This window comes from Streptomyces sp. NPDC091271, assembly GCF_044757505.1.
GTDB lineage: Bacteria > Actinomycetota > Actinomycetes > Streptomycetales > Streptomycetaceae > Streptomyces.
This window is the reverse complement of the sequence record NZ_JBIVVD010000001.1, coordinates 666,632-720,705: the sequence shown is the minus strand read 5'-3', so window position 1 is coordinate 720,705 and position 54,074 is coordinate 666,632. Positions and strand designations below refer to the sequence as shown.

The following is a 54,074-nucleotide window of genomic DNA, read 5'->3' as shown; positions in this document are numbered from 1 at the left end:
TCCAGGGCCGGGCTCATGCGGCAGACCTCCGTCTGCTCCGATCACAGAGCCGGCCCGGTAACGCTTCGGTCCGTTGCCCCATATCTTCCCCCTCGGCGCGTCGGTTCCTGGCGGCAGTGTGTCGGGAGTCCCTCACGCCGTGCAACGGGTTCGGCCGCGACACGCGGGGCCGGTCCTCGCCGGTTCGGCGCCCCCTCGACGCGGTGCACCACTGACAAAGTTCCGTGCACGGATGACACATTCCGAATTCCGCGATGACCCTAAGGTCCATGGCAGGTCCGGAAAAGGATCGCCGAATGTGGCTCGGACGCCGCGTCAGCCGTAGGGAGCGTGCATCACATGAGGCGGACATTCTCCATATCCGTTGCCGCCGTGGCGGCTGCCTGCATCACGGCGGGCTGTGGTGCAGGAACGGATGCCGGGACGAACTCGCCAAAGCCGTCGAAGAGGGACACGGTCACGATTTCGGACAGCGAACTCCGGGATCTGACCGTCCCCGAGGAGATGGAAATCGAGTACGCCGAATACGCACTCGTCAAGGAGTGCATGGAGAACAAGGGATTCTCGTACTGGGTGGGACCGGTGGCGGGTGTCGACGCCCGTAAAGCGGGACGCTATGTGATCGACGACATCGCGTGGGCGAGGAAGTACGGCTACGGCCGGCCCTTCGACGAGGCGGCCGAGAAGGAACGCAGCGAGCACCCCAACGTCCGGTTCCCCAACGCGCTCCCGCGGAAGGACCGCATCCGTTACAACACAGCCCTCAACGGCGACTACGACGACGTACTGAGCGTGGACCTGCCGGCCGGAGGTGCCATCGAGACCCCCCGGACGGGCTGCTGGGCCGGGGCCCGGACCCACCTCTACGGAGACCTCGAGGGCTGGTTCAAGGCCAGGAAGACCGTCACGAGCCTGACCCCGCTCTATGTCCCGCGCATCCTCGCGGACAAGCGGATGAAGAAGACGGTCAGCGCCTGGTCGCACTGCATGAAGGAAGCCGGCCGACCGTTCTCCTCGCCGGACGAGATCCGCGAGAAGCGCGCCGCGAACACCGCGGGAATGAGCTCGCCAGAGGCACAGGCCTACGAAGTCGACTTGGCGGTGGCCGAGGCCACGTGCGCCGTGAAGACGAATCTCGGAAAGACCGCGCGCCGGCTCGAGCGGGAACACCGGTCCGCCCTGTTGAAGAAGTACGGCAAGGAAAATGCCGCCTACCAGCGCATGGGACTTGCCGCGCTCTCCCGGGCCCGGAATCTCACCGGCGAGTGACTCACAGGTTTCCGCGGCCCAACGGTCGCGGATGAATTCACACCGACACATGAAGGAGAACCACCTCATGCGTAAGGCCTTCGCTGCCCTCACGACCGTCGCCGTGGCATCCCTCGGCGCCCTCGTCCCCGCCACCTCCGCCCAGGCGGCGGACTGCTCCGACGCCATGGCCGGCGCCCTCTCCGGCTACATGTACGCGTACGACAGCACCAACTGCAGCGGCCACCTCGGCCACGCGTCCGGTGACGACTCCAACTGGGGTGACTCCGCGCTGAGCTTCCAGGGCGGCGACACCAACAAGGCGTCATCGGTCCTGAACAACGGCAACAGCTACGAGGTCAAGTTCTACAACGGCACCGGCGGCACCGGCGGGCACATCTGCCTCAGCCGGTCCGAGGGCTGGGCTTCCAGCCTCCTGGGCGACTCCTTCACCACCGGCGCTGCGGCGAACAACAGCATCAGCGGCCACGCCTGGTCCTCCGCCGCCAACTGCAGCAGGTGGGCGGTCTGACCGCTCGCGCCCCCTGTCGGCCCCTCAGCGCGCGTGACCACACCACTTCCCACGGCACCTGAACCACCTCGGTCCGCCGGCCTGTTCCCCGGCGGACCGAGGTGTGTCACGGCATCAGCCGGCGCGTCACGGGGGAACAGCCGTCAGTCCGGCAGCGGGGGCACCGGCGTGGGACGGCTGCGCGCGGCAGCCTGCTGCCAACCTCCTGGCAGGATCCTGTACGGCTCCAGGGGGCGGCGTCCCGGGTCAGGGTTTGGGCAGCGCGCACCCGGCCCGGTCCAGGTCGATCCGGTTGCCGCTGCCGATGCACGGCACGATGCCGTACGTCTGCTGGGCGTAGTTGATGCCCTCGCGGACGGTGACGGTGCCGTTCTCGTCGACCTCGCACGGATTGTTGTCCGTGCACTGCTGCCCGTCCTCGTTACCGGTGTTGTTGACGGCGACCACCTTGCCGGTCGCGTCGTCGATCACGGGCGACCCGGACGTGCCGCCGATGGTCTCGCAGGCGGAGGTGTAGCGGATGGAGTCCTTCCACGTCCAGGCCCCCTCCTTCAGCCGGTAGGCGAAGCCGTCGATGCCGCAGCTGTAGGTGCGCTTCCAGTAGCCCGAGGCGACCGTGATGGCGGAGCCCTGGGCCGGGCGTCCGGCGTCGAGCTCCAGCGCCTCGATGCCGTAGCCGCTCTCGATCTGGGCGTACGTGCTGGTGAGCCGGTAGAGCGAGACGTCCGTGTCCGTCATCGTCCCGTACGCGACCCTGTCGGCGCGCAGGGTGCCGACGCCGCTGCCCGCCGCGTTCAGCAGGGTGAAGCTCCGGGTCGAGGCCTGGTCGAGCACGACCTCGCCCGGGCCGGGGAAGCCGGACTCCAGGCAGTGGCCGTTGGAGAGCACGAGGGCCGGGTCGCCCGGCTGCGACGACGGTGTCCGTACGACCGAGCCGGAGCAGTTGCTGAGTGCGACCGTTCCGGCGAAGTCGACCGCCTCCACGCGGACTTCGGCGGTGTCCGGTCCGGTGGCCGCGGTTGCGGGTGCGATGCCCGCGCCGAGGAACAGGACAGCAAAAAGCGTGCCGATGAGAGGCTTCTTCATGTGGGGGGTCCCCTCCGTATGCGTCTGTGGCCGGAGCTCTTCCGGTTTTGACATGCGCATGCTTTCTTACGGAGAGAGCCCCCACAAGGGGCGAGAACAAGCCGGTGAACCGTCAGCGCACCGGGCTCACCGCCCGTGCCGCGCGGACCTTCCTGGCGACAGGCCGCCCGAGGACGACCCCGGCCAGCACCAGGACCAGCCCGCCCAGCTGGCGCACGGTGAGCACCTCGCCCGCGGCCAGCGTGCCCAGCAGGACGCCGGTCACGGGGTTCGCCGAGGTGCAGCAGCCGATCGACGTGATCCGCGCGGCCACCTCCACGGCAGCCGAACTCCTCGGCATGCGGGGTGACATCGGGACCCTGGAGCCGGGAGCCCACGCCGACCTGGTGGCGCTCCGGGGCGACCCGCTGACCGGCATCGGCTTCCTGGCGGACCCGGCGCACGTGGTGGGCGTCCCCAGAGCGGCTCGGTCGTGTCCGCGGAGCGGGGGTCGGCACTCGCCGCATGACACACGTGGGCCGCGTTCCCCCATCTCCTGTGCAGCCAGGGCATTTGAGAAACCCTTGAGGTCTCTGCGTAGTGTCGGGGTATGACACTCGATCTCGACGCCTACTTCGCCCGCATCGGCTGGTCCGGGGAGCGCCGCCCCACCGTGGAGGTGCTGCGGTCCGTGCACCGCGCCCACATGCTGGGCATCCCGTTCGAGAATCTGGAGCCCCTCCTCGGCAGCGCCCCGTCCCTCGCGCTCCCGGACCTGGAGAGGAAGCTCGTCCGCAGTGAGCGCGGTGGGTACTGCTACGAGCACAACACCCTCCTCACCGCCGCCCTGACCCAGCTCGGGTTCCAGGTGACGCTGCTGACCGCACGGGTGGTGGTGGGCGCCGCGCCCGGTGACGTCCGGCCCCGTACGCACATGCTGATGCAGGTGGACGTGGAGGGTGAGCCCACCCCCTGGCTGGCCGATGTCGGCTTCGGCTCGCACGGCGCGCTGCTGGAGCCGATCCCGCTCGTGGTGGACACCGAGCTGCTCGACACCCCGCGCCGCCACCGGCTCGTGCACGCCCCGCACGACGGCCCGCTGGAGATGTGGGAGCTGCAGACGGACAAGGGCGGCTACTGGGAGCCGCAGTACGAATTCACCCTGGAACCGTTCGAGGCCCCGGACTACGAGGTCATCAACTGGCACATCGCGACGAACCCGCGCTCGCCGTTCCGGCAGGCGGTGTACGCCCAGCGCACCCTGCCGGGGCTGCACCGCGCCCTCTCCGGGCGGACCCTGGTGGAGACCGCCGACGACGGCACGGTCGCGGAGCGGGAGCTGAGCGACTCCGCCGAGGTGCTGCGGGTGCTGGCCGAGGACTTCGGCGTACGCCTCCCGGACGGGACCGTCCTGCCCGGCTGACCAGGGTGGCGCATCTCACCCGGTGCCGCCGCTCACGCCCGCATTCCAAGCCGCGGCCCCGCCCGGACCGGCCGTTCCCACGGTCCGCGGCCGGGGCTGCATGGCGATGGAAGACCCGGCGGGCCGTGGCACACCCCCGGAGGGACCAACCACCGCGCGAACCGGACGCGGCGCGCGAAACGCGGTCGTAAGCTCGCAGACATGCAGGTCATCCAGTCCACGAAGCTCGCCGGCGTCTGTTACGAAATCCGCGGCCCCGTGCTCGAGGAAGCGATGCGGCTCGAAGCCGCTGGTCATCGCATCCTCAAGCTCAACACGGGCAACCCCGCGGCGTTCGGCTTCGAGTGTCCGCCGGAGATCCTCGAGGACATCCTGCGCAACCTCTCGGGCGCGCACGGCTACGGCGACGCGAAGGGCCTGCTGTCCGCGCGCCGCGCGGTGATGCAGCACTACCAGACCAAGGGGATCGACCTCGACGTCGAGGACGTCTACCTGGGCAACGGCGTCTCCGAGCTGATCCAGATGTCGATGCAGGCACTGCTCGACGACGGTGACGAGGTACTCGTCCCCGCTCCCGACTACCCCCTGTGGACGGCCTCGGTCTCCCTGGCCGGCGGCACGGCCGTGCACTACCGGTGCGACGAGCAGGCCGACTGGATGCCCGACCTCGCGGACATCGAGCGGAAGATCACCGACCGCACCAAGGCGCTCGTGATCATCAACCCGAACAACCCGACCGGCGCGGTCTACGACGACGAGATGCTGCGCGGACTGACGGAGATCGCCCGCCGCCACAACCTGGTCGTCTGCTCGGACGAGATCTACGACCGGATCCTCTACGACGGCGCGACGCACACCCCCACCGCCGCCATCGCGCCCGACCTGATGGTGCTCACCTTCAACGGGCTCTCCAAGAACTACCGGATCGCGGGGTACCGCTCCGGCTGGATGGCGGTCTGCGGCCCGAAGGCCCATGCCTCCTCGTACATCGAGGGGCTGACGATCCTGGCCAACATGCGCCTGTGCGCCAACATGCCCGCGCAGCACGCGGTGGCGACCGCGCTCGGCGGGCGGCAGTCGATCAACGAGCTGGTGCTCCCGGGCGGGCGGATCCTGGAACAGCGGGACGTGGCGTACGACCTGCTGACGCAGATCCCCGGCGTGACCTGCGTGAAGCCGAAGGGGGCGCTGTATCTCTTCCCGAGGCTCGACCCCAAGGTCTTCAAGATCAAGGACGACCGTCAGATGGTCCTCGATCTGCTGCGGGCCGAGAAGATCATGGTGGTGCAGGGCACCGGCTTCAACTGGCCGGAGCCCGATCACTTCCGGGTGGTCACGCTGCCGCCGGCCAAGGACCTGACCGACGCCGTGACGCGCATCGGGAACTTCCTTGACGGGTACAGCCAGCCCTGAGCGAGCCAGAGATCGCAGGATCGGGCACAACTTTAGACTGAATCCAAGATAGGATGGCTTTACTGCACGGTCAGGAGGCCACCCATGTACGAGCCGATCCGCACCAAGTCGGTCCACACATCGGCCGGCGACGCCGATTTCCCGCACCGCAGCCGCGAGGACGAGCTGGACATCCAGCTCGCCGGGCACCTCGCGGCCCTGCTCGCCGTCACCGATGAGCTGGGCCTCGCCGCCATGGGCGACCGCATCGCCGGGCAGGTCGCCCGGCTGCGCTCCGCGCCGCCCGCCCGGCACGCCGGCCGGAGCGACGCCTCCCCGGCCGCTCTGCACCGCCGCGCCCACGCCCTGGCCGGCCGGGCCCTGGTGGTGGCCGCGTCCCGCGCGGACACCGCCGTGGCGATCCTCGCGGCCGAGGCCATGGACGCCCACGCCGAGGCCCTGTCCGCCACCGCCGCGCCGACCGCCCTGGTCGGCGCCCCCTGACGGCCCCGGTCCACGGGTCGCGAAGACGCGTGGACCGGGTGCCACACATGTTCCGGACGCGCCGGAAAGAGCGGCACCCGGAGCCATGAGGGGGCTCCGGGTGCCGTGCCGCGGCGGGCCCGTGGACCCCACAGGTCAGGGCGGATGCCGGAAGGGCCCGGCCGCGGGGATCGGAAGTGGGTCAGCCCAGGCGCTGGACCAGCGCGCGGTACTCGTCCCACAGCTCCTTCGGGGTGTGGTCGCCGAAGGTGTTGAGGTGCTCGGGGATCAGTGCGGCCTCCTCGCGCCAGGCCTCCTTGTCCACCGTGAGCAGGAAGTCGAGCTCGGACTCGGAGAGCTCCAGGCCCTCGGTGTCCAGGGAGCCCTTGGCCGGCAGAATGCCGATCGGGGTCTCCACGCCCTCGGCCTTGCCCTCCAGCCGCTCGACGATCCACTTGAGGACACGGCTGTTCTCGCCGAATCCGGGCCACACGAACTTGCCCGCCTCGTTCTTGCGGAACCAGTTCACGTAGTAGATCTTCGGGAGCTTCGACTGGTCCGCCTTGTCCGCGCCGACCTCGACCCAGTGCTTCATGTAGTCGCCCATGTTGTAGCCGCAGAACGGCAGCATGGCGAACGGGTCGCGGCGCAGCTCACCGACCTTGCCCTCGGCGGCGGCGGTCTTCTCGGAGGCGACGTTCGCACCGAGGAAGACGCCGTGCTGCCAGGTGAAGGACTCGGTGACCAGCGGGACCGCGGAGGCGCGGCGGCCGCCGAAGAGGATCGCCGAGATCGGCACACCCTTCGGGTCCTCCCACTCCGGGGCGATGATCGGGCACTGGCCGGCCGGGACGGTGAAGCGGGCGTTGGGGTGGGCGGCGGGCGTGCCGGACTCCGGGGTCCAGTCGTTGCCCTTCCAGTCCGTGAGGTGCGCGGGGAGCTCCTCGGTCATGCCCTCCCACCAGACGTCGCCGTCGTCGGTGAGCGCGACGTTGGTGAAGACGGAGTTGCCCCACATGGTCTTCATGGCGTTGGCGTTGGTGTGCTCACCGGTGCCGGGCGCGACACCGAAGAAGCCGGCCTCGGGGTTGATCGCGTACAGCTGGCCGTCCTCGCCGAACCGCATCCAGGCGATGTCGTCGCCGATGGTCTCGACGGTCCAGCCGGAGATCGTGGGCTCCAGCATGGCGAGGTTGGTCTTGCCGCAGGCGCTCGGGAAGGCTGCCGCGACGTACTTCGACTCACCGCGCGGCGGCGTGAGCTTGAGGATCAGCATGTGCTCGGCGAGCCAGCCCTCGTCCCGCGCCATCACGGAGGCGATGCGCAGGGCGTAGCACTTCTTGCCGAGCAGGGCGTTGCCGCCGTAGCCGGATCCGTACGACCAGATCTCGCGGTCCTCGGGGAAGTGCGAGATGTACTTGGTGGAGTTGCACGGCCACGGAACGTCCTCCTGGCCTTCGGCCAGCGGCGCGCCCAGCGTGTGGACGGCCTTGACGAAGAAACCGTCGGTGCCGAGCTCGTCCAGGACGTCCTGGCCCATGCGCGTCATGGTGCGCATCGAGACGGCGACGTACGCGGAGTCGGTGATCTCGACACCGATCGCGGAGAGCGGCGAGCCGACGGGGCCCATGCAGAACGGGACGACGTACATCGTGCGGCCGCGCATGGAGCCGCGGAAGACGCCGTTCTCCCCCGCGAAACTGTTTCCTTCCCCTGTAAAGATGGCCCGCATCTCGGCGGGCGCCTTCCAGTGGTTGGTCGGGCCCGCGTCCTCCTCCTTCTCGGAGCAGATGAAGGTGCGGTCCTCGACGCGGGCGACATCGCTCGGGTCCGAGGCGGCGTAGTACGAGTTGGGTCGCTTGACCGGGTCGAGTTTCGTGAAGGTGCCCTTGGCGACGAGCTCCTCGCACAGGCGCTCGTACTCGGCCTCGGAGCCGTCGCACCAGACCACGCGGTCCGGCTGGGTGAGGGCCGCGATCTCGTCCACCCAGGAGACGAGCTCCTGGTGCCGAGTGGGAACAGTGAGGGGAGCCGCGATGTCTCGCGCCACGATCGCTCCTTGTAGAGAGGGTGTGTTGTCAGGCCCCGTGGGGGCTGCGACCCGGATGCTTACCCCTTCGAATTCTCCTGGCGCTCATCCGGTGCCGACCGCACTCATTTGATCATCCGACCATCCCGCCCATATGTCCAGAGGGCCGCACACGTGAGCATCGCCACTGGGCGGGGGACCTACGGGAGCGTAGGTAGCATGCCGATATGACTTCTGCCGCCCCCGGGTCAGGACCCGTCGAGCTCACCGACCCCGTCCCGGTCAAACCACGGATGCGCGGGTGGCTGCACGCCGGAATGTTCCCCGCGGTGGTCGTCGCCGGAATCACACTGATCGCCCTGGCCGACAGCACACGCGCACAGGTCGCCTGTGGCGTCTACGTACTCAGCGCCTGCCTGCTGTTCGGTGTGAGCGGGGTCTACCACCGTGGTACCTGGGGCCCGCGGGGCGAGGCCGTGCTGCGCAGGCTCGACCACGCCAACATCTTCCTGATCATCGCGGGCACCTATACGCCGCTGACCCTGCTCCTGCTGCCCGCGTCCACAAGCCGTCCGCTCATGTGGGCGATCTGGAGCGCCGCGGCGGCCGGCATCGCCTTCCGCGTGTTCTGGGTCGGCGCCCCGCGCTGGCTCTACACCCCGTGCTACATCGCCATGGGCTGGGCCGCGGTGTTCTTCCTGCCGGACTTCATGCGCACCGGCGGCATCGCCGTGCTGGTCCTCGTCGTGGTCGGCGGGCTGCTCTACAGCGCGGGGGGCGTCATCTACGGTCTCAAGCGCCCGAACCCGTCGCCCCGCTGGTTCGGCTTCCACGAGGTGTTCCACTCGCTGACGCTGGCGGCGTTCATCGTGCACTACGTGGGCATCTCGCTGGTCGCCTACCAGCGGTAACCGCCTCTCCGTACGCCGAAGGGCCCGGCCTCGGCCGGGCCCTTCGGCGCTACCTACGTCGCCGCGCCCACCTCAGCCGCCCAGCTTCCCGGCCAGCTCCTCCGGGTCCGTCGTGGGCGCGTCGCACACGAAGTGGCGGCAGACGTACGCGGTCGGCTCGCCGCCCACCATCGGCCGGTCCACCAGCAGCGGGAACTCGGTGCCCGCGTCCGCCACCTCGCCCGCCGCGACGACCGCGCCGGGCGCCCGTCCCAGCAGCGCCGTGCGGTGCAGCTCACCGCCGACCGGTCCGGCCACCGCGACCTCGCGCGGGCCGTCCAGCAGCGCTTCGGCGACCGCCAGCCCCCAGCCGATGAAGCGGGGAGCCTTCGGGCCGAGCGCCCCGACGATCCCGAGGGCGCCCTCGGCCGCCGTGCGGTGCGCCTCGGATCCGGTGTGGGCCGCATAGGAGAGCAGCGCGCCCGCGGCGGCGGTCCAGCCGGCCGGGGTGGCGCTGTCGGTGGGGTCCTGGGGGCGGCGGATCAGCCGCTCCGCGTCGTCGGCGGTATCGAACAGCTGCCCGCCTTCGCCGGTGAAGCGCTCCAGCACGATGTCCAGCAGGAAGCCCGCGAAGTCGAGCCAGGCGCCCTCACCGGTGACGGAGGCGAGCGCGAGGAACCCTTCGGCGACATCGCCGTAGTCCTCCAGAACCCCGGAGTTGTCCCCCGCGCGGCCGTCCTTCGAGGTACGGCAGAGCCGGGCGACGTCGCCCATGTGCACCCGTACGAGCAGGTCGGCGGCCTCGGTGGCCCGCTCGACCAGGTCCGGGCGGTCGAAGTACGCCCCGGTCTCGGCGAGTGCGGCGATCGCGAGGCCGTTCCAGGCGGCGACGATCTTGTCGTCCCGCTCGGGGCGCACCCGCAGCTCGCGCGCCGCGAGCAGCCGGGCCCGCACGTCGGCGACCCGGGCGGCGTCGGTGCCCTCCTCGCCGGTCCGCACGAGCCGCAGGACGGAGGAGCCCTCCTCGAAGGTGCCCTCCTCGGTGACCCCGAAGTATTCGGCGGCGAAGGCGGCGTCCTCCTCGCCCAGGACCTCGCGCAGCTGCGCGGGGGTCCACACGTAGAAGGCGCCCTCGACGTGGCGCCCCTGCGCGTCCTCGCTGTCGGCGTCCAGCGCGGAGGCGAAGCCTCCCTCGGTGGTCCGCAGCTCGCGGACCATGAAGTCCGCCGTCTCCAGGGCGACCCGGCGGGCCAGGTCCGAGCCGGTGGCCCGCCACAGATGGGCGTACACACGGCACAGCAGCGCGTTGTCGTAGAGCATCTTCTCGAAGTGCGGGACGGTCCACTCCCCGTCGACCGCATAGCGGGCGAAGCCGCCGCCGAGCTGGTCGTAGATCCCGCCGCGCGCCATGGCGGCGCAGCTGTCGGCGGCCATCTGCAGGGCGCCCTCGGCACCCGTACGGGCGTGGTGGCGCAGCAGGAACTCGATGACCATGGACGCCGGGAACTTGGGCGCGCCGCCGAAACCTCCGTGCTTCTCGTCGTAGTCACGGGTCAGCCGCAGCAGGGCCTGCGCCAGCTCCGGTTCGCCGGGCAGGCCGCCCTCACCGGCGGCCAGGGAGCGGCCCGCGAGGTCGCGGACGATGCGCCCGGCCACCTCGGCGACCTCCTCGCGCCGGTCGGTCCAGGCGGCCACGACGCCTTCGAGGACCTGATGGAAGGAGGGCATGCCGTGGCGGGGCTCGGGCGGGAAGTACGTGCCGAAGTAGAAGGGCTCGGCGTCGTCGGTCAGGAAGACGGTCATCGGCCAGCCGCCCTGGCCGGTCGCGGCCTGGACGGCCTCCATGTACACGGCGTCGACGTCGGGCCGCTCCTCGCGGTCGACCTTCACCGGCACGAAGTGCGCGTTGAGGTAGTCGGCGACGGCCGGGTCCTCGAACGACTCGTGGGCCATCACATGACACCAGTGGCAGCTGGCGTACCCGACGCTGAGCAGCACCGGGACGCCGCGGCGGCGGGCTTCCTCGAACGCCTCGGGCGACCACGGCCACCAGTCGACGGGGTTGTCGGCGTGCTGGAGGAGGTACGGGGAGGTGGTCTGCGCAAGTCGGTTGGCCATGCCCCAATCCTTGCGCACCGGGGGTGCGGGCGGGGGGACGGGCTCACCGGGCTCCGGAGTTTCGGCCCGCCGGCCCCCGCCCGGAGCCGCGGCGGGCCGACCCCCCGGACAGCACGGGGACAGTAGGCTGATCCGAGCAGCACCGGAACTGACGAGCATCCTCGAAGGAGGCGTGTCATGACCGCCGAGATGGTCGCACCCGCATGGATGCACCTGCAGATCAGCGCGGAGCAGTACGACTCCTGGTCCGAGGAGCAGTGTGCCGGCATCGAGATCGTGGACGGGATGGTCGTCGTGAGCCCGAGCGCCTCCAAGCGGCACAATCGGTTGGCCCGCATCCTGGCCAATGCCCTGGACGCGGCGGCAGGCCCGGACTGGAACGCCGACACGGACTTCGATGTCCGGCTGCAGGACATTCCCCTCACCAACCGCCGTCCGGACGTCGTCGTCTACCGGGCGGAGACCATCGACCTCACACCCACCCGCCCCGAACACGTACTCCTGGTCGCCGAGATCGTGTCGCCCGGCTCGGAGACCACCGACCGGGTCGTGAAGGTGGACCAGTACGCCAAGGCCGGCATCCCCTTCTACTGGCGGGTCGAACAGGCCGCCACCGGTGTCCCGATCGTCTACACCTACGTACTCGACCCCGCCACCAAGGCCTACAGGGACGGCGAGATGTTCACCGGCGCAATCAAGGCTGCCGCGCCCTTCTCCGTAACGGTGGACCTGGGAGCCCTCTGACAGCCCTCGACGGGCCCCGCCCGTTCGCGCGGTGCGGCGGCGTCCGGCCGCGCGCCGAACACGGCGGCGCAGTCTCGCGGACTCCCTGTCGCCGGGGCGCCGGACCGAGGACACTGATGGTCGACGCAGGGGATCCGGCTGCGACCTGGCCAGGGTCGGGAACGAGGGGGATTCATGGGGATGCGGGACAGCCATCGGGCGGAAGCCGAACGGCTGTTGGTACGTGCCGTGGAGGAAGAGGCACGGCGGACAGGTGGCCGGACGGACTCCGGCGCGCTGCTGGCCCGTGCGCGGGGCGCGCTCGACACCATGGCGGCGGGCGCGGCCGAGGAGTACGCCGCGTACACCCGGGCGCTGGACGACGCGGGGGCCGGCCAGCAGCCGCTGTCCGCGCGGTTCAGCAGAGCGACTCTGGGAACTCCGCTGCTGGTGACGGGAGTTGCCGCCGCGGCCGCCTTCGGCGCGGATCTGGCGCTGGGCACCGCGACCGGTCTCGCCCTGGGCGCGGGCGCGGTCGTCGCCGCCGCGGGGACGACGGTCACGGTGGCGCGGGCGACCGCCTCGCACTGGCCGGCCGCACACCGCAGGGCGGGCGAACGGAACCAGCCCGGCGGCCCGGAGCAGCTGCGCCTGGAGTGGCTGACGGCCCTGGAGGTACGGGGCATCCGCCCGTTCCTCGACCAGCAGCGCATGCTGACCGCGTCCACCCGTAAGCCGAAGAAGGCGGGCACCTCCGTGGTGGCGCAGCTGCGCGGCGGTGACCGCAGCGCGGCCGCGCGCGCCCGGTCGGTCCTGGAGCAGTCCTTCGGTCATCTGCCCGCCGTGGAGGGCCCGTTCGCGGGGCGCCGCGAGAAGCTGGCGCAGATCGCCCGGTGGGTGCACGCGGCCCGCGCCGCGACCGAGACGAGGCCGACCGTCGTCGTCCTGCACGGCGCCTCGGGCTCCGGGCGCACCACCCTCGCCGTACGGGCCGCGCACGCGCTCAAGGACCAGTTCCGCGGAGCGTGCGTGGTCGATCTGCGGGGCGATGTCTCCGGCGACACCCCGCTGCCGACCAGGGACGCCCTGCTGCACCTGCTCAACCGGCTGGGGGCACCGCGCGAGCAGCTGCTCTTCCGGGAGAGGTCCTCCGCCGAGCAGCAGGTCCGGCGCCTGAGCGAGCTCTACCACCAGCATCTGACGGGAACACCCGTCACGATCGTCCTGGACGACGCCACCGACGCCGCCCAGGTCCGCACGCTCGTCCCCGAGCGCTCCGACAGCCTGGTCCTCGTCACGGCCCGCGAGCCGCTCGCCCTGCCCGAAGACATCCCGGCCCGGGTGTACCACCTGCCGGTCGGCGGTCTGGAGGCGGCGGGCGCCGAGGAGTTGCTGCGCGAGTCCGCGGAGGACGAGGAGAACGGCCCGTACGACTACCCGTCGACCGAGACCGTCGTCGAGCTGTGCGGCGGACTGCCGCTCGCCCTGCGCGTCGCGGGCTCGGCCCTCGGCGCGCGGTCCCGTTCCGAGCTGGCGTCGGCCCTCGGGGCGTACGGTCCGGTCGCGCCCGTCGAACGGGCCCTGTGGCTGCGCTACACCGACCAGTCCGAGGCGTCCCGCCGGCTGCTGCGGCGGCTCGCCCTCGCCGGGCGGGCCAGCCTCGGGGCCGCCGCGGCGGCGTCGCTGCTGTCCTCGGACGAGCAGGAGGCCGGCCGCCTGCTGGAGGCACTGGCCCGGGCCGGGCTCCTGGTGCATGTGCGGGGCGCACGCTACCGGCTGCACGACCTCGTACGGGACTTCGCCCTGGCCCGGCTGCTCGACGAGGAGCCGGCGGCCGACCGTACGGCCGCGCAGGAGCGCCTCATCCAGAACTACGCGGAGCTCGCCGACGCGGTGATCCGCATGGTCGACGGCAAGATGTCCACCCGTGCCGGGCAGTTCGGCTCGCACGGCTTCAGCTCGCTGGACGCCGCCCTGCGTTGGCTGGACGACGAGTCGAGCTTCATCACCTCGGCGCTGCGGCACGCCGAGGGCGTCGACCAGGCGGCGGTGCTCCATCTGCTGGGCGCCCTGTGCGACTACTGCCTGCTGCGCGGTGACCTCTACCGGCTCGGTGAGATCAGCGAGCTGACGCGCGCCGTCGACCAGGGGCTCCTGGAGCGGTCGGTCCAGTGGCGTACGGGTATCGCGGCCCGGCAGCTCGGTGAGCTCGACAAGGCCCGCACGACGCTGTCCTCCGTCGTCGGCCTCTACCGCGAGGCGCAGAACGACGCGGGCGCCGCCCTCGCCCTCTGCTCGCTCGGCATCACCCTGCACCACCAGGGCAATCTGGCCGAGGCGTCGGCCCGGCTGCGGGGGGCGCTCGCCCTGCAGGCCTCCCCGGAGCAGGCCGAGGACCGGGCCTGGTCCCTGCACGCCCTGGCAGCCGTCGAGCGCGACCGGGCGAATCTGTCCGAGGCCCTGACCCTGCTGGACACCGCGCTGGCCCTGCACCGCGAGGGCGAGTCCCTGCACGGCGAGGCCTGGTCGCACTTCCAGCTCGGCCAGGTCTGTCTGCGCCTCGGCGAGGTGGCCCGCGCCGAGGAGGAGCTGTCCGCCGCGCTGGACCTGTACGGCCGCACCCGGGACGAGCGCGGGGAGGCCTGGGCCCTGACCCAGCTGGCCCGCGCCCGGCTCCTCGACGGCGACCCCGCGCCGGCGGTGGAGCAGCTGCGCGAAGCCCTCGCCCGGCACCGGGGCAACGAGGACGCGCGGGGCGAGGCGTGGACGCGGTACTACCTCGGGCAGGCGCTGGAGGAGGACGGCGACACCGACCAGGCGGTACGGGAGCTGGAGCGGGCCCGCACGATGTTCTCCCGGATGCGGGACGTGTACGGGCTGGCGTGCGCCCGCCACCATTCGGGGCGCGTCACGCGTGACCAGCGCGCCGCGCAGACGGGCAACCTGCGCAACTCCGGCTTCGCCAGGCAGCTTCTGGTGGACGCCCGGGCCGACTTCCGGCGGATCGGGGTGGCCCACGGCGAGGCCTGGACGTGTCTGGAGCTGGCCCTGGTCGACGGCGGGAACAGCCGGGCGGCGCAGGCGCTGGGGCTCTGCGGCGAGGCGATGACGCTGTTCGCCTCGTACGGCGACGCACGCGGCGGTGACTGGGCGGCGTTCCTGCGGTGCACGCTGCTGCCGTACGCCTCACCGGGCGGCATCGAGGTGGGGACGGCGGTGGCCCAGCAGGAACTCGCGGACCTGCTGGAGGCCTCGCACCCGCTCCGGGACGCGAAGCTGGAGGACTGCGCGGAGGCCTTCCGGGTCGTCCTGAACCGCGGGGTGGACCTGGACGACGGCTGGCAGGCCTGGCGGCTCGGCCTGACGCCGTCCCGGCACGCCCGCGAGGTGATGGGGGTAGCGGTGGGCGTACGCCCCTGAGGCAGGCCGCCAGGAGGCCGGGCTGCCGGGCCGGCTCCCCGGTCCGGCGGCCCGGCCGGGCCGCGTCAGCCCTTGCCGGAGGCGGTCGCCTTCGTCCCGCTGCCGGAGACGGCCGTCTCCGCCCCGCCGTCGGTGCCCGCGGGCTCCGCCGCCGGGTCGGGGGCCTCCTCGAAGTCGACCTTGCCCATGTGGCGGTTCATCGACTTCATCAGGAACCACACCCCGACGGCGAGCGCCGCGAAGACGAGGAAGCCGAGGACGCCGGGAGTCACCTTGTTCTTGTCGAGCTCATCGGCGGCGAACGGAACGAGCTGCGTCAGTGCCTGGGTCGCGTACATATCAGGCATTGTCGCGGATGCCCGCGAAGAGGTCGCTCTCGGGGAGGGAGGTATCGACCAGAGACTTGGCGAGCTCGTACTCCTCGGTCGGCCAGACCTCCCGCTGGATGTCCATCGGCACCCGGAACCAGCCGCCGTCCGGATCGATCTGCGTCGCGTGCGCGATCAGCGCCTTGTCGCGGATCTCGAAGAAGTCGTCGCACGGGACGTGCGTGGTCAGCGTGCGCTCGGCGCGCTCGAACTCCTTCCAGCGCTCCAGCCAGTCGGCGTACGGGGACTCCAGCCCACGGGCGAGCAGCGCCTCGTGCAGGGCGAGCGTGCGCGGCTTGTTGAAGCCCTGGTTGTAGTAGAGCTTCTGCGGCTGCCAGGCCGGGCCGAACTCCGCCTCGGGGAACCTCTCGGTGTCCCCCGCGGCCTCGAACGCGATCATCGAGATCGTGTGGGTCTTGATGTGGTCGGGGTGCGGGTACCCGCCGTTCTCGTCGTAGGTGGTGATCACCTGCGGCCGGAACGCGCGGATCTTCGCGACGAGACGCCCCGCCGCCGTCTCGTCGTCCTCCAGTGCGAAGCAGCCCTCGGGCAGCGGGGGCAGCGGGTCGCCCTCGGGCAGACCCGAGTCGACGAAGCCGAGCCACTCCTGCTTGACGCCGAGGATCTCCCGGGCCTCGTCCATCTCCTTCTTGCGCACCTCGTGGATGTTCGCCTCGATGTACGCGTCCCCCTGGAGCTTCGGGTTGAGGATGGATCCCCGTTCGCCCCCTGTGCAGGTGACGACCAGGACGTCCACCCCCTCGGACACGTACTTGGCCATGGTGGCCGCGCCCTTGCTCGACTCGTCGTCGGGGTGGGCGTGCACGGCCATCAGTCTCAGCTGCTCGGTCAAGACTCGGTCCTCAGTGATTGGTCGCGGTGGTCGGCTTCTATAGTGACTGAACCGGGGGGTGGAAAATTCCTCGATCCCCGGCACGGGAGGAACGATCATGGCAGCGGTGCGCGAGGCCTTGCCCGAGGGGCGCTACGGCCGGTCGCAGGATCAGCGCGCGGACCGCAAGCTGAAGATCACCGGCTCGGTGCTGGGCGTGCTCTTCCTCGCCATGATCGGCTGGTTCGGTTACGACTACGTGGCCGGTCAGGACGTCAGCGCCGAGCTCATCAAGTCCAAGATCGTCTCGGACAGCCGTGCCGAGGCCCACCTGGAGGTCCGCAAGGACCGGGACACCGACGGACACTGCACGCTCCGCGCCCTGAGCGAGGACGGCGGCGAGGTCGGCCGGGCGGACTTCCGGTTCGACGAGCGCTCCGAGCGGATCGACGAGGTCGTCTCCCTGCGCACCACCTCCAGGGCCACGGCGGTGGAACTCAAGGGGTGCGCCGCCGGCTGATCGGCACCCCCGGGGCGCGCGCCGTCCGTGATGCCCGCGCTCCGGTGCCGACCTGCACGGATGGGCGTGTGACGATTTACCTTCTCCCCCTTTTCGCGCGGAATTGTTAGGCTCGTTGTTTCGCCCACCCGTGGCAGCGCATGCTTGGGGTAGGGCGTTGCTTTGTATTCCCAGCACCGACGAGGAGCACCCTGTGACCCAGACCAGCGATAACGTCACCTGGCTCACGCCGGAGGCGTACAACCAGCTGAAGGCGGAGCTGGAGTACCTGTCTGGTCCCGCGCGCACGGAGATCTCCGTCAAGATCGCGGCGGCCCGCGAGGAGGGTGACCTCCGCGAGAACGGCGGGTACCACGCGGCCAAGGAGGAGCAGGGCAAGATGGAGCTCCGGGTCCGTCAGCTGACCCAGCTCCTGGAGCACGCGAAGGTCGGCGAAGCCCCTGCCGACGACGGCGTGGTCGAGCCCGGCATGGTCGTGACCATCGCCTTCGACGGCGACCCGGACGACACGGTCACCTTCCTGCTCGCCTCCCGCGAGTACGCCAGCACCGACATCGAGACCTACTCCCCGCAGTCCCCGCTCGGCACGGGCGTGAACGGCAAGCGGGTCGGTGACGACGCGGAGTACGAGCTCCCGAACGGCAAGAAGGCCACGGTGAAGATCGTCTCGGCGAAGCCCTACCAGGGCTGACCCCCCACACACGTACGGAGCCCCGGCCGCGAGTGCGGCCGGGGCTCCGTACGTGCCCGGGGCCGGCGGGCCATGGCCCTGCGTCCGGATCAGGCCGGGCTCGCGGGCTCAGCGGGCCAGCAGGTCCCGGATCGCCGCCGCGATCTCGTCGGGCGCCTCCTCGGCCATGAAGTGCCCCGCCCTGGTCAGCCTGTGGTCCAGGTCCGGCGCCCACGCCTTCCACACCCCGGCGGCGTCGAACCCCAGCTGCGCGCCCCAGTCCTGCTGGATGACCGTCACGGGCATGGCCAGCTGCGACCCGGCGTCCAGGTCCGCCTGGTCGTGTGTGACGTCGATGCCCGCGGAGGCCCGGTAGTCGGCGACGATCGACGTCACCGCCGCGCCGCTCGCCCGCAGGTACTCGGCACGCACCTCCTCCGGCATGGCGGCCGGGTCGGCGGCCCAGGCGTCGAGGAACGAGCCGAAGAACGCGTCCGCACTGTTGGCGATCATCGTCTCCGGCAGGCCGGGCGGCTGCGCCATGAGGAAGAGGTGGTAGCCGACCGCCGCCGGGACGCCGTGCAGGACGTTCCACATGTCGAGCGTCGGCACGACGTCGAGGATGCCCAGGTGCGTGACGGTCTCCGGGTGGTCCAGCCCCGCCCGGAAGGCGACCAGCGCGCCCCGGTCGTGGCCGACGAGAGCGAAGCGCTCGTGGCCGAGCGCCGCCGCCAGGGCGACGACGTCGGCGGCCATGGTGCGCTTGGCATAGACGTCGGGGCTGGTGGCCTCCGGCTTGTCGCCGGCGCCGTAGCCCCGCAGGTCGGGACAGATGACCGTGTGCTCTTCGGCGAGCCGCTCGGCGACGTGCCGCCACATCAGGCGGGTCTGGGGGAAGCCGTGCAGCAGCACGACCGGGGTGCCGCTGCCGCCGACAGCGGCAGCCAGCTCCACCCCGTCCGCACCGGGGAGGCGTATGTCGTCGAAGCCGGGAAGGGGGAGCGTCATGAGGGACCGTCCTGTCGGGTCGGGGGCTGACCGGACCAGCGTGGGCGACGGCGATCAGCAGCCGATCAGTACGGTTGGGCGCGGCCGCCCCCGGCACGGAGGATGGGTGCATGCGAATCGACGCGCTCGGTGCCGTGCGGGCCTTCCACGACGACGGGAGCCCGGTCGCCCTGGGCGGGCCCCGCCATCGTGAGGTGCTCGCCCGGCTCGTGGCCGCCGAGGGACGGATGGTCACCACCGACACCCTGGTCGACGACCTGTGGACCGACCCGCCGGCCCGGGCCGTGGGCGCTCTGCGTACGTTCGTCGCCGCGCTGCGCCGCGCCGTCGAACCCGGCCGGCCGCCCCGCGATCCCCCGCGCGTCCTCGTCACCGAGGGCCCCGGCTACGCGCTGCGCCTGCCGCGCGAGGACGTGGACGTCCACCGGTTCGAGGACACCCTGGCCCGCGCCCGGCACAGCCCCGACGCGGTGACCGACCTCGGCGCGGCACTCGCGGCCTGGCGCGGCCCCGCCTACGCCGATGTGACGGGCTCCGTATGGGCACAGCGCGAACGGACCCGGCTGGAGGAGCTGAGGCTCGAAGGGGTGGAGCTGCGTGCCCACATCCTCCTCGACTCCGGGGAGGGGGCCGCTCTCGTCGCCGGACTGGGCGCCCTTGTCGCCGAACATCCGTGGCGCGAGCCGGCCTGGGGGCTGCTGGCCCGGGCGCTCCACCGGGCGGGCCGCCAGGCCGACGCGCTCGCCACCCTCCGTCGCGCCCGCGCCATGCTCGTCGGTCAGCTGGGGCTCGACCCCGGCGCCGGCCTCCGGCGGCTGGAGACGGACATCCTCAACGGGTACGAGCCTCTGGAAGCCGCGCCTGCCCCCTGGACCGGCCACGGGGTCCGGCTCGGCCCGCGCACCACCGTGGACCTGGCCCGCACCCTCGCGCTGGCGGGCGGCGAGGCCCTCGTCCACTCCCGGCGCGACCGGCTCGCCGCCGTCCGGGCGGCGGAACGCACCGGGGACCTCACCCTGACCGCCCGGATCATCGGCGCCTACGACGTGCCCGCCATCTGGAGCCGGGCCGACGACCCCGAGCAGTCCCTCGCCGTCGTCGCGGCTGCCGAGCGCACGCTCGCCGCGCTCGGCCCCGACGGCCCCGCCGACCTGGTCGCCCGCCTCCTGGCCACGGTCGCCGTCGAGAGCCGCAGCGCGGATCTGTCCCGGCCCGGGCTGGAGCGCGCCCATCAGGCGGCGCGGCGGGCCGAGACGCTGGCACGGCAGCAGGCCGATCCCGCCCTGCTGGCGTTCGCCCTCAACGGAGTGTTCCTGCAGTCCTTCTCCAGCCCCGGTCTCGCCCCCGTACGGGACAGGACCGGCGCCGAGATCCTCGGCCTGGCCACCCGCCACGCGCTGCCGGACTTCGCCGTGCTCGGCCGGCTCGTACGCCTGCAGTCCGCCTCGGCCCTCGGCGATCTCGACGCCGCGGCCTCGCACGCCGACGCGGCCGAACAGCTCGCCGCCACGACCGAGGCCCCCCTCGTCCCCGTCCTCACCAGGTGGTTCCGCGCCCGGGCCACGGCCGCCCTCAGTGCCGAACCCGGCGGACCGACCGCCGCCGAGGCCGCGGCGCACTACCGCGCTGCGGAGGACGCCCTCCGGACGGCCGGTATGCCGGGGCTGCACCGCGGTCTCTTCCCGCTCGCCCTCCTGGGGCTGCGCCTGCTGCACGACCGGCCCGCGCCCACCGACCCGCGCCTCGACTGGGGCCCGTACGGACCCTGGGCACGCCCTCTCGTGCTGCTCGCCCAGGACCGGGCCGAGGAGGCCCGTGCGGCCCTCGCCACGGTGCCCGACCCCCCGTGTGACCACATGCAGGAGGCGCTGTGGTGCCTGACCGCCCACGCCGCCGCCCGCCTCGGCGAGCGCGGGGCCGCCGCACGGGCTGTGGCCGCCCTGCGCGACGCCCGTGCGGAGGACGCCGGCGCCGCGAGCGGGATGCTGACCCTGGGCCCGGTGGCGCGCTACCTGGCGGAGGCGGAGGTTTGCGCCGGCCCGCACACATCGACGCCGTGAACCGGCAAGCACCAGTTGGCAAGCCTGGTCACAGGCCGGTCCGAGCGGGCTCCTAGTATGAGAAACCGTGTTCTCCGACGGACGCTGACGCCCGCTTGGTCGTGCCCGCCGCCCAACGCCTGACACCACGTCCAACGCGCGGCGACAGAGCCGAGCATCGAAAAGAGGAACGTTCATGCGCGCCCGGAGCATCGCAGCGGCCACCGCGACAGCAGTAGCGCTGGTGGCAGCCCGCGACCTCGTCCAGAAGAAGCACGCACTGCTCCGGAACTTCCCGGTGGTCGGGCACGCCCGCTACCTGCTGGAGACGATCGGGCCGGAACTGCGGCAGTACATCGTGACCTCCAACGACGAGGAGCGCCCGTTCAGCCGCGACCAGCGCACGTGGATCTACGCGTCGGCGAAGGAGGAGAACAACTACTTCGGGTTCGGAACCGACAACGACGTCGAGCACATGCAGGGGCACGCGTACCTGAAGCAGCGCACGTTCGCCGGTGCGCTGCCCGACGTGCACGACCCGCAGGCCCCGCTGCCTTCGGCCAAGGTGCTGGGCGGGCCGCGTGGGCGCGCCCGGGCGTTCCGGCCGGCGAGCGTGGTGAACATCTCGGCGATGAGCTTCGGATCGCTCTCCGGTGCGGCGGTCACGGCGCTCAACAAGGGGGCGGCGCTGGCGGGCACGCTGCAGAACACCGGAGAGGGCGGCCTCTCGCCGTACCACCGCAACGGCGGCGACCTCGTCCTGCAGATCGGTACGGCGTACTTCGGCTGCCGCAACGAGGACGGCACCTTCAGCATCGACAAGCTCAAGGACGTCGTCGCCGGCGCCCCGGTCAAGGCGATAGAGATCAAGCTCTCCCAGGGCGCCAAGCCAGGGCTGGGCGGGATGCTGCCGGGCTCGAAGGTGACCCCGGAGATCGCCGGGATCCGCGGTATCCCGCTCGGCCAGGACTGCGCCTCGCCCTCGCGGCACACCGCGTTCAGCGACGTCGACTCGATGCTCGACTTCGTCGAACTGATCGCCACCGAGACCGGTCTGCCGGTCGGGGTCAAGAGCGCGGTCGGCGAGATGGACTTCTGGCAGGAGCTGGCCCAGCTGATGGCGCGTGGTGACCGTGGTGTCGACTTCGTGACCGTCGACGGCGGCGAGGGCGGCACCGGGGCGGCGCCGCTGACCTTCGCCGACTCGGTGTCGCTGCCGTTCCGGATGGGTTTCTCCCGGGTCTACGGCACCTTCGCCGAGCTGGGGCTGACCGACGACCTGACCTTCATCGCCTCCGGCAAGCTCGGCCTGCCCGAGAACGCCGCGGTCGCCTTCGCCCTGGGTGCCGACATGATCAACGTGGCGCGTGAGGCGATGCTGTCCATCGGCTGCATCCAGGCGCAGAAGTGCCACACCGACAAGTGCCCCACCGGCGTCGCCACCCAGAACCCCAGGCTGGCCCGTGGCATCGACCCGGCCTCGAAGGCCATCCGGGCGGCTGCCTACCTGCGCACCCTGCGCAGGGAGCTGATGAAGATCTCGGCGGCCGTCGGCGTCGCCCACCCGGCACTCATCACAGCCACCGACGTCGAGATAATGAACGGCGACTACGACGCCCGCACCCTGCTCAGTGTCTACGGCTACAAGAGCGGCTGGGGCGAGCTCGGCCCGCACCTCGCCGAGGAACTCACCGCACTGCTCACCACGAAATCGGCCTCCGAGCAGAAGCCGGTCGTCTGACCCGGCCGGTGTCGCCCTGCCTATCCGACGAAAGACCCGAGGTGAGCACGAATGGCCGAAAAAGTGAGATTCCAGAGCGTCGTCGGCCCTGACCTGGCCGGAGTGATCGACCATCCCGAGGGTGAGGTCCGGGGCTGGGGGCTCTTCGTGCACGGGTTCACCCTCGGCAAGGACTCACCCGCCGCCTCGCGCGTCAGCAAGCAGCTGGCACGCGAGGGGATCGGGATGCTGCGCTACGACAACCTCGGGATCGGCGGCTCCGACGGCGACTGGGGAGACGGTTCCTTCACCATCAAGGTCCAGGACACGCTCCGTGCGATGGACCTGATGGCGGAGCGGGGAACTCCGGTGGAGCTGCTGGTGGGGCACTCGTGGGGAGGCGCCGCTGTCCTCGCCGCAGCGGCCGAGGCGACCGGCGTCCGCGCGCTCGCCACCATCGGGGCGCCCATCGACCCCAGCCACGTCGAGCGCCAGTACGACGCGGTCATGGACCGCGTCCTCAGCGACGGGGCGCACGAGTGGTTCGTCGGCGGGCGGACCCTGGTCCTCAAGCGCGCCTTCGTCGAAGACGTCCGCCGGGCTCACCTGCGCGATCGGCTGAGCGAGTTGAATCTGCCGCTCCTCGTCATGCATTCGCCCACCGACTCCACCGTCGACATCGACAACGCCGGAGAGATCTTCCGCGAGGCACGGCACCCGCGAAGCTTCGTCGCACTCGAGGAAGCAGACCATTTCCTGACCGCACGAGGACAGGCGCAGCGAGCCGCCCACATCATCAGCGCCTGGGCCGACCAGTACATCCGGGCGTGAGGTGATGTCCGAGTCCCCGACAGGGCACGCCTGTCGGGGACTCGGGAACGCACACGGCTCGGCATGAGCCGCCGTCAGCAGGACGCAGCCGTCAGACGGCCGCCTGGCGGTACTTGCGGACCGCCAGCGTGCGGAAGACCAGGACGATCAGGATGGACCAGATGATCGAGGCCCAGATCGGGTGCTCCATCGGCCACGCACCAGTGACCGACTTCGGCACGCCCGGCATCGTGTTCCCGAAGAGCTCACGGGCACCGGCCACGGTGGCGCTGAAAGGGTTCCACTCGGCGACGTGCTGAAGGAACGTCGGCATGCCGGTGACCGGCACGAAGGCGTTCGAGATGAACGTCAGGGGGAACAGCCAGATCAGCCCCCCGGAGGTGGCCGCCTCCGGGGTCCGCACGGACAGGCCGATCAGGGCTCCGATCCAGGAGAACGCGTAGCCGAGCAGGAGCAGGAGCAGGAAGCCGCAGAGCACCTTGCCGATGTTCTCGTGGGTACGCCAGCCGACGACCAGGGCGACCCCCGCGAGCACCACGAGGGTGAAAGTGGTCTGGACGAGGTCGGCGAGTGTCCGCCCGGTGAGGACGGCGCCCCGCGCCATGGGCAGCGACCTGAAACGGTCGATCAGCCCCTTGTGCATGTCGTCCGCGATGCCCGCACCGGCACCCGCGGTGGCGAAGGTGACGGTCTGCGCGAAGATCCCGGCCATCAGGAACTCTTTGTACAGCTGCGGGTCGGTGGAGCCGCCGATGCTGATCGAGCCGCCGAAGACGTACGTGAACAGCACCACGAACATGACCGGCTGGATGACCCCGAAGAGCAGCATCTCCGGAATCCGGCTCATACGGATCAGGTTGCGGCGCGTGATCACCAGGGAGTCGGCCACCGAGCGGCTGATCACCCCGCGCGACTTGAGCGGTGCCTGGTTCGTCGTGTCCGTGACGGCACTCACTGCCCGTCCTCCTTCCGGCCCTCTGCGGCCTCGGTCGAAGCGTTCTCGCCGTTCTGCTCCAGCTGGGCCGCGTGGCCGGTGAGCGAGATGAAGACGTCGTCGAGGGTGGGGCGGCGCAGGCCGATGTCGTCGATCTCCACACCGTGGGTGTCGAGGTCTCGGATGACCTCCGCGAGCAGTTTCGCCCCGCCGGTGACCGGGACGGTCAGCTTGCGGGTGTGCTCGGCGACGGAGATCTCGCCCTTGCCGTACGTGGCGAGCACCGAACGGGCGGGCCCGATCTGGTCGGGCTGGTGCACCACGACCTCGACGCGCTCGCCGCCCGTACGGGCCTTGAGATGGTCGGAGGTGCCGCGGGCGATGACCTTGCCGTGGTCGATGACGCAGATGTCATGGGCGAGGTGGTCGGCCTCCTCCAGATACTGCGTGGTCAGCAGCAGCGTCGTACCGCCCGCGACGAGTTCCTCGATGACCTCCCACAGCTGCTGCCGGTTCCGCGGGTCCAGCCCGGTGGTGGGCTCGTCCATGAACATCACCGGGGGCGAGACGACGAGCGCCGCCGCCAGGTCGAGTCGCCGGCGCATGCCTCCGGAGTACGTCTTCGCGGTGCGGTCGGCCGCGTCGGCGAGGTTGAACTTCTCCAGGAGCTCCCCGGCCCGCTTCTTCGCGTCGCGCGAGCTCATCTGGTAGAGCTGCCCGACCATCTGGAGGTTCTCGCGGCCCGTGAGGTATTCGTCGACGGCCGCGAACTGGCCGGAGAGACCGATCGATCGGCGGACCGCGTCGGGATCCTTCAGGACGTCGATGCCCGCCACGACAGCCTTGCCACTGTCCGGCTGGAGCAGGGTGGTCAGGACACGTACGGCGGTGGTCTTACCCGCGCCGTTGGGTCCCAGCAGGCCGAGGACGGTGCCTTCGGGTACGTCGAGGTCGACGCCGTCCAGTGCTCGTACATCGCCGAAGGTCTTCACCAGACCTTCGGCGTAAATGGCGCCTGGCATACGTGATTCCCCCAGTTGCTTTCGCGTGAATTCCTGAGCGGATCGTAGAGTTCGCGAACCCTCGGAGCCGGGAACACCGGAGTGTTCGGCGATGCACGGTAACGCGATACATCGCGACCCACAACAGGTTTGGGAGGGACCCCGCCGCTCAGGTCCTCACCAGGTATCCTGCGGCGCGCAGCGCCGAGGCGACCTCCGCGCAGTGCTCCGGTCCCTTGGTCTCCAGGTGGAGTTCCACTTCCGCCTCGGTGAGTCCGAGCCGGGGATCGGTCCGTACGTGGCTGATGTCGAGCACGTTGGCGTCGGCGACGGACAGCGTGGCGAGCATCGCGGCCAGCGCCCCAGGGCGGTCGGTGAGCCGCAGCCGCAGGCTGAGGTAGCGGCCCGCCGCGACCATGCCGTGCGTCAGGATCCGCTGCATCAGCAGGGGGTCCACATTGCCGCCCGACAGCACGGCGACGACGGGCCCTCGGAAGGACTCGGGATCGCTCAGCAGCGCCGCGACGGGGCTCGCTCCGGCGGGCTCGACGACCATCTTGGCCCGCTCCAGGCACAGCAGCAGCGCACTGGAGAGCTCGTCCTCGGAGACGGTGCGGACCTCATCCACCAGCTCCTGGACCAGCGGGAACGTGAGGTCGCCGGGCCGTCCCACCTTGATCCCGTCGGCCATGGTCTGCACCGAGCCGAGCGCCACCGGATGCCCTGCGGACAGCGAGGGCGGGAAGGCGGCCGCACCCGCCGCCTGGACCCCCACGACACGGACGTCGGGGCGCAGCGCCTTCACCGCGACCGCGATCCCCGCGGCGAGCCCGCCCCCGCCGATACCGACGACGATCGTGCGGACCTCGGGGCACTGTTCGAGGATCTCCAGGCCCACGGTGCCCTGCCCCGCGATGATGTCCGGGTGGTCGAAGGGGTGGATGAAGACGGCGCCGGTCTCCTCGGCGTACTCCTGGGCGGCGGCGAGCGTCTCGTCGACGACCTGCCCCTGCAGCCGGACCTCGGCCCCGTACTCCCGGGTCGCCGCGACCTTCGGCAGGGGCGCGCCGACGGGCATGAAGACCGTGGAGCGTACGCCGAGCAGCGAAGAGGCGAGTGCGACACCCTGCGCATGGTTTCCGGCACTCGCGGCCACGACTCCGGCCGCCCGTTCGACGGGGCTGAGCCCCGCGATCCGTACGTACGCGCCACGCAGTTTGAACGATCCGGTGCGCTGCAGGTTCTCGCACTTGAAGTGGACCGGTGCTCCGACGAGGGAGGTGAGGTGGCGGCTGCCCTCCATACCGGTCGTTCTGGCCACCCCGGACAGCATCTTCTGCGCCCCTCGGATGTCGTCGAGGATCAGCGGAGGAAAGGGGCCTGACGTACGGAAGGTCATGACAGCAAGTCTTGCAGCTCGGAGCGGTCGGGGCCGTCGCATCTCATGGCGGCCTGCGGTGGTGTCCACAGGTTTGTGCAGCGCTGGTACACGTTGCCCCGTGGCCGCGTACTCTGTCCCCCACCCATCCGACACTCGCACGAAGAGAGCCCCCGGCCATGCCCCCTCAGGACATGACGACTGCTGCGTCTCCTTCCGGGGGCGCGCCCCCCGGACATCCGGGAACGGACCACCTGCTCGACTCTCTCCAGCACCAGGTGGCGGTCTTCGCCCGCCGTGCCGAGCAGACCCGTCTCGGCGGTGTCGGCCAGGTCCGCAACTCGATGGACCGGGCGGCCTACCTGCTGCTCAACCGGCTCGACGTGGAAGGCCCCATGGGCGTCAAGGCGCTGGCCGCGGGTATGGGGATCGACTCCTCGACCGTGACCCGGCAGGTCGCGCCGCTCGTCGACACCGGACTGGTCAAGCGCACCTCGCATCCGGAGGACGGGCGCGCCGTCGTGCTGCAGCTGTCGCCGCGCGGCCAGGCCCGTCTGGAGGAGGTCCGCGCCTCACGGCGTGAGCTGATGTCCCAGGTGACCGACGGCTGGACCGAGGAGGAGCGCGACACCTTCTGCGCCCTGCTGACCCGGTTCAACGGGTCGCTGGCGGCCAGGCAGGCGACGAGCCAGCCGGCGCAGGAGGGCTGACCGGGCTCTCCCGGTCCGATCCGCGTCATCGGATCTACGCTGGAAGGGCCTGCACTCGCGAGTCGAGGAGGCCCGCCATGACACGCAAGGTCGCCGACTGCCGTAAGTATCCGAGCGTCTCGAACTGCACACTCACCATTTCCGGTGAGGAGGACGAAGTCGTCCGCGCCGCCGCCGAGCACGCCGTCTCGGTCCACGAGCACACGGACGGCCCGGAGATGCGCGAGCAGATCCGTGCCTCCCTGGAGGACGAGAAGGTCGCTGTCTGACCGTCGGGGGCACCCCGTCCGGCGGCGGGGACGGGCTGTCCCGGCCGCCGGTTCACGGCTGTGCGGCCGGTGGACGTACGCCCGTCGGCCGCCGGACGGTCCCGGCTGTCAGCCGAGGGCCTGCGTCAGGTCGGCCAGCAGGTCGTCGGCGTTCTCGATGCCGACGGACAGCCGGACCAGGTCGGCCGGGACCTCCAGCAGGGAGCCGGCGGTGGACGCGTGCGTCATCCGGCCGGGGTGCTCGATCAGCGACTCCACACCACCGAGCGACTCACCGAGGGTGAAGAGCTTCGCGCGGTTGCAGACCTCGACCGCCGCCTCCTCGCCGCCCGCGACGCGGAACGACACCATCCCGCCGAACGCCTTCATCTGCTTGGCGGCGACCTCGTGGCCCGGGTGCTCCGGCAGCCCCGGGTAGAGGACCTGGGTCACCTTCGGGTGCCGGGTCAGCAGGTCGGCGGCCTTGGTGGCGTTCTCGTCGTGGCGGTCCATGCGGACCGCGAGCGTCTTGATGCCCCGCAGCACCAGCCACGCGTCGAACGGTCCGGCGACCGCGCCCATCGCGTTCTGGTGGTACGCCAGCTCCTCGGCGAGCTCCGGGTCGCCGACGACGAGCGCGCCGCCGACGACGTCCGAGTGGCCGCCCATGTACTTCGTGGTGGAGTGCACCACGACATCGGCGCCGAGCGCGAGCGGCTGCTGGAGGTACGGGCTCGCGAAGGTGTTGTCGACGACCAGCCGCACGCCGGCCTGCCGGGCCACCCCGGCGACGGCCGCGATGTCGGTGATGCCGAGCAGCGGGTTCGAGGGCGTCTCCACCCAGATCGCCTTGGTACGCGGCGTGAGCGCCGCCCGCACCGCGGTCACGTCCGAGGTGTCGGCGACCGAGAACTCCACGCCCCAGCGCGAGGCGACCTTGGCGAACAGCCGGAACGTGCCGCCGTAGGCGTCGTTCGGGATGACCACGTGGTCGCCGGGGGTCAGCAGCGTACGCAGGAGGCAGTCCTCCGCGGCGAGGCCCGACGCGAAGGCGAGGCCGCGGCGGCCGCCCTCCAGCGCCGCCAGGTTCTCCTCCAGTGCGGTGCGGGTGGGGTTGGCGCTGCGGCTGTACTCGTAACCGCCGCGCAGTCCGCCGACGCCGTCCTGCTTGTACGTGGACACCTGGTAGATCGGCGGGACCACGGCGCCGGTGAGGGGATCCGCCGTGTTGCCGGCGTGGATCGCAAGGGTCTCGAAGCTGTGCTGGTCGCTCATGGGGCCCGAGCGTAGTTCGTCGGGAGTGCGGTTACAGGCCACTCGCCGCCCGGATACCCGTCCGGGGACAATGGACCGCATGGAGATTCTCTGGTTCCTGCTCGCCCTGTGCATGCTCGTGGCCGTCGTCGGCCCGCTCATGCTGCGCCGCCGTGGCGGTATCCGCCAGGTGGCGCCCGGTTCGCCCGATGCCGCGGACCCGGACACGTACGGCTTCGCACGCCAGGAGGAGCTGGACATCCGGATGCCGGGGCCCGACCAGGACCTCCTGGACGTCCTCGATGTCGTCCAGAGCACCGGGAGCTGGCGGGCCGCCTCCCAGCTGCTGGCGGGTACGCCCAAGGAGAGCGAGATCCGCTGGCAGCGGGTCCAGGCGTTCGCCGGTGCCGCCTCCCTCGAACTGGCCCGGCGGCCCGGGACGGGCGGGGCGTGGCTCAGGTCGTGGCGGGCCGAGGCCCCGAAGGACGCGGGCGCCGCCGCGGTGCACGCGGAGTTCCTGGTGCAGCAGGCGTGGCGCACCGGCACCGTGGGCACGGACGACTTCCGGATCATCCTGGAGGAGGCCCGTACGGTCTGCGGCGAGGCGGCCCTGCTCGCCCCGGGCGACCCCGTCCCGTACATCGTGGAACTGGCCGTCGCGCGCGGACTGGGCTACTCCCACGAGCAGTTCGACCAGCTCTGGGTGAAGATCATCGACCGCGCCCCCGCGCACATGGGCGCCCACATCGCGGCCCTGCACTTCTGGTGCGAGAAGTGGCACGGCTCCCGCGAGGAGGCCGACCGCTTCGCGACGACGGCCGCCGCCCGCGCCCCGCAGGGCTCGCTGCTCGCCGCACTGCCGCTGTTCGCGGTGTACGAGCACCTCCCCGAGGTCAATCTGGTGCAGGGCTTCTACCGCGGTGTCGTCGTGACGAAGGCGGTCGAGGGCGCGATGTTCGCGGTGCACTCGGCACGCGCGGACGACCCGATGCTCGCCCACGTCCGGCACCTGCTGGTCCTCTTCCTGGTCCGCATGGAACGCTGGTCGGAGGCGATGCACCAGCTCGTCCACATCGACGGCCACGTGGGCGCGCTGCCCTGGACCCAGAACCCGGACCCGGCCGCCGAGTACACCGTGTACAGGGCCCTGGCCGTCGCGGGGTACGAGGCGAACGGCGGCAGCCCCGCGACGCTGCCCCACTGACCCGGCACACCCGCCCCCTCCGGATTGGACCGGCACACCCATGGCACGACTGATCCCGCTGATCCTATTCGCCCTCGCCGTCTGGTTCTGGCTGCGGGCGCGCAGGAAGACCGCCGCCTACATGGCCTCCTACGAGTCGCGGACGGGCGGGGACCGCGAGGGTGACGAGCGTCGCGATCCCCAGGCCCCCGCGGCCTGAGGCCCCGGAATCCACGGCGCCCCCGCGGCGTTGTACGGAGCGAACCCCGACCCCCGGAGGAGCCCCCGCATGTTCCTGACCCACCGCACCCCGCAGCTCCCCACCCCGGAGGAGGCCCTGCGCGGTCGCCCCACCCCCGAATTCACGGTGCCGTCCCGCCACACGGTCCTCGGCAACCCGCTGACCGGCCCGTATCCGCAGGGCCTGGAGGTCGCCGACTTCGCGCTGGGCTGTTTCTGGGGCGCCGAGCGTAAGTTCTGGCAGACGGAGGGCGTCTGGACGACGCTCGTCGGCTACCAGGGCGGCTACACCGAGAATCCCTCGTACGAGGAGACCTGCTCGGGTCTGACCGGCCACACGGAGGCCGTGCGCGTCGTCTTCGACCCGAAGGTCGTGAGCTACGCGGATCTGCTGAAGCTCTTCTGGGAGTCCCACAACCCGACCCAGGGCTTCCGCCAGGGCAACGACGTGGGTACGCAGTACCGCTCGGCCCTCTACACGCACTCCCCCGAGCAGGCGGAGGCCGCGGAGGCGTCCCGCGAGGCCTACCAGCAGGTGCTGACGGGCGCCGGCTTCAAGCAGATCACCACGGAGATCCTCCCGGCGGAGGGCCGCACCTTCTGGCCCGCCGAGGCGTATCACCAGCAGTACCTCGACAAGAACCCCGACGGCTACTGCGGCATCGGCGGGACGGGCGCCACCCTGGAGTCCCCCTCGGAGACCAACTGGGGCCGCGCCTGCCCGACGGGCATCGCGCCGGCTCCCGGCGCGTGATCCGAGGCGTCGCGCGATGACGTGGGCCCCGTGTCCGGCAGCTGCCGGACACGGGGCCCACGTCGCTCCGGGGCAGGTCGAAGCGCGGGCCTCCGCGGCGGGCAGTCGGCGCTGGGCGTTCCTCGGTACGACGACGACCATGAAGGCCGTCTCCACCGGTGACGCGGTCACGGTGAAGTAGCCGGGTGCCGGCCGCCGGTCAGGCGGCCAGCCGCACCTCACCCATCGTGGTCCGGGCGGGCGCGCTCCGGCTCTGCCGGGCGGGCTCCTGCCCGGCCAGCTCCCGCTGGGCCAGGGACAGCACGTCGGTCAGCCCGAGCCCGAGCGAGCGGGCAGCCGCCGCGAGCACCTCGGACGACGCCTCCTTGCGGCCGCGCTCGATCTCGGAGAGGTACGGCACGGAGATCCGGGCGTCCTCGGCCACGTCCTTGAGCGTCCGCTCCTGGGCGTTGCGCTCGCGGCGCAGGACATCACCGACGACGTCCCGCCAGAGAGGCTCCTTGGCGGCGGGAGCGGGACGCAGAGGAATGACGCGGGCGTGGTTCGGCGCGTGGCTGCTCATCGTCCAAGCGTAGGAAGGAAGCGCCCGGCGCGGGAGGGGAAACCCTTCCGCGCCGGGCGGATCTGCTGTCGGCAGAACGGCGGTTGCCGCGAGGGCGGTCAGCCGTTTGAGGGCGTGGCGGCGTCGGTGGTGCTGGGCATCGGCCTGCCGGGGGCGGCAGTCGTGCTGTGGGGTCCGTTCGCCGCTCCCCGCGCCCGGTTCCCGCTGCCTCTGGTGGGGGTGCTGGCCGTGAAGGCCGGGTCCTAGGAGGCGGCGCGGCTGCGGTGTACGGGACGGGCCACCCGGTGGCGCCCTGGTCCTCGCGGTGGTGCTGGTGGCGAAGTCGGGCTGCGCGGAGCACTTCCGGCGCAGTTGGCGCCCCCTGCGGTGTTCCGCCGTCAGAACCTGCGGTACACGTCCCTCCTGTGACCGAGGTGGACGACCAGGATGACCAGAACCTCGCCCTGCACCTCGTACACCACACGGAAGTCTCCTGCGCGCACGCGGTACAGGCCGTCATGACCGTCAGCTTCTTCACGTCCGCGTCCTCCGACCATGGGTCGTCGCCGAGAGGCGTAATGGCGGTCAGAACACGGAGGGTGTCCTGCCGGTCGATCGAGCGGAGCCGGCGCTGGGCGTGAGCGGTAAATCGAAAGGCGAATTTCACGCGGCCGGATCTTTACCCTCGAACAGGTCCGCGAGGAGCTCGGCCATGCCGACCGTCGGGTCGTGCCGGTGTGCCTCGGCTTCGCGCGCGGCCATCTCGTCGGCTGCGGCGTCCAGCGCGTCGAGTACCTCTATGGGCACGAGTGCGGCGACCCGCTTGCCGTTGCGGGTGACGACGGTCGTCTGCCCGGCCTCGGCCCTGTCGATGACCTCGGCCAGGTGGGTGCGAACCTCACGTACGGTCACGGTGTCAGCCATATGAAAAGCGTACGCATGACTGCGTACACCTCCCTGTTTCCGCAGAGCGGAGGCCCGGGGCTCGTCGCCCCGGGCCCGTGTGCCGCGGCGGGGTCAGATCAGGCCCTGCGCCAGCATCGCGTCCGCGACGAGCTCGAAGCCCGCGATGTTCGCGCCCACCACGTAGTTGCCCGGGCTGCCGTACTTCTCGGCCGTCGTGTGGCAGGAGTCGTGGATGTGGCGCATGATCTCCGCCAGGCGCTCCTCGGTGTGGGAGAAGGTCCAGGAGTCGCGTGAGGCGTTCTGCTGCATCTCCAGGGCGCTGGTGGCCACTCCGCCGGCGTTGGCCGCCTTGCCGGGCGCGAAGGCGACGCCCGCGTCCTGGAAGACGCGGACGGCGTCGGGGGTGGTGGGCATGTTGGCGCCCTCGGCGACCGCCTTGACCCCGTTGCGTACGAGGGCGAGCGCGTCGGTCTCGTGGAGTTCGTTCTGGGTGGCGCAGGGCAGGGCCACGTCCACCGGGACGCTCCAGACGCCCGTGCCGGCGACGTAGCGCACGTGGTCGCCGCGCTGCTCGGCGTACTCGGAGATGCGACCGCGGCCGTTCTCCTTGATCTCCTTGAGCAGCGCGAGGTCGATGCCCTTCTCGTCCACGACGTAGCCGCCCGAGTCGGAGCAGGTGACGACGGTCGCGCCGAGCTGCTGTGCCTTCTCGATGGCGTAGATGGCCACGTTGCCGGAGCCGGACACGGCGATGCGCTGGCCGTCGAGCGACTCACCGCGCACGCGCAGCATTTCGGCGGTGAACAGGACGCAGCCGTAGCCGGTGGCCTCGGTGCGTGCCTGGGCGCCTCCCCAGCCGAGGCCCTTTCCGGTGAGCACACCGGACTCGTAGCGGTTGGTGATCCGCTTGTACTGGCCGAAGAGGTAGCCGATCTCCCGGCCTCCGACGCCGATGTCACCGGCGGGGACGTCGGTGTACTCGCCCAGGTGGCGGTGGAGTTCCGTCATGAACGACTGGCAGAACCGCATGACCTCGGCGTCGGACCGGCCCTTGGGGTCGAAGTCCGCGCCGCCCTTGCCGCCGCCGATCGGCATGCCGGTGAGGGCGTTCTTGAAGATCTGCTCGAAGCCGAGGAACTTCACGATGCCGAGGTTGACGGAGGGGTGGAAGCGCAGCCCGCCCTTGTACGGGCCGAGCGAGCTGGAGAACTCGACGCGGAAGCCGCGGTTGACGTGGATGTCGCCTGCGTCGTCCGACCACGGCACCCGGAAGATGAGCTGTCGTTCGGGCTCGCAGACACGCTCGATGATGCGGGCGTCGACGAACTCCGGTCGCTTCGCCAGCACGGGGCCCAGGGTTTCGAGGACCTCGCGCACCGCCTGGTGGAACTCGCCCTCGCCCTGGTTGCGTCGCAGGATCTCCGCGTAGAGCGGCTCGATGACACGGTTCTCGGCGGTGCGCGGGGTGAGGGAGTCGGAGCTGGCCGGCATCTGATCAAGACCTTCCGTGGGTGGGCTCTTGCGCGTCGGCGCTCCCTGTCCCCGGAGGCGCCACCGGCCCGTGGGGGCCGTTGCACCCGGCAAGTCTCGCAGCGCGACCCCGTCCCGCCCCCGCGACATCCACATAGTGGCCACGGCAGTTCGTCCTGCTACGGGCCCTTCCACACCCGTGCACCCCGCTCCCGCCGGAGCGGAAGACCCGTACGGCGCCCGCGTCGCGGGGCCCTACGGGTGGCGAACCTCACAGCCGGAGGAGGACGGCCGTGAGGTCCGCGCCGTCGCGGATCAGGCCGCGGCGTTCTCCGTCACGGTCACCTTGCCCTTGCGGATGGTCGCCACCCGGGGCGCCTTGCGGGCGAGGGAGCTGTCGTGGGTGACCATCACGAAGGTCAGTCCGTGTTCCTTCCACAGCCCGTCGAGCAGCTCCATGATCTCGTCGCGCATGGACTCGTCGAGGTTGCCGGTCGGTTCGTCGGCGAGCAGCACCTTCGGCCGCTTCACCAGGGCCCGGGCGATCGCGACGCGCTGCTGCTGACCGCCTGACATCTCGCTCGGCAGATGGGTGGGCCGGTCGCCGAGTCCCACCGACTCCAGCGCTTCGGCGGCGCGTTCGCGACGGGACTTCGCTCCGAGGCCGAGGGGGACGAGCGCGGTCTCGACGTTCTCCTGGGCGGTGAGCGTCGGGATCAGGTTGAAGCTCTGGAAGACGAATCCGATGGACTCGGCCCGGACCTTGGTGAGCCGGGACTCGGGGAGCCTGGCCAGGTCGACGCCGTCGAGCTCGATGGTGCCGGAGGTGGGCCGGTCGAGCCCGCCGAGCATCTGCAGGAGGGTGGACTTGCCTCCGCCGGTCGGACCCTGGATGACGAGCCTGCCGCCGTCCTCGATGGTCAGATCGACACCGGCGAGCGCGTCGACGGGGTTCTTGCCGCGCATGTAGCGCTTGGTGACGCCCTTGAGCTGGTACACGTGTGGACTCCTGCTGTACGTACGGGAGGGGTGGGGCGGGGGCTACGCGACGCGGCGCAGGGCGTCGGCCGGCCGCAGCCGGGAGGCGCGCCAGCCGCCGAAGGCGCCGGCGATCAGTCCGCCCGCCACCGCCAGGGCGACGGCTACGAGGATCGTGGTGAGGGAGACGGGTGCGGTCAGCGCGATGTCCAGGGTCTTGGAAGCGGTCTGGCGGCCGGGGCCGCCACCGCCCATCGGGCCTCCGCCGCCCATGCCGCTCCCGCCGGTGGAGCCGAGCTGGGCGCTGAGGGTGGGACTGATGGCGGTCACGGCGTAGGCGCCCGCGACGCCGACGGCGATACCGAGGACTCCGCCCATCAGGCCGTTGACGAGGGCTTCGCCGATGACCTGGCGGGTGACGCGCCCGCTCTTCCAGCCGAGGGCCTTGAGGGTGCCGAACTCCCGCACACGCCTGCTGACCGCGGACGAGGTCAGCAGACCGGCGACGAGGAAGGCGGCGATCAGGACCGCGATGGAGAGCCACTTGCCGACGCTGGAGGCCAGGTCGGAGGCGGTGGAGAGGGAGCCGGACACCGTGTCGGCGAGGTCGGCGGAGGTGGTGACCGTCGTGCCGGAGATGTTCTTCTGGATGGCGGCCTTGACGGTGTCGATCTGCTGCGAGTCCGCGGCCTGGACGTAGACCGTGGTGACCTTGTCCTTGGAGTCGGAGACGGTCTGTGCCTGCTTCAGCGGGATGTAGACGTTGGCGGCCGCGTCACCGCTGTCCGCGGTGGAGACACCCACGATCGTGTACTTCGTACCGGAGATGGTGACGGTCTTGTCGACCGCGAGCTCCTTCTCCTTGGCGTAGGCCGAGTCGACTATCGCGACCTTGGCGTCGGTCTCGGCGGCCTTGAACGTACGGCCCTTGGTGATCTTGGAGGAGGTCAGCGGGCCGAGGTTCTGCTGCGTGACGTCGGTGCCGTACACGGTGAAGGAGTTGACGTCGAAGGATGCTCCGCCGCCCTCGACCCGGCCCTGCGGCTGGCCACCGCCGCCGCCCTGGCCACCGCCGGGTCCGGTCTGCCCCGAGCTCTCGTCCTGCTTGAACTCGCCGCGCTTGAACTGGCCGTCGACCTTCATGACCGAGAGGCTCAGCCCGCCGACGGCGTCCGCGACCCCCTCCTGCTCGCCGACCTTGCCGACGGTGCTGGAGGCCAGCGTCTGGAAGCCCTGGACCATGACGCGGTCCGTGCTCTGGGTGGCGTCCTCGTCCTCCTTGGCGTCGAAGTTGAACCTGGGCCGCTCGGTGCCCCCGGAACCCTGGGCGGCGGCGGCCTTGGTCACCGTCATGTCCGTGCCCAGGCCGTACAGCGACTCGAGGACCTTGTCCTGGGCCTTGCTCATGCCCGAGGAGACCGAACTGACGATGATGACCAGCGCAATGCCGAGGGCGAGCCCCGAGGCGACGACGAGCGCCGCCTTTCTGCGGCGGCGCAGTTCGCGCCGGAGGTAGGTGAAGAACATGGCGCGAAGATATGGAGCGGGCGTGATGAGGAGTTAAGTCTCCGATGAGAGCAGCATGAGAACACTGCCGGCGCGCATACGTAGCCGCGCGCACACGCCGAAGGCGGCGGCGCCCGGAAGGATCCGGGTGCCGCCGCCTTCGGAGGGGAAGAGGCGCGGTCAGGAGGTCAGGCGGCGTTCGCCGTCCACTCCGACCAGCTCATGTTCCAGCCGTTGAGGCCGTTGTCGGGAGCGATGGTCTTGTCCGGGGAGTTCTTGACGACGACCACGTCGCCGAGCATGGAGTTGTCGTAGAACCACGCAGCGGCCGTGCCCGGGTCGTCGGCGCCCTTCGCGTCGGACAGGCCGACACAGCCGTGACTGGTGTTGGCGCTGCCGAAGATCGACTTGGCGCCCCAGTAGTTGCCGTGGATGAAGGTGCCCGACGTGGACAGCCGCATGGCGTGCGGCACGTCCTTGATGTCGTACTCACCCTTGCCGTCGTCGTCCGTGAACCCGACCGTCGAACCGTCCATGCGGGTCTCCTTGAACTTCTCGGAGATCACCATCTGGCCGTTGTACGTCGGGTTGTCCGAGGATCCGGCGGAGATCGGGATGGTCTTGATCGTCTTGCCGTCCTGGGTGACGGTCATCGTGTGCGCCTTGGCGTCCACGGTGGAGACCTGGTTGCGGCCGATCTTGAAGGTGACCGTCTTCTGCTGCACGCCCACGACACCGTCGGCGCCCTCGACGCCGTCCAGCGCCAGCTTCAGCGTGACGGTGGAGCCGCCCTGCCAGTAGTCCTCGGGGCGCAGGTCGAGGCGCTGGTTGTTGAACCAGTGGCCGACGACTTCCTGGCCGCTGCTCGACGTCACCTTGACGCCGTCCTGGACGGCCTTCTTGTTGGTGATCGCCTTGTTGAAGTTGATCGAGACCGGCATCCCGACGCCGACGGTGGACCCGTCCTCGGGGGTGAAGTTGCCGATGAAGCTGTTCTCCGGCGAGACGGTCGTGAAGGAGCTGTTGGCGTGCGCCTCACGGTCCTTGGAGTCCGACGCGGTCGCACTGATCTTGTACGTCGTCGAACGCTCGAGCTGACCGCTGGGCTTCCAGCTGGAGCCGTCGGCCGCGAGGGTGCCCTCGACGGCGTCACCCTCCGCCGTGGTCATGGTGACCTCGGTCAGCTTGCCCTTGGCGACGGTGACCATCGCGGCGTTGTTGATGCTCGCGTTGGTCGCTCCGTTCTTCGGCGCGATCGTTATCTGCGCCTCGGAGGCGTCCTTGGCGGCCGCTTCGTCGACCTGCGCCTGTGACGTCTTCGAGCTGCCGGCACTCGCGCCCGTGTCACTGCCACCGTCGTCGCTGCAGGCCGAAAGCACCAGCACGCCGCCGAGCAGTGCGGACGCGGCCATGAGGCCCTTGCGCCGCTTGCTGTCCGTCATCACACGCATCTCCATCGTTGCCGATTCCCCAAGATCCCCGGACAGGGTCGCCCGACGGCGGTTCCCCGTCAATGTTCCAAGAACACCGTGGCCGGGTCTTCCGTTCCACATCCGCCGTGGATGTGGGGAACAACACTCATCGACGCACCCGGGGCCACGGCGGTTCCCGCTGCCTGTGAGGAGTGCTTCGCGAGCGTCAGCGTTCCGTATTCCCGCCGCCTTCTTCGTCGTCCGTCTCATTGTCCTCGATCCCGTAGTACGCCTCGTCCCCGTCCTCTCCGGCGGCCCAGTCCTCGGCGTCGGGGTCGTAGTCGATCGTCTCGCTGCTCCAGGAGGCCTGGGCGAGCTCTACCCCGGGCACCTGGCTGACCAGATCGAACGGGTCGATCAGCGAGGCGAGGGCCTCCGCTGCGTCTTCCCTGACCGTCTCCTCAGCATGCGTACGTTCCTCGGCGGACTCGTCGGCGGACGCCCCGGATGCGGTGAAATCCGCGGCGATGCTCTCCAGGGCGGTTCCGGTCAGGGCGTCCGCGTCGCTGATCTCCAGCACCATCTCCACGCGAAGCCGAACAAATGAGGGTGTCTCCGAAGTGCTCATACGCCGGAGCGTAAGGCTCCCGGGACCTGTGGCTTTTCACCGACCCGCTGCTTTGCTTAGCATCGGCCCACGGGGCTAACTGATGGTTGTCGCAAGGGGATCGATTCTGTGTCCATCGCTCGTCGCACGCTGCTGACCACCACAGCGGCAGGCACCCTGCTCTGTGCTCTCTGGTTCGTCCCCTCCGCCAACGCGAGCGGCGAAGCAGGCACGCGGAGCGGTTCGGCCGGCTCGTCCGCCGGTTCCTCCACGGAGGCCCGACAGGCCTCCACCACGGCGGAGTTCACCGCCGGGGACACGCTCGCCGACACCGGGGCGGGAGTCGACACGACTCCCTACCTGATCGGCGGGACGGCCTCCCTGTGCGTCGGCGCGGGGTTCGTCGTGTACTCGGTGCGCCGGGGCTCCACGCTTCGCACCGGCTTCTGAGGTACGTGAGGGCTGCCGCGCCCCGCGGGGTGCGGCAGCCCTCACGCGTACGGGGTCAGGCCAGCGGCCCGGTCACCGCCTCCACGGCGGCGACCAGCTTCCCCTCCCGTACGAAGGCGTCGGCGGCGGCCAGGTCGGGGGCGAGGAAGCGGTCGGGGCCGGGGCCCTGGACCCCGGCGGCGCGCAGTGCCGTGATGACGGCCTGAGAGGCGGGCGCGGGGGTCAGCCCCTCGGCGGCACGCAGCTCGACGGCGCGCGTGGCGGCGTACAGCTCGACGGCCACGATCCTCGCGAGACCGGTGACAGCCGTACGGAGCTTCCGCGCGGCCGACCAGCCCATGGAGACGTGGTCCTCCTGCATCGCGGAGGACGGGATCGAGTCGACGGACGCCGGCACGGCGAGCCGCTTCAGCTCGCTGACCAGGGCGGCCTGCGTGTACTGGGCGATCATCAGCCCCGAGTCCACCCCGGCGTCGTCGGCGAGGAACGGCGGGAGACCGTGCGAGCGGTTCTTGTCCAGCAGCCGGTCCGTGCGGCGCTCGGTGATCGACCCGAGGTCGGCGGCGACGATGGCCAGGAAGTCGAGGACGTACGCGACGGGGGCGCCGTGGAAGTTCCCGTTCGACTCCACCCGCCCGTCCGGCAGCACGACCGGGTTGTCGACCGCCGAGGCCAGCTCACGGTCCGCGACGAGCGCCCCGTGCGTGAGCGTGTCGCGCCCGGCGCCGTTGACCTGGGGGGCGCAGCGCACGGAGTAGGCGTCCTGGACCCTGGGGGCGTCATCCTGGTGGTGACCGGTGAGGCCGGACCCCTCGAGCACCCGCAGCATGTTGTCGGCGGAGACGCCCTGGCCGGGGTGCGGGCGGATGGCGTGCAGCTCCGGGGCGAGGACCCGGTCGGTGCCGAGGAGCGCCTCCAGGGAGAGCGCGGCGGTGATGTCCGCGCCGGTGTAGAGGTTCTTCAGGTCCGCCAGGGCCATCACGAGCATGCCGAGCATGCCGTCGGTGCCGTTGAGGAGGGCGAGGCCCTCCTTCTCGCGCAGCTCGACGGGGGTGATGCCGTGCGCCGCGAGGAGTTCACCGGCCGGCCGCACGGTGCCGTCGGGGCCCTCCGCGTCGCCCTCCCCCATCAGGGTCAGGGCGCAGTGGGAGAGCGGGGCGAGGTCGCCGGAGCAGCCGAGCGAGCCGTATTCGTGGACGACGGGGGTGATGCCCGCGTTGAGCACGTCCGCCATGGTCTGCGCGACCTCGGGGCGTACGCCGGTGTGACCGGAGGCGAGCGTCTTCAGCCGCAGGAACATCAGCGCGCGGACTACCTCGCGCTCGACGTGGGGTCCCATGCCCGCCGCGTGCGAGCGGACGATGTTGCGCTGCAGCTGCGCCCGGAGGCCGGGGCTGATGTGCCTGCTGGCCAGGGCCCCGAAGCCGGTGGAGACGCCGTAGACCGGCTCGGGCTTGGCGGCGAGGGCGTCGACGATCTCCCGTGCTGCGGAGAGCGCCTCGACGGCGGCTGGGGAGAGCTCGACCCGGGCGCCCTGTCGGGCCACGGCGACGACGTCCTCCGCGGTCGTTCCGGACGTCCCCACCACGACTGTATGCATATCCATATTCAGAAGCGTACGGACTGAAACCCGTCATGTCACCAGTGGTCGTGCGGTTGACCCCTTACGCCCTCATCCGCGGCCCTCGGCATCGCCACCGGGCGGATTGCCGCGGAGCCTGCGGCGGTCGTGGGGGGACCTGGGCGGGGAGTCGGCGAGCCGGATCACGTCGCCGTCGCGCCCGGCGACCACCGGCCGCCGGGAATGCGCGGCCTTCGCCTGGTACTGGGCGGCGTCCGCCAGCCGGAAGAGCCGGCGCGCGGACGGGACCGGGCCGATGTCGTCACCGGTGGACGCGACCCCGCAGGCGACCCCGTCCCCGAGCTCCAGGGAGACGGCCCGCGCGCAGAGGTCCTCGGAGACCCGGACCACGTCGTCCGCCGGAGGGCCCACGACCAGCAGGCAGAACTCGTCCCCGCCCAGGCGCGCGGCGAGGGCGCCCGGGAGCATCGCGCCGCAGAGCGAGAGCACCGAGCCGAAACGTTCCAGCAGACGATCGCCGACCGCGTGGCCATGCGTGTCGTTGACCGCCTTGAGGCCGTTCAGATCGCACACGACCAGGCTGACCACGGCCCCCTCGGCGCGGTGCAGGTCCACCGCCTCGTCCAGGCGGAGATCGACGGCCCTGCGGTTGGCGAGGCCGGTCAGCGGGTCCGTGAAGGCCAGCTTGCGGACCTCCTCCAGCCGCTCGGTCTGCGCGATGCCCGCGGCGACGACGGCGGCCAGCACGGTCGCGAAGTCCGCGTCGTCCCGGTCGAAGACCGGAGCCCCCGCCGGACGGGCCACGTACAGCTCCCCCCAGGCCCGCCCGTGCAGCACGATCGGCGCCACCACGCAGCAGCCCCGCCCGCGCCGGCGCAGCGCGGCGACCCGCTGGTGGCAGTACGGACGGGCGCCCCGGGCGGGCGCCCCGGCGGCCGGAGCGCCTTCGGCGGTCTCCACCCAGGCGTCGGGCTCACCGCCGCCCGCCCAGCGCTCATGCAGGAACTCGGTGATCTCCGGGAACTGGTGCACGGGGTAGGCCTCGGCCTCGGGAAACTCCTCCTCTCCCTCGGCACGCTCCCCCGCGTTGACCAGCACGCGCAGCCTGCCCTGCTCCCGCTCCCACACGGAGAGGGCGGCGAAGCTGCCGGCCAGCGCCTCGCACGCCCCCATCGCCGCGGCGCGCCAGGACTCGCGCGGGGTGTAGGCCGCAGCCATCGTCTGTGCCAGCGCAACCACGGCGCGCAGCCGCGCATCATCGCCCATCACCCCAGCTTAGGTAGGTTTGTGACGATTTGATCAGTTGGCGGCGCTGATGATCTTCGGATCGCTCCCCGGACCACCCCGGCTCACTCGCGGATCACTCTCCGGGCCAGCTGGGCTTCCGCTTCTCGTTGAACGCGGCGACGCCCTCGGCCCGGTCCCCGGAGAAGGCCACGGACCGCCAGGCAGCGTCCTCCACCTCGAGACCGGCCCGCAGGTCCAGCCCCTGCCCCAGCCGCAGGGCCCGCTTGGCGGCCCGGAGCCCCACCGGGGAGTTCGCCGCGATCCGGCCGCCGAGCGCCAGCGCCTCCTCCCGGTCCCGGCCGGCCTCGACCAGCTCGTCGACCAGGCCCAGCTCGCGCGCCTCGGCGGCCTCCACCCGCCGGGCGGAGAAGACCAGCTCGGCGGCGCGCGCCGCGCCGACCCGCCGGGGCAGCAGCTGTGTGCCGCCGCCGCCCGGGATGACGCCGACGGACACCTCGGGCAGCCCGACCACGGCCGTACGGTCGGCCACGATCACGTCGCAGGCCAGCGCGAGCTCGAAGCCGCCGCCGAGGGCGAAGCCGTGCACGGCGGCGACGACGGGCATCGGGAGCTCCAGCACACCGGTGTAGGCGGCCCTCGCCGTGGGCCGCTGCCGCACGAGCTCGGCGTCGGTGAAGGAGTTCCGCTCCTTGAGGTCCGCGCCAACGCAGAAGGCCCGGTCGTGGCTGGACGTGAGCACGGTCGCCCGCACCCCCTGATCGGCGCCGAGCGCCGCACAGGCCTCGGCGATGGACCGGGCCATCGCGGTGCTCACGGCGTTCATGGCCTTGGGCCGGTCGAGCACCAGCTCCGCGACGTGGTCCTGGCCCTCGTGCCGCCGTACGACGACGAACTCCCCGAACCTCTGCTCCGACGTGACACCCATGGCTGCACCCCTCCGGTTGACGAGCGTTACCGGGATCCTAGGCGGGGCCCTTCCGCGTCAGGTCGACGCCTTGCCCCGCCGGGCCAGCAGCCACGGCTCCACGACGCCCAGCCCGCGGACCGGCCGCTGCCACATCGGCTGCAGCCCGAAGCGGTACGCGGGTGACGGTGGCTCCTCGTCCCGGCGGTCCTCCTTCTCCGCCAGCCGGGCCCGTTCGGCCGCCGCGGCGGCCTCCTCGGCCTCGGAGGCGGGGGCGTCGCCGTTCCTGATCAGTTCCGCGGCGAAGGCGCCGTCGACCAGCACCGCGTCCTTCGGCGCTATCGAGGTGAGCCGGCTGGCCAGGTTCACCGTCGTACCGAACACGTCGCCCATGCGCGTGGTGACCGTGCCGAACGCGATACCGACCCGCAGCGAGGGCATCGTCGTGTCCTGGGCCATCGCCTCGACCAGCCGGAGCGCTATCTCGCCCGCCGTGCCCGCGTCGTCCGCGGCGAAGAGGACCTCGTCGCCCAGGGTCTTGATGAGGCGTCCGCCGTGCGCGGCGACCAGGTCGGCCGAGGTGGTCTCGAAGGCCTCGACCAGCTCGCCGAGCTCCTCCTCCTCCAGCCGGCGGGTCAGCCGGGTGAAGCCGACCAGGTCGGCGAAGCCCACGGCGAGCCGCCTGTCGACCATCTCCTCGTCGTCCCCGGTCTGCACGACCCGGCCCGTGGCGGCGGCGAGCTGGCGCCGCCACACGTAGACCAGGAACTCCTGCAGCTCCGGCAGGAGCAGCTCGATCAGCGGATACGTGACCTCGGTGCGGGTCATACCGGGCTCGGGGGGCTCGGTCAGTCCCGCCAGGAACGAGTCGATCTGCCATTCCGCGAGCCGTGCGGTGGTCTGCCCGGTCGACCGGGCCACCTGGATCGCCATCGGCTCACTGAGCAGCCCGGCCTCCACGAGGCCGGCGAGGCGGCGCAGCGCCAGGACGTCGGCCTCGGTCAGCGCCTTGGCCTGTCCGATGTCCGCGAAGCCCATCGCCCGCCAGAACCGGGACGCCAGGTCCATGGAGACCCCGGCGGTCCTGGCCGCCTGGAACGGCGTGTAGCGGCGGTCGGCCCCCAGAATCAGGGCCTCCAGCCGGATGGCGAGCGGGTCGTCCGTCGGTTCGGCCGTGTGGTCGACCTCGTGATGCGGTGTCGAGTGGACGGACGGTCCCGACGAGGGCTCCGCGCCGTCGTCGGAGTTCGTGTCGTCGACGGTCACCGGCCGCCTCCTGCCCGTTCCCTGCGCACTGCCCTGCCGATCTGTCGCTGGATCGCCTCAACGATACGGCAGGTGTGCCCTGGCTCACGTCCGTGGTGGCGCGGTTCCGGCTCCGTCATACGTGACATCACCCGTATGTGCGGAACGCGGGATCAGGTGAGACCGCCCTCCTCCCCGCGCAGGTGGACGATGTCGCCGGCCGACACGGGTTCCTGGAGCCCGTCGCCCGTGGCCAGCACGAGCCGTCCGTCGCCGTCGATCGCGACGGCCTCGCCGACGAGCGACCGGTCGCCGGGCAGCTCGGCCCGCACGGTCCGGTCGAGCGTGGCGCAGCCCGCCGCGTAGGCCGCCTGGAGCCCGCTCCCGGCGGCGTCGCCGTTCGCGTCGCGCCATCGGCCGTACCACTGTTCCAGTGAACGCAGGACGGCCCGGAGCAGGGTCTCGCGGTCGGTGGAGACGGCTCCGGCGAGCGCCAGCGAACCGGCGTGCGGGGCGGGCAGCTCGGCGGCGCGCAGCGACACGTTGAGGCCGATGCCGATCACGACGCCGTCCCCGGCGCGCTCGGCGAGGATGCCGCCGGTCTTGCGTTCCGTGTCCCCGACCGTCACCAGGAGGTCGTTGGGCCATTTCAGCGCCATGTCCACGCCCGCCGACTGCGCGAGGCCCGTGGCGGCCGCGACGCCGGTCAGCAGCGGCAGCCACCCCCAGCGCTCGACGGGTACGCCGCCGGGGGTCAGGTAGACGGAGAGGAAGAGGCCCGAGCGGGGCGGGGCCGTCCAGCTCCGGTCGAGACGCCCGCGGCCCGCGGTCTGCTCCTCCGCGACCAGCACCGCGCCTTCGGCCAGACCGCCGTCGGCGGCCCGTGCCGCGAGGTCGGTATTGGTCGATCCGGTCGCCTCGACGATGTCGAGCGAGGTCCACAGGCCGTCGGGCTTCAGCAGTCCCCGGCGGAGCGCCGTGGCGTTCAGGGGCGGCCTGTCGAGGTCCGACCAGCGGTTGTGCGGCGCATCGGGAGGAGTCATGCAACCCACATTAGGTGTGGCCAACGACGCACTGCTGAACCGTATCCGCGCCGATACGCTACGGGTCAGTAGCCAGCCGACGAGCAGGTAGCCGTCGAGCACGCATGGTCCAGCACATTCACTGGATGTACCAGCCGTCCCCGTGACAAGGCAGGGAGCCGCCACCCGATGTCCGAGCCGCAGAGCGACATCCACACCACCGCGGGCAAGATCGCGGACCTGCAGCGCCGTATCGAAGAGGCCACACACGCGGGTTCCGCCCGCGCAGTCGAAAAGCAGCACGCGAAGGGCAAGTTGACCGCCCGGGAGCGCGTCGATCTCCTGCTCGACGAAGGTTCCTTCGTGGAACTCGACGAGTTCGCACGGCACCGGTCCACCAATTTCGGCATCGAGAAGAACCGCCCTTACGGGGACGGCGTCGTCACCGGCTACGGCACGGTCGACGGCCGCCCCGTCTGCGTGTACTCGCAGGACTTCACGATTTTCGGCGGCTCGCTCGGCGAGGTCTACGGCGAGAAGATCGTCAAGGTCATGGACTTCGCGATGAAGACCGGCTGTCCGGTGATCGGCATCAACGACGGCGGCGGCGCCCGCATCCAGGAAGGTGTGGCCGCCCTCGGACTGTTCGCCGAGATCTTCCGCCGTAACGTCCACGCCTCCGGTGTCGTTCCGCAGATCTCCCTGATCGTCGGGCCGTGCGCGGGCGGCGCGGTCTACTCCCCCGCGATCACCGACTTCACGGTCATGGTCGACCAGACCTCGCACATGTTCATCACGGGTCCGGACGTCATCAAGACGGTCACCGGTGAGGACGTCGGCTTCGAGGAGCTGGGCGGCGCCCGCACGCACAACACCACGTCCGGCGTGGCCCACCACATGGCGGGCGACGAGAAGGACGCCATCGAGTACGTCAAGTCCCTGCTGTCCTACCTCCCGTCGAACAACCTCTCCGAGGCCCCGGCCTTCCCGGAGGAGGCCGACCTGGAGACCACGGACGAGGACCGCGAGCTCGACACCCTCATCCCGGACTCGGCCAACCAGCCGTACGACATGCACACCGCGATCGAGCACGTGCTCGACGACGGGGAGTTCCTGGAGACCCAGGCCCTGTTCGCGCCGAACATCCTCACCGGTTTCGGGCGCGTCGAGGGCTACCCGGTCGGCATCGTCGCCAACCAGCCGATGCAGTTCGCCGGCTGTCTGGACATCAACGCGAGCGAGAAGGCCGCGCGCTTCGTCCGTACGTGCGACGCGTTCAACGTGCCGGTCCTGACCTTCGTGGACGTCCCGGGCTTCCTGCCGGGCGTCGACCAGGAGTACGGCGGGATCATCCGGCGCGGCGCCAAGCTGATCTACGCGTACGCGGAGGCGACCGTCCCGCTGATCACGGTGATCACCCGCAAGGCGTTCGGCGGGGCGTACGACGTCATGGGGTCCAAGCACCTGGGCGCCGACCTGAACCTGGCCTGGCCGACGGCGCAGATCGCGGTGATGGGCGCTCAGGGCGCGGTGAACATCCTGCACCGGCGCACCATCGCCGCCGCCGAGGACCAGGACGCCACCCGCGCAGAGCTGATGGCCGACTACGAGGACGCGCTCCTCAACCCGTACGTCGCGGCTGAGCGCGGCTACGTCGACGCGGTGATCATGCCGGCCGACACCCGCGCGCACGTCGTGAAGGGCCTGCGCCAGCTCCGTACGAAGCGCGAGAGCCTGCCGCCCAAGAAGCACGGCAACATCCCCCTCTAGCCACCGGGAGCCACCATGATCAAGGTCGTACGGGGCAATCCGACCCCGGAGGAGCTCGCCGCCGCCCTCGCCGTGGTGCGGGCGCGCGCGGCGGCGGTGACCGACGTGCCGTCCGGCGCCCCCCTGCCGCCCGAGCAGTGGTCGGACCCGGGGCGGATCGCGCGCCGGGGCGCACTCCGGCCGGGGCCCCGGTCGTGGGCACGGACGTACTGGCCCTCCTGACCGCCGGGCCGGTGAGCGGCGCTTGAGTACCCGTACTCAGGCGCCGCAGCCGTCTCCGGAGCACCATCGGATGCATGCTGTGGTCCGATCCTGAGAACAAGCCGCCGAAGGAACTGCGCGACGCCCAGGACATGATGCGCCGTGCGGGGTTGCTGCTCGCGCTCGCCATGGTCGTGGCGATGTTCGTCCTGGGCACCCGGTGAGGCGACGGGGCCCCTCCGGCCCCGCCTACGATGGCGGGTATGACTGACCAGCGCCGCCTCGTGCTCGCCTCCGCGTCCCCCGCCCGCCTCGGCCTCCTGCGGCAGGCGGGATTCGCCCCCGAGGTGATCGTCAGCGGCGTGGACGAGGACGCGCTGACCGCTCCGTCCCCGGGCGAGCTGGCGCTCGTGCTGGCCGAGGCGAAGGCCGCCGCGGTGGCTGCCCGTCCCGAGGCGTCGGGCGCGCTCGTCATCGGCTGCGACTCGGTGCTGGAGCTGGACGGCGAGGCGCTCGGCAAGCCCGCCGACAGCGAGGAGGCCACCGCCCGCTGGAAGTCCATGCGCGGCCGTTCGGGCATCCTGCGGACGGGGCACTGCGTCGTCGACACGGCCACCGGCCGCACGGTGTCGGAGACCGCGTCCACCGTCGTCAGGTTCGGCGAGCCGACGGACGCCGAGGTGGCGGCCTACGTCGCCTCAGGTGAGCCTCTCCATGTCGCCGGGGCGTTCACCCTGGACGGCCGCTCGGCGCCGTTCGTCGAGGCGATCGAGGGCAGCCACGGCAACGTCATCGGGCTCTCCCTGCCGCTGCTGCGCCGCCTGCTGGGCGAACTGGGCGTCTCCGTAACCGACTTGTGGGTCTGAGCGCAGCCGGAGTCACACCGGCTCCGGAGCGGCTCCGGTGGGCTCCACCGCTTCCGGCTCGCTCCGGTCGAACACCACCAGGGTCAGCACGATCAGCGCCAGGACGGCCATCAGGAACGCGAAGGCGGCCCAGCCGATCAGCCCCACCGCGAGGGCGCCCAGCACCCCGTGGACGACCGCGCAGGCGATCAGGGTGATCCTGCCGACGCGGCCCGGGGCCCGGTCGCGTATCCCGGCCAGGAGCGGTATCAGCCCGCAGAGCACCAGCAGGACCCCGGAGACGCCGCCCATCACCCACGTGCCGGTGACCATGGCGTCCGGGTCCATCCCGGCCAGGGACATGCGCTGGTTGCCGGCGACCGTCGCGAGGATGCCGTTGACGAGCACGATGCCCACGGCTTCCACGAACAGAACGATCGCGGTCACGAAGGCCACTGGTCTGCGCACCACGGCGCCACCCCCTGTTACCTGTAGTACGTGCGGTAGCGCGGACCCTACATGGGGGCACCCCCTGCTCCTTAAGAGCTTGGGGGACGGTAACGCTCCGGACAAGGGGATGCGCGCGGCTCGCTCCCGCAGCGCGCCGCCCCGCGTCCGAGGCAAAGATTCCCTCGTCCGTTCGTAGGGAGTCCACAAAGAAACGCCGCGCGGCGTTAACCCTACGAACAGAGACTTGGGCCACACTTCGTGGCTACTGTGCGGTTGAGGATCCCGGCGTACCGTGGTGCGACAAGGGATTTCGCGACTCGAGCAAGCCTCGAATCACACTCCGTGTGGGCAAGTTCACTATTGGGGACGGGTCGTACGGCCGTGTTGGTAGTCCCTAAACTCAGCTTGTTCTCAAGGAGGGAGTCATCGTGCGCAAGGTGCTCATCGCCAACCGTGGCGAAATCGCTGTCCGTGTTGCTCGGGCTTGCCGGGATGCCGGAATCGGGAGCGTAGCCGTCTACGCCGATCCGGACCGGGACGCTCTGCATGTGCGCGCGGCCGACGAGGCATTCGCCCTGGGCGGTGACACTCCGGCCGCCAGCTATCTGGACATGGCCAAGGTGCTCCAGGCCGCCAAGGATTCGGGAGCGGACGCGGTCCACCCCGGTTACGGCTTCCTGTCGGAGAACGCGGAGTTCGCGCAGGCGGTGCTCGACGCGGGTCTGACGTGGATCGGACCGCCGCCGCACGCCATCCGGGACCTCGGTGACAAGGTCGCCGCCCGTCACATCGCGCAGCGCGCCGGTGCCCCGCTGGTGGCCGGCACCCCCGACCCGGTGTCCGGTTCGGCCGAGGTCGTGGAGTTCGCGGAGAAGAACGGCCTGCCGATCGCGATCAAGGCCGCCTTCGGCGGCGGCGGGCGCGGGCTGAAGGTCGCGCGCACCCTGGAGGAGATCCCAGAGCTGTACGACTCGGCGGTCCGTGAGGCCGTCGCGGCGTTCGGCCGCGGGGAGTGCTTCGTCGAGCGCTACCTCGACAAGCCCCGGCACGTGGAGACGCAGTGCCTGGCCGACACCCACGGCAACGTCGTGGTCGTGTCCACCCGTGACTGCTCGCTCCAGCGCCGCCACCAGAAGCTGGTCGAGGAGGCCCCGGCCCCCTTCCTGTCCCAGGCGCAGAACGAGCAGCTGTACGCGGCGTCGAAGGCGATCCTGAAGGAAGCCGGCTACGTCGGCGCCGGCACCGTGGAGTTCCTCGTCGGTGCGGACGGCACGATCTCCTTCCTGGAGGTCAACACCCGCCTCCAGGTCGAGCACCCGGTCACCGAGGAGGTCACCGGCCTCGACCTCGTCCGCGAGATGTTCCGCATCGCCGACGGCGAGGAGCTCGGTTACGGCGACCCCGCGGTGCGCGGGCACTCCTTCGAGTTCCGGATCAACGGTGAGGACCCGGGCCGCGGCTTCCTGCCCGCCCCCGGCACCGTCACCCTCTTCGCCCCGCCCACCGGCCCCGGAGTCCGCCTCGACGCGGGTGTCGAGTCGGGCAGTGTCATCGGCCCGGCGTGGGACTCGCTGCTGGCCAAGCTGGTCGTGACCGGTGCGACCCGCGAGCAGGCCCTGCAGCGCGCCGCGCGTGCGCTGGCCGAGTTCCAGGTGGAGGGCATGGCCACCGCCATCCCCTTCCACCGTGCGGTCGTCGTCGACCCGGCGTTCACCTCGGACCCCTTCCGGATCCACACCCGGTGGATCGAGACGGAGTTCGTCAACGACATCAAGCCCTTCGCGGTCCCCGCGGACCAGGAGGCCGACGAGGAGTCCGGCCGCGAGACCGTCGTCGTCGAGGTCGGCGGCAAGCGCCTCGAGGTGTCCCTGCCGTCCTCGCTCGGCATGAGCCTGGCCCGTACCGGTCTCGCCGCCGGGGCCAAGCCCAAGCGCCGCGCCGCGAAGAAGTCCGGCTCCGCGGCCTCCGGCGACACCCTCGCGTCCCCGATGCAGGGCACGATCGTCAAGATCGCCGTCGAGGAGGGGCAGGAGGTCAAGGAAGGCGACCTCATCGTCGTCCTCGAAGCCATGAAGATGGAGCAGCCCCTCAACGCGCACCGCTCCGGCACGGTGAAGGGTCTGGCGGCGGAGGTCGGCACCTCGGTGTCGTCCGGCGCCGCGATCTGCGAGATCAAGGACTGAGCACTCGCTCTTCTGCCACTGGGGGCCCGGCGACCGCCGGGCCCCCAGTGGCATCCTTGTGACGCGGAGCGGACACCAGGGAGGACAGGGTGAGGGCGATGAGCACGACACCGGCACGGCCGATGCGCGCCGACGCGCGCCGCAACTACGACCGGCTGCTGAGCGAGGCCCGGGTGTCCTTCGCCGCCCACGGCACGGATGCCTCGCTGGAGGACATCGCCCGGCGGGCGGGCGTCGGCATCGGCACGCTGTACCGGCACTTCCCGAACCGCCAGGCCCTGATGAACGCGGTGTTCCAGGAGGCCCTGACCGCGCTGCTCGACCGCTCCCGCGAACTGGCACGGTCCGACCGGCCCTGCACCGCGCTGGTGGAGTGGCTGGGCGCGATCGTCACCCATGCGGGTGAGTACCACGGGCTGGCGCAGGCACTCATGTCGGCCTCGGGGAACGTGAATTCGGCGCTGACGTCCTGTCACGTGCCGCTCCGTCAGGCGGGGGACCGGCTGCTGACGCGAGCCAAGTCGAACGGCTCGGTGCGGGCGGATGTGTCGATCGACGACCTTCTGCAGCTGACGAACGCGATCGCGCTGGCCGCGGAACAGACCCCGTCCGACCCCGCTCTGGCCGACCGGCTGCTGCGGCTGACGCTCCGCGGTCTGAAGGCCGACCCCGCCGACCCGGCCGGCCCCGCCGACCCCGCACCATCGGATCCGCAGGGGGACTGACCGGCCTCCGCCCTTTACGGCCTCATCGGCGCCGCATGTCCGCGACCCGGCCCACCGGCCCCTCCGCCAGCGCCGCGGCGCTCCGCAGCTGCGGCCCGAGCCCTCCCGGCCCTCCGTGGCCGCCCTGCGTACGCCGTTGGCCCGGCAGCGGCATGTCCTGCCGTGTCTGCCGTCCCGGTGGCAGGGGATCGCCGCCCCCGGCCTCCGCGTCGGGCCCCGCCACCGTGATCTCCACGCCCTGGTCGGCCAGGGCCTGGAGCTCCGTGGCCGCACGCTCGTCGTGCACCGGGGGCTCGTCCGTCACCAGACGGGTGATCAGCTCCGTGGGTACCGTCTGGAACATCGTGTCGGAGCCGAGCTTCGTGTGGTCCGCGAGGACCACCACCTCGGCCGCGGCCTGCACCAGTGCCCGGTCCACGCTCGCCGAGAGCATGTTGGACGTGGAGAGCCCGCGCTCCGCGGTCAGCCCGCTGCCCGAGAGGAAGGCACGGCTCACCCGCAGCCCCTGGAGGGACTGCTCGGCACCGCTACCGACGAGCGCGTAGTTGCTCCCGCGCAGGGTGCCGCCCGTCATCACCACTTCCACCCGGTTGGCATGGGCCAACGCCTGGGCGACCAGCAGCGAGTTGGTGACCACGGTCAGGCCGGGCACCCGTGCGAGCCGGCGGGCCAGCTCCTGCGTGGTCGTTCCGGCGCCGACCACGATGGCCTCGCCCTCACCGACCAGGCCGGCCGCCAGGTCGGCGATGGCCGTCTTCTCCGCGGTGGAGAGATGGGATTTCTGCGGAAAGCCGGACTCCCGCGTAAAGCCGCCCGGCAAGACCGCACCGCCGTGCCGGCGGTCGAGGAGTCCTTCTGCCTCCAGTGCCCGCACGTCCCGCCGTACGGTCACTTCGGAGGTCTGGACGACGCGGGCGAGCTCACGGAGCGATACCGCCCCGTTGGCGCGCACCATTTCGAGGATCAATTGACGACGTTCTGCAGCGAACACGAAACTGACAGTAACCTGGCCGTGGGTTGCTTTTCAGCAGTTTGCGCCGAATAAGAGAAGTTGTACATAGGCGGGGCCCCCTGGTGGTATAGGGGGCCCCGCCGTCGGTACGAACAGTGCGGGCTACGCCTCGCCCTCGGTCTTACGGGTGTGCAACTGCCGGGCCACTTCCGCGATCGAGCCGGAGAGGGACGGATACACCGTGAACGCGTTGGCGATCTGCTCCACCGTCAGGTTGTTGTCCACGGCGAGCGCGATCGGGTGGATCAGCTCGCTGGCCCTCGGCGCGACGACGCAGCCGCCGACCACGATGCCGGTGCCGGGCCGGCAGAAGATCTTGACGAAGCCGTCCCTGATGCCCTGCATCTTGGCGCGCGGGTTGCGCAGGAGCGGCAGCTTCACGACACGGGCGTCGATCTTGCCGGAGTCGACGTCCGACTGGCTGTAACCGACGGTGGCGATCTCGGGGTCGGTGAAGACGTTCGCGGAGACCGTCTTCAGGTTCAGCGGCTGCACCGCGTCGCCGAGGAAGTGGTACATCGCGATCCGGCCCTGCATAGCGGCGACCGAGGCCAGCGCGAAGACTCCGGTGACGTCACCTGCGGCGTAGACACCGGGTGCGCTGGTGCGGGAGACCCGGTCGGTCCTGATGTGGCCGGACTCCTTGAGCTGGACCCCGGACTCCTCCAGGCCCATGCCCGCGGTGTTGGGGATCGCGCCGACCGCCATCAGGCAGTGCGTGCCGGTGATGACGCGGCCGTCGGCCAGCGTGACCTCGACGCGGTCGCCGACGCGCTTGGCGGACTGGGCGCGGGAGCGGGCCATGACGTTCATGCCGCGGCGCCGGAAGACGTCCTCCAGGACGGCGGCGGCGTCCGGGTCCTCGCCGGGGAGCACCCGGTCGCGGGAGGAGACGAGCGTGACGCGCGAGCCGAGCGCCTGGTAGGCGCCGGCGAACTCGGCGCCGGTGACACCCGAGCCGACCACGATGAGCTCCTCGGGGAGCTCGTCGAGGTCGTAGACCTGGGTCCAGTTCAGGATGCGCTCGCCGTCGGGCAGGGCGTCCGGGATCTCCCGGGGGTGGCCGCCGGTCGCGATCAGCACCGCGTCGGCGGTGAGCCGCTCCTCGGTGCCGTCGGCGGCGGTCACCACGACCTGGCGGGACCCGTCGGCGGCCTGGAGCCCCTCCAGCCGGCCGCGGCCGCGCATGACCCTGGCACCCGCTCGGGTGACGGAGGCGGTGATGTCGTGGGACTGGGCGAGCGCGAGGCGCTTGACACGCCGGTTGACCTTGCCGAGGTCCACGCCGACGACCCGGGCGGCCTGCTCTATGTGCGGGGTGTCGTCGGCGACGATGATGCCGAGTTCCTCGTAGGAGGAGTCGAAGGTGGTCATCACCTCGGCCGTCGCGATCAGGGTCTTGGAGGGCACGCAGTCGGTGAGGACCGACGCGCCGCCGAGGCCGTCGCAGTCGACGACGGTCACCTCCGCGCCGAGCTGGGCGCCGACCAGTGCCGCCTCGTAGCCGCCGGGGCCGCCGCCGATGATCACGATCCGGGTCACGAAAAGTCCGCCTCGCGTGGTGTCATCCCACGGCCGTCTGCCGCCCCGGCCGGGGGTCCGGGGGATCGCCCCGGCGTATGCAGTACGTAATTCATTGTCCCGCACGCGCCAAGCTGCTTCGCCCCGGGGCCCTCCATACGGGAACGGGGCTGGCCGGGCCACGGCCTCCGGCTCCGGCGGACCGCCCACGACCGGGGCTTTTCCTCGCCGGAACCGGCACGCTCCCCGGTGCCTCCCGTACCCTCGACCCCATGTCGCTCTACGCCGCGTACGCCGGCAACCTCGACGCGCGGCTGATGACGCGCCGCGCACCGCACTCCCCGCTGCGCGGCACGGGCTGGCTCAACGGCTGGCGGCTGACGTTCGGCGGGGAGCAGATGGGCTGGGAGGGCGCCCTGGCCACGGTGGTGGAGGCACCCCGTTCCCAGGTGTTCGTCGCGCTGTACGACCTGGCGCCGATGG

At 71.2% G+C, this 54,074-nt stretch carries 56 protein-coding genes and 1 pseudogene (2 of these 57 running past the window's edge); 29 read left to right on the top strand and 28 right to left on the bottom strand.

The features are described 5' to 3' along the window. A protein-coding gene (locus ACIQM3_RS03595) for a helix-turn-helix domain-containing protein (protein WP_401618198.1) crosses the window boundary here: on the bottom strand, nucleotides 1-17 show its 5' portion. Its footprint begins 952 nt before the window's first position; only the first 17 of its 969 coding nucleotides appear in the window; it begins with the start codon at nucleotides 15-17; its stop codon lies beyond the left edge, outside the window. Between the two features lie 487 nt (nucleotides 18-504). On the opposite strand from ACIQM3_RS03595, the gene ACIQM3_RS03590 reads away from it, so the two are divergent. Next, nucleotides 505-1,269 carry a hypothetical protein gene (locus tag ACIQM3_RS03590; RefSeq protein WP_401618195.1) on the top strand — a complete coding sequence of 255 codons (765 nt, stop codon included), beginning with the start codon at nucleotides 505-507 and terminating at the stop codon, nucleotides 1,267-1,269. A 67-nt stretch (nucleotides 1,270-1,336) separates the two neighbouring features. Beyond that, nucleotides 1,337-1,780, top strand: a complete 444-nt coding sequence (locus tag ACIQM3_RS03585; RefSeq protein ID WP_401618192.1) for a peptidase inhibitor family I36 protein — start codon at nucleotides 1,337-1,339, stop codon at nucleotides 1,778-1,780. A gap of 246 nt (nucleotides 1,781-2,026) precedes the next feature. Here the strand turns inward: ACIQM3_RS03585 and ACIQM3_RS03580 are convergent, their stop codons facing one another. Both ACIQM3_RS03580 and ACIQM3_RS03575 read right to left on the bottom strand, forming a co-directional pair. Next, entirely contained in the window at nucleotides 2,027-2,866 is an 840-nt protein-coding gene (locus ACIQM3_RS03580; RefSeq protein WP_401618190.1) for a serine protease, read from the bottom strand. Nucleotides 2,867-2,978: 112 nt separating this feature from the next. After that, nucleotides 2,979-3,185, bottom strand: coding sequence for a hypothetical protein (locus tag ACIQM3_RS03575; protein ID WP_401620057.1), 207 nt, complete (start codon nucleotides 3,183-3,185; stop codon nucleotides 2,979-2,981). Between the two features lie 19 nt (nucleotides 3,186-3,204). On the opposite strand from ACIQM3_RS03575, the gene ACIQM3_RS03570 reads away from it, so the two are divergent. From ACIQM3_RS03570 to ACIQM3_RS03555, 4 genes are all read left to right on the top strand, one after another. Continuing rightward, the gene (locus ACIQM3_RS03570; RefSeq protein WP_401619973.1) at nucleotides 3,205-3,459 is read left to right on the top strand and encodes a hypothetical protein; all 255 of its coding nucleotides are present in this window, start codon (nucleotides 3,205-3,207) and stop codon (nucleotides 3,457-3,459) included. Next, the gene (locus ACIQM3_RS03565; RefSeq protein ID WP_401618187.1) at nucleotides 3,456-4,268 is read left to right on the top strand and encodes an arylamine N-acetyltransferase; all 813 of its coding nucleotides are present in this window, start codon (nucleotides 3,456-3,458) and stop codon (nucleotides 4,266-4,268) included. Before ACIQM3_RS03570 ends, ACIQM3_RS03565 begins: the two co-directional genes overlap by 4 nt. A gap of 201 nt (nucleotides 4,269-4,469) precedes the next feature. Further along, on the top strand, nucleotides 4,470-5,681 hold the full coding sequence (locus ACIQM3_RS03560) for a pyridoxal phosphate-dependent aminotransferase (protein WP_104788609.1): 1,212 nt from the start codon (nucleotides 4,470-4,472) through the stop codon (nucleotides 5,679-5,681). Between the two features lie 84 nt (nucleotides 5,682-5,765). Further along, nucleotides 5,766-6,164, top strand: a complete 399-nt coding sequence (locus tag ACIQM3_RS03555; RefSeq protein WP_401618184.1) for a hypothetical protein — start codon at nucleotides 5,766-5,768, stop codon at nucleotides 6,162-6,164. 181 nt (nucleotides 6,165-6,345) lie between these two features. On the opposite strand, the gene ACIQM3_RS03550 is transcribed toward ACIQM3_RS03555, so the two are convergent. After that, complete coding sequence (locus ACIQM3_RS03550; protein ID WP_401618181.1) at nucleotides 6,346-8,193, bottom strand: phosphoenolpyruvate carboxykinase (GTP); 1,848 nt, start codon at nucleotides 8,191-8,193, stop codon at nucleotides 6,346-6,348. Between the two features lie 206 nt (nucleotides 8,194-8,399). On the opposite strand from ACIQM3_RS03550, the gene ACIQM3_RS03545 reads away from it, so the two are divergent. Continuing rightward, on the top strand, nucleotides 8,400-9,083 hold the full coding sequence (locus tag ACIQM3_RS03545) for a hemolysin III family protein (protein ID WP_401618178.1): 684 nt from the start codon (nucleotides 8,400-8,402) through the stop codon (nucleotides 9,081-9,083). 72 nt (nucleotides 9,084-9,155) lie between these two features. On the opposite strand, the gene ACIQM3_RS03540 is transcribed toward ACIQM3_RS03545, so the two are convergent. After that, nucleotides 9,156-11,180 carry a thioredoxin domain-containing protein gene (locus ACIQM3_RS03540; protein WP_401618175.1) on the bottom strand — a complete coding sequence of 675 codons (2,025 nt, stop codon included), beginning with the start codon at nucleotides 11,178-11,180 and terminating at the stop codon, nucleotides 9,156-9,158. Between the two features lie 177 nt (nucleotides 11,181-11,357). On the opposite strand from ACIQM3_RS03540, the gene ACIQM3_RS03535 reads away from it, so the two are divergent. Together ACIQM3_RS03535 and ACIQM3_RS03530 are read left to right on the top strand one after the other, a co-directional pair. Next, the gene (locus ACIQM3_RS03535) at nucleotides 11,358-11,924 is read left to right on the top strand and encodes a Uma2 family endonuclease (protein WP_401618172.1); all 567 of its coding nucleotides are present in this window, start codon (nucleotides 11,358-11,360) and stop codon (nucleotides 11,922-11,924) included. Between the two features lie 180 nt (nucleotides 11,925-12,104). Beyond that, a complete protein-coding gene (locus ACIQM3_RS03530) occupies nucleotides 12,105-15,323 on the top strand; it encodes a tetratricopeptide repeat protein (protein WP_401619970.1) in 3,219 nt (1,072 codons plus the stop codon). Between the two features lie 65 nt (nucleotides 15,324-15,388). Here ACIQM3_RS03530 and ACIQM3_RS03525 read toward each other — a convergent pair whose 3' ends face one another. Together ACIQM3_RS03525 and mca are read right to left on the bottom strand one after the other, a co-directional pair. Continuing rightward, entirely contained in the window at nucleotides 15,389-15,661 is a 273-nt protein-coding gene (locus ACIQM3_RS03525) for a hypothetical protein (protein WP_401618169.1), read from the bottom strand. Between the two features lies 1 nt (nucleotide 15,662). After that, on the bottom strand, nucleotides 15,663-16,544 hold the full coding sequence (gene mca, locus ACIQM3_RS03520; RefSeq protein WP_401618166.1) for a mycothiol conjugate amidase Mca: 882 nt from the start codon (nucleotides 16,542-16,544) through the stop codon (nucleotides 15,663-15,665). A 97-nt stretch (nucleotides 16,545-16,641) separates the two neighbouring features. On the opposite strand from mca, the gene ACIQM3_RS03515 reads away from it, so the two are divergent. Together ACIQM3_RS03515 and greA are read left to right on the top strand one after the other, a co-directional pair. Beyond that, nucleotides 16,642-17,043: a DUF4307 domain-containing protein gene (locus ACIQM3_RS03515; protein ID WP_401618163.1), complete on the top strand. Its 402-nt coding sequence runs from the start codon at nucleotides 16,642-16,644 to the stop codon at nucleotides 17,041-17,043. A 193-nt stretch (nucleotides 17,044-17,236) separates the two neighbouring features. Beyond that, nucleotides 17,237-17,734, top strand: coding sequence for a transcription elongation factor GreA (gene greA / locus ACIQM3_RS03510; RefSeq protein ID WP_033297886.1), 498 nt, complete (start codon nucleotides 17,237-17,239; stop codon nucleotides 17,732-17,734). A 108-nt stretch (nucleotides 17,735-17,842) separates the two neighbouring features. Here greA and ACIQM3_RS03505 read toward each other — a convergent pair whose 3' ends face one another. Then, nucleotides 17,843-18,721, bottom strand: coding sequence for an alpha/beta fold hydrolase (locus ACIQM3_RS03505; RefSeq protein ID WP_401618159.1), 879 nt, complete (start codon nucleotides 18,719-18,721; stop codon nucleotides 17,843-17,845). Between the two features lie 110 nt (nucleotides 18,722-18,831). Here ACIQM3_RS03505 and ACIQM3_RS03500 point away from each other — a divergent pair, with 110 nt between their 5' ends. The 3 genes from ACIQM3_RS03500 (at nucleotide 18,832) to ACIQM3_RS03490 (ending at nucleotide 23,311) form a co-directional block, all read left to right on the top strand. Then, nucleotides 18,832-20,781 (top strand): BTAD domain-containing putative transcriptional regulator, encoded by a 1,950-nt coding sequence (locus ACIQM3_RS03500; RefSeq protein WP_401618156.1) that lies wholly within the window; start codon nucleotides 18,832-18,834, stop codon nucleotides 20,779-20,781. Between the two features lie 175 nt (nucleotides 20,782-20,956). Beyond that, nucleotides 20,957-22,501, top strand: a complete 1,545-nt coding sequence (locus ACIQM3_RS03495) for an FMN-binding glutamate synthase family protein (protein WP_401618153.1) — start codon at nucleotides 20,957-20,959, stop codon at nucleotides 22,499-22,501. 51 nt (nucleotides 22,502-22,552) lie between these two features. Continuing rightward, entirely contained in the window at nucleotides 22,553-23,311 is a 759-nt protein-coding gene (locus tag ACIQM3_RS03490; RefSeq protein WP_401618151.1) for an alpha/beta hydrolase family protein, read from the top strand. Between the two features lie 91 nt (nucleotides 23,312-23,402). Here the strand turns inward: ACIQM3_RS03490 and ACIQM3_RS03485 are convergent, their stop codons facing one another. The 3 genes from ACIQM3_RS03485 to ilvA form a co-directional block, all read right to left on the bottom strand. Beyond that, nucleotides 23,403-24,215, bottom strand: coding sequence for an ABC transporter permease (locus ACIQM3_RS03485; RefSeq protein ID WP_401619967.1), 813 nt, complete (start codon nucleotides 24,213-24,215; stop codon nucleotides 23,403-23,405). 47 nt (nucleotides 24,216-24,262) lie between these two features. After that, nucleotides 24,263-25,267 (bottom strand): ATP-binding cassette domain-containing protein, encoded by a 1,005-nt coding sequence (locus ACIQM3_RS03480; RefSeq protein WP_401618149.1) that lies wholly within the window; start codon nucleotides 25,265-25,267, stop codon nucleotides 24,263-24,265. 148 nt (nucleotides 25,268-25,415) lie between these two features. Beyond that, entirely contained in the window at nucleotides 25,416-26,645 is a 1,230-nt protein-coding gene (ilvA, locus tag ACIQM3_RS03475; RefSeq protein WP_401618146.1) for a threonine ammonia-lyase, read from the bottom strand. 158 nt (nucleotides 26,646-26,803) lie between these two features. On the opposite strand from ilvA, the gene ACIQM3_RS03470 reads away from it, so the two are divergent. Together ACIQM3_RS03470 and ACIQM3_RS03465 are read left to right on the top strand one after the other, a co-directional pair. Further along, complete coding sequence (locus ACIQM3_RS03470) at nucleotides 26,804-27,334, top strand: MarR family winged helix-turn-helix transcriptional regulator (protein WP_401618143.1); 531 nt, start codon at nucleotides 26,804-26,806, stop codon at nucleotides 27,332-27,334. Between the two features lie 77 nt (nucleotides 27,335-27,411). Continuing rightward, on the top strand, nucleotides 27,412-27,603 hold the full coding sequence (locus ACIQM3_RS03465) for a DUF1059 domain-containing protein (protein ID WP_401618140.1): 192 nt from the start codon (nucleotides 27,412-27,414) through the stop codon (nucleotides 27,601-27,603). Between the two features lie 108 nt (nucleotides 27,604-27,711). Here ACIQM3_RS03465 and ACIQM3_RS03460 read toward each other — a convergent pair whose 3' ends face one another. Continuing rightward, nucleotides 27,712-28,857, bottom strand: a complete 1,146-nt coding sequence (locus ACIQM3_RS03460) for a cystathionine gamma-synthase (RefSeq protein ID WP_401618137.1) — start codon at nucleotides 28,855-28,857, stop codon at nucleotides 27,712-27,714. A 79-nt stretch (nucleotides 28,858-28,936) separates the two neighbouring features. Between ACIQM3_RS03460 and ACIQM3_RS03455 the strand changes: the two genes are divergently transcribed. The 4 genes from ACIQM3_RS03455 to ACIQM3_RS03440 all read left to right on the top strand — a co-directional run bounded on the left by ACIQM3_RS03455 (nucleotide 28,937) and on the right by ACIQM3_RS03440 (nucleotide 31,194). After that, the gene (locus ACIQM3_RS03455) at nucleotides 28,937-30,040 is read left to right on the top strand and encodes a hypothetical protein (protein ID WP_401618134.1); all 1,104 of its coding nucleotides are present in this window, start codon (nucleotides 28,937-28,939) and stop codon (nucleotides 30,038-30,040) included. A 40-nt stretch (nucleotides 30,041-30,080) separates the two neighbouring features. Further along, nucleotides 30,081-30,239, top strand: a complete 159-nt coding sequence (locus ACIQM3_RS03450; protein WP_401618131.1) for a hypothetical protein — start codon at nucleotides 30,081-30,083, stop codon at nucleotides 30,237-30,239. Between the two features lie 69 nt (nucleotides 30,240-30,308). Further along, complete coding sequence (gene msrA / locus ACIQM3_RS03445; RefSeq protein ID WP_362940682.1) at nucleotides 30,309-31,013, top strand: peptide-methionine (S)-S-oxide reductase MsrA; 705 nt, start codon at nucleotides 30,309-30,311, stop codon at nucleotides 31,011-31,013. Between the two features lie 16 nt (nucleotides 31,014-31,029). Next, nucleotides 31,030-31,194 carry a hypothetical protein gene (locus tag ACIQM3_RS03440; RefSeq protein ID WP_401618129.1) on the top strand — a complete coding sequence of 55 codons (165 nt, stop codon included), beginning with the start codon at nucleotides 31,030-31,032 and terminating at the stop codon, nucleotides 31,192-31,194. An 18-nt stretch (nucleotides 31,195-31,212) separates the two neighbouring features. Here the strand turns inward: ACIQM3_RS03440 and ACIQM3_RS03435 are convergent, their stop codons facing one another. Next, entirely contained in the window at nucleotides 31,213-31,575 is a 363-nt protein-coding gene (locus tag ACIQM3_RS03435; protein WP_401618126.1) for a helix-turn-helix domain-containing protein, read from the bottom strand. A gap of 114 nt (nucleotides 31,576-31,689) precedes the next feature. On the opposite strand from ACIQM3_RS03435, the gene ACIQM3_RS03430 reads away from it, so the two are divergent. Continuing rightward, nucleotides 31,690-31,821: a DUF2568 domain-containing protein gene (locus ACIQM3_RS03430; protein WP_401618123.1), complete on the top strand. Its 132-nt coding sequence runs from the start codon at nucleotides 31,690-31,692 to the stop codon at nucleotides 31,819-31,821. A 131-nt stretch (nucleotides 31,822-31,952) separates the two neighbouring features. Here ACIQM3_RS03430 and ACIQM3_RS03425 read toward each other — a convergent pair. The 7 genes and pseudogenes from ACIQM3_RS03425 to ACIQM3_RS03395 form a co-directional block, all read right to left on the bottom strand. Next, nucleotides 31,953-32,221: pseudogene (locus tag ACIQM3_RS03425) on the bottom strand (type II toxin-antitoxin system RelE/ParE family toxin). Further along, the gene (locus ACIQM3_RS03420; protein WP_401618120.1) at nucleotides 32,218-32,478 is read right to left on the bottom strand and encodes a type II toxin-antitoxin system Phd/YefM family antitoxin; all 261 of its coding nucleotides are present in this window, start codon (nucleotides 32,476-32,478) and stop codon (nucleotides 32,218-32,220) included. The pseudogene ACIQM3_RS03425 and the gene ACIQM3_RS03420 overlap by 4 nt, the downstream one beginning before the upstream one ends. A 93-nt stretch (nucleotides 32,479-32,571) precedes the next feature. Beyond that, the gene (gene gdhA / locus ACIQM3_RS03415) at nucleotides 32,572-33,951 is read right to left on the bottom strand and encodes an NADP-specific glutamate dehydrogenase (RefSeq protein ID WP_401618118.1); all 1,380 of its coding nucleotides are present in this window, start codon (nucleotides 33,949-33,951) and stop codon (nucleotides 32,572-32,574) included. A 294-nt stretch (nucleotides 33,952-34,245) separates the two neighbouring features. Next, nucleotides 34,246-34,929, bottom strand: coding sequence for an ABC transporter ATP-binding protein (locus ACIQM3_RS03410; RefSeq protein ID WP_401618116.1), 684 nt, complete (start codon nucleotides 34,927-34,929; stop codon nucleotides 34,246-34,248). A gap of 42 nt (nucleotides 34,930-34,971) precedes the next feature. Next, nucleotides 34,972-36,435 (bottom strand): ABC transporter permease, encoded by a 1,464-nt coding sequence (locus tag ACIQM3_RS03405; protein ID WP_401618114.1) that lies wholly within the window; start codon nucleotides 36,433-36,435, stop codon nucleotides 34,972-34,974. Between the two features lie 167 nt (nucleotides 36,436-36,602). After that, nucleotides 36,603-37,871, bottom strand: a complete 1,269-nt coding sequence (locus tag ACIQM3_RS03400; protein ID WP_401618111.1) for an Ig-like domain-containing protein — start codon at nucleotides 37,869-37,871, stop codon at nucleotides 36,603-36,605. A 181-nt stretch (nucleotides 37,872-38,052) separates the two neighbouring features. After that, entirely contained in the window at nucleotides 38,053-38,454 is a 402-nt protein-coding gene (locus tag ACIQM3_RS03395; protein ID WP_401618108.1) for a hypothetical protein, read from the bottom strand. Between the two features lie 108 nt (nucleotides 38,455-38,562). Here ACIQM3_RS03395 and ACIQM3_RS03390 point away from each other — a divergent pair, with 108 nt between their 5' ends. Continuing rightward, on the top strand, nucleotides 38,563-38,883 hold the full coding sequence (locus tag ACIQM3_RS03390) for a hypothetical protein (RefSeq protein WP_401618105.1): 321 nt from the start codon (nucleotides 38,563-38,565) through the stop codon (nucleotides 38,881-38,883). Nucleotides 38,884-38,938: 55 nt separating this feature from the next. Here the strand turns inward: ACIQM3_RS03390 and hutH are convergent, their stop codons facing one another. The 5 genes from hutH to ACIQM3_RS03365 all read right to left on the bottom strand — a co-directional run bounded on the left by hutH (nucleotide 38,939) and on the right by ACIQM3_RS03365 (nucleotide 44,905). Beyond that, a complete protein-coding gene (hutH, locus tag ACIQM3_RS03385) occupies nucleotides 38,939-40,489 on the bottom strand; it encodes a histidine ammonia-lyase (RefSeq protein WP_401618102.1) in 1,551 nt (516 codons plus the stop codon). A 66-nt stretch (nucleotides 40,490-40,555) separates the two neighbouring features. Beyond that, complete coding sequence (locus tag ACIQM3_RS03380) at nucleotides 40,556-41,734, bottom strand: diguanylate cyclase domain-containing protein (protein ID WP_401618099.1); 1,179 nt, start codon at nucleotides 41,732-41,734, stop codon at nucleotides 40,556-40,558. Between the two features lie 91 nt (nucleotides 41,735-41,825). Continuing rightward, nucleotides 41,826-42,638 carry an enoyl-CoA hydratase-related protein gene (locus ACIQM3_RS03375; protein WP_322983928.1) on the bottom strand — a complete coding sequence of 271 codons (813 nt, stop codon included), beginning with the start codon at nucleotides 42,636-42,638 and terminating at the stop codon, nucleotides 41,826-41,828. A 57-nt stretch (nucleotides 42,639-42,695) separates the two neighbouring features. After that, a complete protein-coding gene (locus ACIQM3_RS03370; RefSeq protein ID WP_401618096.1) occupies nucleotides 42,696-43,883 on the bottom strand; it encodes an adenylate/guanylate cyclase domain-containing protein in 1,188 nt (395 codons plus the stop codon). 152 nt (nucleotides 43,884-44,035) lie between these two features. Then, nucleotides 44,036-44,905: a biotin--[acetyl-CoA-carboxylase] ligase gene (locus ACIQM3_RS03365; protein WP_401618093.1), complete on the bottom strand. Its 870-nt coding sequence runs from the start codon at nucleotides 44,903-44,905 to the stop codon at nucleotides 44,036-44,038. Nucleotides 44,906-45,073: 168 nt separating this feature from the next. Here ACIQM3_RS03365 and ACIQM3_RS03360 point away from each other — a divergent pair, with 168 nt between their 5' ends. From ACIQM3_RS03360 to ACIQM3_RS03345, 4 genes are all read left to right on the top strand, one after another. Beyond that, on the top strand, nucleotides 45,074-46,654 hold the full coding sequence (locus ACIQM3_RS03360; RefSeq protein WP_401618090.1) for an acyl-CoA carboxylase subunit beta: 1,581 nt from the start codon (nucleotides 45,074-45,076) through the stop codon (nucleotides 46,652-46,654). 15 nt (nucleotides 46,655-46,669) lie between these two features. Then, nucleotides 46,670-46,876, top strand: coding sequence for an acyl-CoA carboxylase epsilon subunit (locus tag ACIQM3_RS03355; protein WP_356712939.1), 207 nt, complete (start codon nucleotides 46,670-46,672; stop codon nucleotides 46,874-46,876). A 74-nt stretch (nucleotides 46,877-46,950) separates the two neighbouring features. Continuing rightward, complete coding sequence (mmpB, locus tag ACIQM3_RS03350) at nucleotides 46,951-47,079, top strand: morphogenic membrane protein MmpB (protein ID WP_099174806.1); 129 nt, start codon at nucleotides 46,951-46,953, stop codon at nucleotides 47,077-47,079. 30 nt (nucleotides 47,080-47,109) lie between these two features. Further along, nucleotides 47,110-47,721 carry a nucleoside triphosphate pyrophosphatase gene (locus ACIQM3_RS03345; RefSeq protein ID WP_401618086.1) on the top strand — a complete coding sequence of 204 codons (612 nt, stop codon included), beginning with the start codon at nucleotides 47,110-47,112 and terminating at the stop codon, nucleotides 47,719-47,721. Nucleotides 47,722-47,733: 12 nt separating this feature from the next. Here the strand turns inward: ACIQM3_RS03345 and ACIQM3_RS03340 are convergent, their stop codons facing one another. Continuing rightward, a complete protein-coding gene (locus ACIQM3_RS03340) occupies nucleotides 47,734-48,171 on the bottom strand; it encodes a hypothetical protein (protein WP_401618083.1) in 438 nt (145 codons plus the stop codon). 407 nt (nucleotides 48,172-48,578) lie between these two features. Between ACIQM3_RS03340 and ACIQM3_RS03335 the strand changes: the two genes are divergently transcribed. Then, nucleotides 48,579-50,333 carry an acetyl/propionyl/methylcrotonyl-CoA carboxylase subunit alpha gene (locus ACIQM3_RS03335; protein ID WP_401618080.1) on the top strand — a complete coding sequence of 585 codons (1,755 nt, stop codon included), beginning with the start codon at nucleotides 48,579-48,581 and terminating at the stop codon, nucleotides 50,331-50,333. Between the two features lie 98 nt (nucleotides 50,334-50,431). Next, nucleotides 50,432-51,058: a TetR/AcrR family transcriptional regulator gene (locus ACIQM3_RS03330; protein WP_401618078.1), complete on the top strand. Its 627-nt coding sequence runs from the start codon at nucleotides 50,432-50,434 to the stop codon at nucleotides 51,056-51,058. Between the two features lie 22 nt (nucleotides 51,059-51,080). Here the strand turns inward: ACIQM3_RS03330 and ACIQM3_RS03325 are convergent, their stop codons facing one another. Together ACIQM3_RS03325 and ACIQM3_RS03320 are read right to left on the bottom strand one after the other, a co-directional pair. Beyond that, complete coding sequence (locus ACIQM3_RS03325) at nucleotides 51,081-52,049, bottom strand: DeoR/GlpR family DNA-binding transcription regulator (protein ID WP_401618075.1); 969 nt, start codon at nucleotides 52,047-52,049, stop codon at nucleotides 51,081-51,083. Between the two features lie 123 nt (nucleotides 52,050-52,172). Next, the gene (locus tag ACIQM3_RS03320) at nucleotides 52,173-53,612 is read right to left on the bottom strand and encodes an NAD(P)H-quinone dehydrogenase (RefSeq protein ID WP_401618072.1); all 1,440 of its coding nucleotides are present in this window, start codon (nucleotides 53,610-53,612) and stop codon (nucleotides 52,173-52,175) included. A gap of 251 nt (nucleotides 53,613-53,863) precedes the next feature. On the opposite strand from ACIQM3_RS03320, the gene ACIQM3_RS03315 reads away from it, so the two are divergent. Further along, nucleotides 53,864-54,074, top strand: the start of a protein-coding gene (locus tag ACIQM3_RS03315; RefSeq protein ID WP_033297850.1) for a gamma-glutamylcyclotransferase. It continues 227 nt past the right edge of the window; the window shows 211 of its 438 coding nt (coding positions 1-211); it begins with the start codon at nucleotides 53,864-53,866; its stop codon lies off the right edge, out of view.

What these genes read in the sequence shown, in the direction of transcription:
- ACIQM3_RS03590 (WP_401618195.1), top strand. Translation starts at nt 505, where the DNA reads ATGGAAATCGAGTACGCCGAATACGCACTCGTCAAGGAGTGCATGGAG.
- ACIQM3_RS03585 (WP_401618192.1), top strand. Translation starts at nt 1,337, where the DNA reads ATGCGTAAGGCCTTCGCTGCCCTCACGACCGTCGCCGTGGCATCCCTC.
- ACIQM3_RS03580 (WP_401618190.1), bottom strand. Translation starts at nt 2,866, where the DNA reads ATGAAGAAGCCTCTCATCGGCACGCTTTTTGCTGTCCTGTTCCTCGGC.
- ACIQM3_RS03570 (WP_401619973.1), top strand. Translation starts at nt 3,205, where the DNA reads ATGCGGGGTGACATCGGGACCCTGGAGCCGGGAGCCCACGCCGACCTG.
- ACIQM3_RS03565 (WP_401618187.1), top strand. Translation starts at nt 3,456, where the DNA reads ATGACACTCGATCTCGACGCCTACTTCGCCCGCATCGGCTGGTCCGGG.
- ACIQM3_RS03560 (WP_104788609.1), top strand. Translation starts at nt 4,470, where the DNA reads ATGCAGGTCATCCAGTCCACGAAGCTCGCCGGCGTCTGTTACGAAATC.
- ACIQM3_RS03555 (WP_401618184.1), top strand. Translation starts at nt 5,766, where the DNA reads ATGTACGAGCCGATCCGCACCAAGTCGGTCCACACATCGGCCGGCGAC.
- ACIQM3_RS03545 (WP_401618178.1), top strand. Translation starts at nt 8,400, where the DNA reads ATGACTTCTGCCGCCCCCGGGTCAGGACCCGTCGAGCTCACCGACCCC.
- ACIQM3_RS03540 (WP_401618175.1), bottom strand. Translation starts at nt 11,180, where the DNA reads ATGGCCAACCGACTTGCGCAGACCACCTCCCCGTACCTCCTCCAGCAC.
- ACIQM3_RS03535 (WP_401618172.1), top strand. Translation starts at nt 11,358, where the DNA reads ATGACCGCCGAGATGGTCGCACCCGCATGGATGCACCTGCAGATCAGC.
- ACIQM3_RS03530 (WP_401619970.1), top strand. Translation starts at nt 12,105, where the DNA reads ATGCGGGACAGCCATCGGGCGGAAGCCGAACGGCTGTTGGTACGTGCC.
- ACIQM3_RS03525 (WP_401618169.1), bottom strand. Translation starts at nt 15,661, where the DNA reads ATGTACGCGACCCAGGCACTGACGCAGCTCGTTCCGTTCGCCGCCGAT.
- ACIQM3_RS03515 (WP_401618163.1), top strand. Translation starts at nt 16,642, where the DNA reads ATGGCAGCGGTGCGCGAGGCCTTGCCCGAGGGGCGCTACGGCCGGTCG.
- ACIQM3_RS03505 (WP_401618159.1), bottom strand. Translation starts at nt 18,721, where the DNA reads ATGACGCTCCCCCTTCCCGGCTTCGACGACATACGCCTCCCCGGTGCG.
- ACIQM3_RS03500 (WP_401618156.1), top strand. Translation starts at nt 18,832, where the DNA reads ATGCGAATCGACGCGCTCGGTGCCGTGCGGGCCTTCCACGACGACGGG.
- ACIQM3_RS03495 (WP_401618153.1), top strand. Translation starts at nt 20,957, where the DNA reads ATGCGCGCCCGGAGCATCGCAGCGGCCACCGCGACAGCAGTAGCGCTG.
- ACIQM3_RS03490 (WP_401618151.1), top strand. Translation starts at nt 22,553, where the DNA reads ATGGCCGAAAAAGTGAGATTCCAGAGCGTCGTCGGCCCTGACCTGGCC.
- ACIQM3_RS03480 (WP_401618149.1), bottom strand. Translation starts at nt 25,267, where the DNA reads ATGCCAGGCGCCATTTACGCCGAAGGTCTGGTGAAGACCTTCGGCGAT.
- ilvA (WP_401618146.1), bottom strand. Translation starts at nt 26,645, where the DNA reads ATGACCTTCCGTACGTCAGGCCCCTTTCCTCCGCTGATCCTCGACGAC.
- ACIQM3_RS03470 (WP_401618143.1), top strand. Translation starts at nt 26,804, where the DNA reads ATGCCCCCTCAGGACATGACGACTGCTGCGTCTCCTTCCGGGGGCGCG.
- ACIQM3_RS03465 (WP_401618140.1), top strand. Translation starts at nt 27,412, where the DNA reads ATGACACGCAAGGTCGCCGACTGCCGTAAGTATCCGAGCGTCTCGAAC.
- ACIQM3_RS03460 (WP_401618137.1), bottom strand. Translation starts at nt 28,857, where the DNA reads ATGAGCGACCAGCACAGCTTCGAGACCCTTGCGATCCACGCCGGCAAC.
- ACIQM3_RS03455 (WP_401618134.1), top strand. Translation starts at nt 28,937, where the DNA reads ATGGAGATTCTCTGGTTCCTGCTCGCCCTGTGCATGCTCGTGGCCGTC.
- ACIQM3_RS03450 (WP_401618131.1), top strand. Translation starts at nt 30,081, where the DNA reads ATGGCACGACTGATCCCGCTGATCCTATTCGCCCTCGCCGTCTGGTTC.
- msrA (WP_362940682.1), top strand. Translation starts at nt 30,309, where the DNA reads ATGTTCCTGACCCACCGCACCCCGCAGCTCCCCACCCCGGAGGAGGCC.
- ACIQM3_RS03440 (WP_401618129.1), top strand. Translation starts at nt 31,030, where the DNA reads ATGACGTGGGCCCCGTGTCCGGCAGCTGCCGGACACGGGGCCCACGTC.
- ACIQM3_RS03435 (WP_401618126.1), bottom strand. Translation starts at nt 31,575, where the DNA reads ATGAGCAGCCACGCGCCGAACCACGCCCGCGTCATTCCTCTGCGTCCC.
- ACIQM3_RS03420 (WP_401618120.1), bottom strand. Translation starts at nt 32,478, where the DNA reads ATGGCTGACACCGTGACCGTACGTGAGGTTCGCACCCACCTGGCCGAG.
- gdhA (WP_401618118.1), bottom strand. Translation starts at nt 33,951, where the DNA reads ATGCCGGCCAGCTCCGACTCCCTCACCCCGCGCACCGCCGAGAACCGT.
- ACIQM3_RS03405 (WP_401618114.1), bottom strand. Translation starts at nt 36,435, where the DNA reads ATGTTCTTCACCTACCTCCGGCGCGAACTGCGCCGCCGCAGAAAGGCG.
- ACIQM3_RS03400 (WP_401618111.1), bottom strand. Translation starts at nt 37,871, where the DNA reads ATGGAGATGCGTGTGATGACGGACAGCAAGCGGCGCAAGGGCCTCATG.
- ACIQM3_RS03395 (WP_401618108.1), bottom strand. Translation starts at nt 38,454, where the DNA reads ATGAGCACTTCGGAGACACCCTCATTTGTTCGGCTTCGCGTGGAGATG.
- hutH (WP_401618102.1), bottom strand. Translation starts at nt 40,489, where the DNA reads ATGGATATGCATACAGTCGTGGTGGGGACGTCCGGAACGACCGCGGAG.
- ACIQM3_RS03375 (WP_322983928.1), bottom strand. Translation starts at nt 42,638, where the DNA reads ATGGGTGTCACGTCGGAGCAGAGGTTCGGGGAGTTCGTCGTCGTACGG.
- ACIQM3_RS03365 (WP_401618093.1), bottom strand. Translation starts at nt 44,905, where the DNA reads ATGACTCCTCCCGATGCGCCGCACAACCGCTGGTCGGACCTCGACAGG.
- ACIQM3_RS03360 (WP_401618090.1), top strand. Translation starts at nt 45,074, where the DNA reads ATGTCCGAGCCGCAGAGCGACATCCACACCACCGCGGGCAAGATCGCG.
- ACIQM3_RS03355 (WP_356712939.1), top strand. Translation starts at nt 46,670, where the DNA reads ATGATCAAGGTCGTACGGGGCAATCCGACCCCGGAGGAGCTCGCCGCC.
- mmpB (WP_099174806.1), top strand. Translation starts at nt 46,951, where the DNA reads ATGCTGTGGTCCGATCCTGAGAACAAGCCGCCGAAGGAACTGCGCGAC.
- ACIQM3_RS03345 (WP_401618086.1), top strand. Translation starts at nt 47,110, where the DNA reads ATGGCGGGTATGACTGACCAGCGCCGCCTCGTGCTCGCCTCCGCGTCC.
- ACIQM3_RS03330 (WP_401618078.1), top strand. Translation starts at nt 50,432, where the DNA reads ATGAGCACGACACCGGCACGGCCGATGCGCGCCGACGCGCGCCGCAAC.